The sequence below is a fragment of the Phenylobacterium sp. genome (assembly GCF_013822795.1).
GTDB lineage: Bacteria > Pseudomonadota > Alphaproteobacteria > Caulobacterales > Caulobacteraceae > Phenylobacterium.
In genome coordinates, this window is record NZ_PNLB01000002.1 from 1 (window position 1) to 57671 (window position 57671).

Sequence of the window (57671 nt, forward strand, 5' to 3'; positions counted from 1 at the left end):
ATGGCGAAGAGACCGCGATCCCCTTTTGTTCTTTTGCGGCATGAGTTGCTGAGCTAGGCTCAGGCATGGACCTCATGATCGACACATCCGATTTCCCCTTCGGCCTCGATCTCGACTACGAGAGCGCCGAAGAGGTCGAGCAGCTCCAAGCGCTGGCGGCGGACGCGAACGCCTTCATGGAGCCCGACAGCTGGACGCCGCCGATCGTCGAGCTGGTGTTTGCGTTCGGCGTGGCGCCGATGATCGGTCTCTTCCTGGCGCGCTTCGCACCCGGCAAGAAACCCGAAGATGCGGAACGTTGGGTGGTCGTCGGCGACCTGCCGCCGATGCATTTCGAGACCGACGACACCCCCACGCCGGCCTTGGCGCTTCGCCTCTATTGCGCGATCGCACAGGACTGGGCCGACAATGTTCTGGCGGGGCGCGACCTGTCGGACAGCTACCCGATCGAGGTGGCGCCGACGGCCGAACACGCCGAGATGCTGCTCAGCCGTATCGCCTTCATTCGGCAAGAGTTGATCCCTCTCGCGGAGCCTCGCGCCCACGCCTGAGGCGGAGACCCGTTGAGGTCAGTCCGTCCGGGCCGGCAGACACCCTTGAAAATTCGCGTAGGGGCGGCCGAGCAGCCGCCCCACGCCTAAAACAGCATGCGGAAACCAGTCGTGCCCGAGACGGCGTAGCTGTCGCCGAAGCCCGAGAGCGGGGCGTCAACGGCGGCTTCGCCATAGACGGCATAGCGGCCTGCGCCCCAGCCATAGCTCGCGCCGACGGCCAGGCCGCCCCAGGTACGCTCGGCTCGGTTGACGAGCGGTGTTCCCGAGACACCCACCTGCGAGCCGTCGAGGAACTCATGGGTGAGGTTGACGAGGCCGTAAATCCGGCCTTCTCCGCCGGAGCTCGCGACCGTCCAGTCGCGGTCGAGCGCCAGACCGAGGCGCGCTGTCAGGCTGTCGCCCTCGTCAGCGGCCACCCTCGCCCCCAGCGGATCGACGAAGCTGTCGAAATCCACCCGGGCGTAGGTGAGCTGAACCTGCGGCGTAAAGCTGAAGGCGCCGGCCGCGGACATGGTCTTGCCGGCCTCGAGCGAGATCGCATAGCCCAGCCCCTCGGCGTTTTCGGCGCGATCGCCGAGGATGCTCGAACGCAGGTCGGTTTCGAACCAGCTAGCCTGGGCCTGGGCGTCGACATAGGCGCCCAGCACGTTGGTCCAGGTCAAGGTCGCGCCCAGGCCAAGGGCCTTGGCGTCCAGAGAGCCGCCGCCGAAGGGCGACCCGACCGAGGTGCTCGCCTCGCCATAGTGGACGGTGAGGCCCCCGGTCAGGCGGCCGCCGGCCACGTCGTCGGCCAGCGCCTGATCGATCCCGAACTGCACCTTCCAGCGGTCGGTCTCGAGCTCCACGTTGGTCGTGGAGACCGCGGGAACGAGCTTTACTCGCCCGCCCTCCATCCGGCCCCAGACACCGGAGCCTGCTTCGTCGGACCACTGCCGCGCGCCGACCCGCTGACGCATGGTCGCCAGGCCGTTCAACGTCTGAAGGGTGTGGGCGTAGGCTTCATAGACCGGCGCGCCCGGCTGATAGAGCGTGATCTGGGGCTCACCCTCGACCGGCGCGCCCGGCTCGCCGACCGGGTGATCGGGATCGGCCGGTCGCGGCGGACCGCCCACCTCGTTGACGCTCGAGCGCAGCTTCCAGTCGCCGCCCTGGGCGTCCTGGCGCAGGACATAGGCATAGGCTCCCGCGACCAGCGCGTTCTCGCCGCCCAGGCGGAAGTCGCCCTTGGCGAGGGTGAAGACCCCGTCCGAGGCGCCCTCGACGTTGACGACCAGAATGCCGTTCGAAGTCTGCGCGCCGAGGCCGCCGCGATTGGCGACCTCCACGAGGGTCGTGCCGGACGCCGCCCCGCGGACCAGCAGACGATCGGTCGGAGAGTCGTCGCCGCCGAGTACAGCGTCGATCTTCAAGGTCCCGCCGCGGCCCTCGTAGTCGCCCGCCACGGTGAGGACGCCGAAGCCGCCTGGCGCGACGATCCCGCCGGCCTGGTTGAGCAGAGACCCGACCTGCCCGTGCCCGGTCAGGCGAGCCCCGTCGAACACCTCGACCGCGCCGCCGAGCTTGCCATCGACCGCCAGCGTCCCATAGCGAACCTCCGAGCGGCCGCCGAACGCCGAGCTGTCGCCGCTCAAAGTGGTCACGCCCGAGCCGATCTGGGCGATCACGCCGCCGCCGCTGATGCTCCCGGCGAAAGCCAGATCGTCAGAGCGGTTGAAGGCCAGGCGGCCGTCGTTCTGGACGTCGCCGCGTATCGAACCGCCCTTGCCGCCGTCGCCAAGCTGCAGGGTCCCGCCGCTAATGCGCGTGCCGCCGGCATAGTCGCTGGCGCCGGTCAGGATCAGCGTTCCGGCGTCGGTCTTGAGCAGTCGGCCAGCGCCGGTGAGCTTGGAGTCGATCGTCGCTGAGAAGGCGCCTCCGAGGGTCGTCCCGTCGCCGACGCGCACGACAGCTTCGCCAGATTCCAGCGAGATGGCGTCGCCGACCAACGCGTAGCCGTCCGCGGCGAACTGCATGCCGCTGACGCGGATCGCGCCTTCGGCCGCGTCGACGGTGACTGTGCCCGCCTGCGCCGCAAAGATCGCGAAGCTGGCCGGGGTGAAGGCGCCGTTGGCCTGTCCGGTCGAGGTCGTCCAGTTCGCCGGGGACGCGCGCCAGGTCCCGTCGCCGCCGCTCACGACCTTGTCGCCCGCCACGCCCTGGTCGCCGTCCCAGAAATTGAAGGGCGAGGTCGGCGTCGTCGGGCCGCCGGGGTCGACTGACCCGGGGCCGCCCGGACCGCCAGGTCCCGGTCCAACGCCACCTGGCGGGGTCGCCGTCACCACCAGGTTCACCTGCCGAGCAATCGAGGTCTGAATGGTCCCGTAGTCCGAAGGCAGCGAGCCGATGTTCAGCGTGTTGTCGGTGAGCGCGCCCGTGTAGTCGATCAGCCGGTAGACGCCGGGCCCGAACGCTCCACCAACGCTCTGGGTGACGTTCAAGGCGCCATCCAGGGTGAGATCGCCGCCGACCACGATCAGGTCGTTCAGCGCCCCGCCCGGCGTGCCCGCCTGCCCCAGCTCCATGGCCAGGGTGGCGTCGGCGGTCAGGATCAGGTCGCCGTTGATGGTCAGCCGCCCGATCGCAGCGCCCGGCGCCAGCGTCCCGCCGGCGCCCACCGTCACGTCGCCGCCGATGATCCCGGCGCCCTTCAGCACGCCGCCGCTGTTGACGAAGGTCGCGCCAGTCGCACCGGACTGGTCGCCGCCGATCTCCAGCGTCCCGCCGTTGACCTTGGTTTCGCCGGCATACGCGTTGGCGCCAAGGAGGCGGAGCGTACCGGCATCAGTTTTGACCAACCCGCCTGCGCCGCCGAGGTTGGCGTCGATGACGGCGGCGATGGTCTCGCTGTTGGACGTACCGTCCCCGACCCAGATATTCGACTCCGGCGCGGTCAGATTGATCTGGTCGCCTGTCAGCTCGTATCCGGTCGCTGCGAACTGCATGCCCGACACGTTGATCGGACCACCGGAACTGCCGTCGACCGTCACGACGCCCCCGGTCTTCGTGAAGACGGCGAAGGAGCTGTTTGCGAACGGCGCGTTGACCGAGCCGTCGGCCAGCGTCCAGTTGTCGTTGCCGCTCCCGCCTTGCCAGGTTCCGGCCCCGCCGGCGATGTCGCCGTCGTTGCGCCCGCCGGCGCCGCCGTCCCAGATATTGAGCGTCAGGCCCGCGGTGTTGACGAGGTTCACCTGCTTGTCGACCGAGGTCTGGACCAGGAAGCTCGCGCCCGCCGGCTGTGAGCCCAAGGTCAGGGAGCCGGTCCGGGTCCCTGTATAGTCGATCACCCGATAGAGGCCCGGGCCGAAGCTCGGCGCGCTGGACGCCACGTTGATCGTCGCTCCGCCGAGCGAGGCGTCGCCGCCAATCTTGATCAGGTCGTTGAACGTTCCGCCCGGCAGATTGGCCTGGCCAAATTCATAATTCAGGCTGGTCGTAGCGCCCGCGAGGGAGAGATCGCCCTTGATGGTCAGCGTGCCCGGCGCGCCGACCGCGCCGCCCGGAGCGAGCGCAGCTCCTGCTGCGGCGGTGACGTCCCCGCCGATGGTTCCCGATCCGCCCAGCGTCCCGGCCGACACCGTTGTCAGGCCGGTCGCCATTGACTGGTCGCCATTGATCAGCAGCGTCCCCACCGACACCGTCGTGGCGCCGGCATAGGTGTTGGCGCCGGTGAGGGTCTCCGTGCCTCCGCCGGACTTGCGCACTTGGCCGCTGCCGGAGATGAGGCCGTCAAACGTCTGCGCCCCGGGATTATTGAAGATCAGCTGCGCGTTGTTGAGGACGTCGCCCGTGATCGAACCCGCAATGGCCCCGTCGCCGAGGGCCAGCGCCCCGCCCGAGATCGTCGTGCCGCCGGAATAGGTATGGGTCCCGGTCAGGCGAAGGATGCCCGTCCCGCCCTTGGTGAGCCTGCCGACGCCCGTGATGGGGCCCGAGAAGGTCGAGGTGACGCTGGGGGTGATCGTGCCCCCAGCCGCCCCCAGCGTCACTGCCCGCGCCAGGCCGACGGAGGTCCGCAGTGTCCCGCCGTCCAGCGTGAGTCCGCCCGCGCCGAGGCTGGATTCCTGCGAAACCTGCAGCACGCCTTGGTTGACCAGCGTGCCGCCGGTGTAGGTGTTGGTTCCGGTGAGAACCAGGGTCCCGGCGTCGACCTTGACCAGTTGGCCTGCGCCCGAGAGGACGGAGTTGATCGTCGCGGTCATACCCGCGGCCGCCGGCGTGAGGTCGCCGACCCGGATCGGCGTCTGGCCCGCGGCCAGCGTCAAGCCGCCGCCGCTCACGACATAGCCGTCGACGGCGAACTGGAGGCCGGAGACCCCGACCGCACCGCCGGCGGCGTCGACCGTCACAGTCCCGGCCGTTCCTTGGAAGACGGCGAAGGCGTCGGGCGCAAAGTCGCTGTTCACCGAGCCCGCGGAGTTGGCCCAGTCGTTGGCGCCGCCGCCCAAGCGCCAAGTTCCGGCGCCGCCGGTGACGATGCCGTCGTTCTTGCCGCCGGTCGGGCCATCCCAGAAGTAGAGGGTCTGGCCTGCGTTGTTGACCAGGTTCACCTGGCCGAGGACTGAAGTCTGGACGATGGCGCTGGCGCCGCCCGGCATGGAGCCGACGCTGAGCGTGTTGTCGGTGAACCCGCCAGTGTAGTCGATCACCCGATAGACGCCGGCGGTGAAGGCGCCGCCGGTCGGCACGGTGACGTTGATCACGCCGTCGAGGGTGAGGTCGCCGTTCACGACGATCAGGTCGTTGAGCGCCCCGCCGACCACGTTCGCCTGGCCGAACTCCATGTTCAGTGCGGAGCTCGCGTTCAAAATCAGGTCGCCGTTGATGGTCAGCGTGCCCGGACTGGCGCCGGGCGAGATCGCGCCGCCGTTCTGCACCACGACGTCGCCGCCGATCGTACCCAAACCGCCAAGGGTCGCGCCGCCGTGGACCGTGGTCAGACCTGTGGCCGCCGATTGGTCGCCATTGATCCGCAGCGTCCCGGCCAGGACGTCCGTCGCGCCCAGATAGCTGTTGGCGGCGGAGAGCACCGTCTCGCCCGAACCCGCCTGCCGCAGGCCGCCGGCGCCCGACACTCGCCCAGTGAAGGCGTAAGTGTTGCTTCGATTGAAGATGAAGAGGCCGTCGTTCGTGACGTCGCCCAAGATGGAGCCCGTGGCGCCGCCCGAGCCCAGCTCCAGCGTGCCCGCGCGGATTGTCGTGCCGCCCGTATAGATGTTCGTTCCGGTGAGGGTCGTCTTGCCCGCGCCGAGCTGTTCGACCGAGCCGGCTTGCGAGATGACGCCGCCATAGGTCAGGGCGTCAGCACGATCGAAGCCCAGGACGCCGAAGTTGTTGACCGTCTGACTGGCGATCGAGCCGGTCGTGCCGCCGGCGCCGAGGACCAGCGTCCCCGCATTGATGTTGGTGACGCCGGTGTAGGTGTTGTTCCCGGTCAGGATCCACTTGCCTGCGCCGTTCTTGGCCAGTGCGCTGACATTGGCGACGGTCTGGTTGCCGATGGCCGCGCCCATGATGTTGTCGTCGGCGTTCGACCCGCCCAGCGAGACCACCCGCAAGCCGTTTCCGCTGTAGGAAACGCCGGCCGTGTTGTTGAACACCACCGCGCCGGAGCCCGTGGACTCAATGGCGGTCGTTCCGACCCCCAGCGTGAAGCGGCGGTCAGTCGTGTCGCCGGCGCCGGTGTAGCGCAGCGTTGCGCCGCTGCCGATCACCAGGTTCGCCGCAAGATTGGAGGACTGGCCAAGGCTGCTGGCCACCCCGCCGTCGGTGAGCTTGTCGACGCCCAGCACGCCGCCGGTGATCGAGGTGACGCCGGTATAGGTGCTGCCCGGATTGGTGAGGATCCAGACGCCGAGCCCGGTCTTGGAGAGCCCGGTCTTGCCCGTCCCGTTGTCGGTGATCTGCAGCCCCAGCTTGTTGTCCGCCGTGCTCGCGCCGGTCAGGGTCACCGACTGCGCAGTGTTCGGGGTGCTGAAGGCGATCGGGGCCGTGTTGGAGAAGACGATCGCGCCGGTTCCCGACGCGTCGATGGCGCTGGTCGCCGAAGCGCCAAGCGTGAACAGGCGGTTCGTCGTATGGCCCGTTCCGACATAGCGCAGCGTGCCGCCGTTCAGGATCAGGCTGGCCGCGTCGGCGGTCGAGGCGCCGATGCTGCTGGCGGCGGTCCCATCGACCAGGCAGTCGACGGCCAGTACGCCGCCGCTGATCGTCGTCGCGCCTGTGTAGGCGTTGTTGCAGCCGGAGAACTGCTGGACGCTCCCGCCAGCCTTGACGATCCCGCCGGTCCCGCTGATGACGCCGGCATAGTTCGCCGCCCCGCCAAGGCCGGCCGCGCCCGCTCCGGGGGTGATCGTAAGCGTGGTGGCGCCGAGGTCGATGTCACCCGCGCTCGCCGCGTTGACGCCGACGCCGCTGTCGTCGATCCAGCCGACCGAGACCGCCGAACCAGCGACCGCTGACAGGTCCAGCCGCGTTCCGGCCAGCCCCATGCGCAGGCCGCCGGTCCCAAGGGCGGTGGGAGAAAGCACGCGGAGCGTTCCGCCATAGACGTTCGTGCCGCCCGAATAGTCATTGGCGCCCGACAACACCAAGGTCCCAGCGCCGGTCTTCGCAAAATTGCCCGCGCCGGTGATCGTTCCGCTGATCTCCAGCGCCGTGCCGGCGTTGTCGATGCTGACGGCGCCGTTCCCCTGCAGGAGAATCCCACGGTCGATGGTGACGGTTCCGCCGGTGTAGAGAAGCGTGCCGCCGTTGAACGCGAGGTTCGCCGACGCGGCCCCAGAGGCGCCGATGCTGCTCGCTAGCCCGCCGTTGGCGAGACAGGCGACGGACAGGGTTCCGGCCAGAAGGGTCGTGGCCCCAGTAAAGGTGCTGGCGCAGTTCGCCAGCGTCTGAGTGCTGGTGTTGTCCTTGCGCAGGCCGCCGACCCCGTCGATCGTACCGTTGAAGGTGGCGTTCGTACCGCCGATGGTAAGTGTCGCCGCACCCAGGCTCACGTTCCCGCCGGCAGCGCCGCCGCCCGACAGGCCGCCCACCTTGTTGTTGAAACCGGCAAGCTCGAGCCGAACGCCCGCCGCATTGGCGAGCGTCATGAGGTTGGGGCCGCCAAACGCCTGCGTCGAACCCGCGCGCAGGACGCCTGCATTGACGAGGGTCGGTCCCGAATAGGTGTTGGCGCCCGCCAGCACGAGCGTGCCGTCGCCATCCTTGTGCAGGTTGCCGTTCCCGACCGCCGCCCCCCCGATGGTCAGGATCGTCGCGGCCTGCGACACGCCGATCCTTCCGCCATTCTCCATGGTGAAACCGCGATTGGTGCTGGCCGTGCCGCCCGTGTAGATGAGCTGCCCGCCGCTCTCCAACACGAGGTTGGCAGAGGCGGCCGACGACTTGCCGATGCCGCTAACCTGGCCGCCGTTCGCCAGGGTGTTGACCTGCAGCGCGCCGCCGCCGCCGATCCCAGTGATCCTGGTGACGCCGACATAATCGTTTGCGGCGTTGGAAAGGACGAGGGTTCCCGCTCCGGTCTTGGTCAGGCCGGCGTCGTCGGAGCTCGTCGCAAGCCCGGAGAATTCGATGGTGCGCCCGGCGCCGACCTCGATCATTGGATCGCCGGCGCCCCCGTTCACCAGGGTGAACCCCCGGTTCGTCACGGCGTCCGCCGCCCCGGTCCAGGCCAGCGTGCCCCCTTGGAGAACAAGATTGGCCGAAGCGGCGGATGATTGGCCGATGCTGCTGGCCGCGCCGCCGTTGGCGAGATTTGTGATCTCCAGCCGTCCCGCGCTGAGCGTCGTGGCGCCGGTATAGGTGTTGGCCCCGGTCAGCAGGAGGCGCCCAGCACCGCCCTTGGTGAGGCCGGTGACGCCGCCGTTGTCGACGATGGTTGATCCGATGGTGAAGAGGCCGCCGCCGTTGTGCTGCACGCCGAGCACGCCGCCCGCTGCGCCCCGCAGATTGCCGCCGCCGATCGTTTGACTGTTGGTCCCGACCGACGGCGCGACGATGATCGCGCCATCGACGCCTAGGGTCTGGCCCGCGGCCACGGTGACCGTGGAGACCGCAGCCTCGGTGAACTGCAAGCCGCCAAGTTGCATGCTGCCGGCCAGCGTGCCGGAGAAGCCCACGCCGTCGCCGTCGCTGTCGGAGATGAATTCGTCCGCCAGCCAGGTCGCGACATCGTCCTTGTCGGTGTAGTCGGCCTCGGCGAACGGAAGGATCTTGCCGCCGACGACCTTGGCGTAGTCCGTGCCGTTGACCGTGGCCCACCCGCCCAGGCTGGCGCTCGCGGTCGTGATGCTGCCGCTGGTCGGCAGGACGAAGTTGACCAACCCGCTGGTGCGAGAGATCGCGCCCAGGTGAAGGTTCGCGGCGCCGCCAGCGCCCGACGCCGCGGAGATGGTGTTTGCGCCGGCGCTGACCGTCGTGCTCGCAAAGGTCTGGTCGTTGGTGACCCCGGCGGCCCCTGTCACCTGGAGCTTTCCGCCGCTCATGTTGAGCGCCGAGCCGCCGGCGATGATGTTGTTCACGGGCGCGCCGACCCCGGCGAAGTTCAGGGTCAGCGTGCCGCCGCCAATGCTTGTGGCGCCGGTATAGGTGTTGGCACCCGTGAGGGTCAGCGTGCTCGTGCCGAGCTTTGTCAGCCCGCCCGCACCGGTGATGGCGCCGGCGTAGTCGCTGGCCGCAGCCCCATCAATGGTCAGGGTGGTCAGGGGGTTGGTCCCAAGCGCGACCGAACCGCCGGTTCCGTGAAGCTCCGAGGTGCTCAGGCTGAAGCCGTTGAGGTCGAGGACCCCGCCGTTGACGCGAACATTGGTCGTCGCCCCGAACGCCGATGCATGTCCGGCGCGCAGCGTGCCGGACGTCACGGTGGTCGTCCCCGCATAGGTGTTCGCGCCGCCCAGCACCCAGGTTCCAGCGCCGTCGCTGACCAGATTGCCGGCGCCGGTGATGGCGCCCGAGAACGTGTTCTCGCCGCTGAACGAGCCGCCGAACGTCAAGGTGTCGGCCGCCCCGCCGACCGCGAACGAAAGGCCGCCGCTGAGCGCCAACGCGCCGGAGCCGTCGTTGCGCAGCAGGTTGGCGCCGCTGACGGTCCAGGTGCGGTCGCTGGCTGCGGCGACCCCAGTGTAGCTGAGCGTCCCGACGTTCAAGGCGATCGACGATCCCGCCCCAAGGGAACTGTTCGCGCCCGCGTTGGCCAGGCTTGCGACCTCGACAAGGCCGCCGATCCCGGCGGCGCCCGTGAAGGTGTTGGCGACGCCCGACACCGTGACCTTGCGACCGGCGCCGGCCGAAAAGTTGAAGAGGCCGCCGCTGAGAACCCCGCTGAGATCGACGTCGCCACCGATCGCGCGGATGCCGCCGCCGACCGAGATGTCCATGTTCCCGGTCAGGATCAGAGCGCCTGTGCCCTCGTTGTTGAGCCAGGCGCCGTTGCCGTTGAAGTCCCAGTTGCGGTTCGTGGTGTCGCCGTCGCCGGTGTAGACGATGTTGTCGGCGTACTGGCTCTGCTGATTGAAGATGATCGTGCCGGCCGTGGCGTCGGTGGGGGCGCCCAGTGAACTCGCCTCGCCAAGATTGCGCACCGACGAGAAGAAGGTCTGGCAGACGCAGCCGTTCTCGCCGCGGAAGATCGTCGAGCCGGTGTAGGTGCTGAAGTCGTTGGTGTAGCGCACACCTGTGCGCGAGTTCAGGCTGCCGCCGCCGGTGTAGAGGGCGCCGCCGGCGCCTGCGCCGGTCACGACCACGGTCGTCCCGGAAGCGATGTTGATGGTGCGGCTGGTGGGCGCGCCGCCGATCGTCAAGCTGGAGTTCGCGGTCACGTTGATCGCATTGCTCGCCGCACCGAGCGCCGCGTCGTTGCTGACCGTAAGCGTCCCGCCCTCCAGAATGACGCCCCCGCTGAACGTGTTGGCCCCCGTCAGCGACAGCGCGCCCCCGCCCGATTTGATCAGACCGGCCGTCCCGGCCAGGGTCGAATTGATCGTCGTCGTGGCGTTGGTGATGATCATCGGCGCGACGCCGCCAAGCGTGATCGTACCGCCGTCGAGGGTCCAGCCGTTGACGCTCTGGAACCTCATGTGATGCACGGTGACCGGCTGGGTCACCGTGATCGTGCCGGCCGTGGTCGTGGTTCCGGCCGCCGTGATGCCGAAGACGGCGTTATCGAGGCCCGCGTTGCTCCAGACCTTGTATGGCCCGAGGACGTCGCTGTTGCTCTCGGTCCAGAGCTGGTTGGCCGTATTCCAGGTTCCACTGCCGCCACTGCCTGGAAGGGCGCCGTTGGCGTCCCAGTAGCGGGTGGCGTCCTGCGCCGCCGCCGGAAGGCTCGCCAGGGCCAGCACGCTGATCGAGACCCCGCACAGGAGATGGCGATGGCCGCGCCGGGCGCGGGGGTCCTGAGCTGCCGTCGCCGCACCACTGGTCATGAACGCCCCCACACGCGCGTGCGCCATCGACGGCCCGCGATGGGCGCAAGCTCGCCAACGGCGAACCGCCGTTACGCTAATCTAAGGTTGTATGTCGCGGGTGAACCTGTAGCGCGAGGGTGTACGAACAACTAACGGGGAAAGTGAACTTTACTCGCCTGAAACGGCGCATCGACCCCAGCTAGCCGCAACGGCGTGATCCAGAGCCAATAAAACTGAACAATATTCGGAGGATCACGTGGCGACACCTGGCGGAGCAGCCAGATTGTAAACAACTGCAATTTGCAAACCGAACGCGTACACAAATTCAGTCCGCGGCGCGCACACGCGATCGGGGGACGCCCGATTCGGGCGACAACGCCTGCAGGCCGCTCCGCAGCGGGCCCAGCCACGGCTCGTAGCCGCGCCAGCGCTCCAGCCCTTCGCGATTGATCGGCCGGCGCACCTGTTGAGCGCTCGGCGTCTGAACGGCGCGGGGATTTTCATGGAAGCGCAGGCACTCGGCCGCAAAGGGCAGGTCCAGGTGCGCCAGGAGGCGTCGCGTTTCGCCCTCAAGGTCGTCGACCAGCCGCTCGTACTGCACATGGTGCACCCGCCCCGGCGACACGCCGTCGAAGTGATCCATCGCGCGAACATAGTCGCGGTAATACCGGCCGAGATCGGCCAGCGTGGCCGGGAAGCTTGTCTGGCGGTTGAAGTAGGTCGTGAAGCTTGAGACGCAGCAGGCCATCGGTTCGCGCCGCACGTCGATGACCTTCGCGTTCGGCAGGATGAGTTGGATGAGACCGACATGTCGCCAGTTCGCCGGCATCTTGTCGGTGAAGAATGGGCGCGCCGTCCGCCGGCGGCGAGCGGCCGCGGCCAGATAGCGCTCCCCCAGCGCCTTCGCCCCGGCGGAGTCGAGTTCATCGGGCCCGCCCGCTTCGTTGGCGACTTCGCCAAGATCGGCCAACTCCCCCAGGCCCTCGACCAGCGGGTGGCTGGCGAGGATCTGTTCGACCAAGGTCGAGCCCGACCGCGGCATGCCGACGATGAAAATCGGGTCGGATGCATCGGCCCCCAGCCCCTGCCGCGTCTTGAGGAAGGCCAGCGTGAAGACCGTCTCCGTCTCATGGACGGCCTGGCTGAGGGAGCTTGCGCTATAGGCGGTGAAGCCGCCGCGCAGCTTGTTTCCCGCCTCGTAGTGCAAGAACGAGTCGCCGAACCGCTCCTGATCTCCAAGCGCCTTTCCCAGGGCGTAGTGCAGTTGCGTGCGGTTGAGCCCTTCGGTGACGCCGGCAAGCGCCTGCTCCATCGAGGTCACGTCTTCGGGCCCGAGGCTGACTGTCCGGAGGTTGGCCAGGCCCCACCAGGCCAGGCCCTGGCGCGGATCGAGCGCGAGCGATTTGCGATAGGCTTCGATGGCGCCCGGAAGATCCCCGGCGGCGGCGAGCGCACGGCCGTAGTTGGTCCAGGGAAGCGCGGCTCCCGGCGCGCGCGCGACCAGAGCCTGGTGGGCGTCGAGCGCCTCATGGCTGCGGCCGTCGCCCTCGAGGACCGCCGCCTTCAGGGACAATGGCCACGCCGCCGAGGGATGTCGAACGAGCGCCTCGTCAAGAACGTTCAACGCTTCGGCGGCGCGTCCAAGACGGGTGAGCAACGAGGCGAGATTTGCGTGCGCCTGAACATCGCCCGGGGCCAGCTCGATGGCGCGCCGCAACCGTTCTTCAGCCTCGCCTGCCGCCTCAAACATCAGGAGCGTTGAGCGACGACGGAGAATTCAAGCTATCCATTGGTCGGAGCGAGTACCAAGCCTCACCCGGCCGCGGCAAGAGGCGGCGACATGTGCGCCAAAGCCCTTGGAATCGCGATCGTGCTCTGCACGGCGCTTAGAGCGCGACTGTCCGCTCCGAGGCAACGCACGCTTCGGCCTGCAGGGTGACGGTTCGACTGCTTTCGCCCGTCACATATGGCTCGGCCTGCAGCGCGATGGACGAGTTGCGATATCTCCGATCCAAGCTGACCTCGGGGCCCAGCCAAGGCGGGATCGCGAACAACTGGTCTTCCCGTTCCAGCTCGATCTCGGCGACGACAAGCCCAGCGGCCGCTCCCAGATAGACGTCGACTTCCCAGATCGATCCCTGGTGCTCGACCAGGTGGCGCTCCTTCTCCAGCGTCCAACTGCCGCAGAGGGCAAGAAGCTCCTCCGCCTCGCCGAGCGGCACCGCATAGCTGAGTTCGTGGCGGGTCAGTCCGCGCCGTCGGCCCTTGATCGTCACATAGGCGCCGCCGTCGGACACCCGGACGCGCACTGTGCCTAGAGCAGTCTTCGAAAGGTAGCCTTGTCGATAACGGATCGGGGGTCCGGCAGCGGCCCGCCACGTTTCGTTGGCGACGAGAAACTTCCGTTCGATCTCGACCGAGGCCCGACCATTTTCCATTGGAAGATCATATGCTTCGTCATCGGCGCCGTCTGCTAAGGAAGAAACCTAGGTCATCTGTCAGGACGCGCCGTCCGGTTCGCGGAAGGGTCACCGACGGCGGCTCGGGTGGTTAAGGTCGAGACCTAAGGTCCGGACCCGATACTTAGCCCCCGCAGCGGGGCCTAGCGCTGCCATCATGAAGTTGAGCTTGCCCCTAATATCCAGCCTGCGCGGCTATCGCATCGAATGGCTCCGTTACGATCTCATGTCGGGGCTCGCCATCGCCGCGGTTGGGCTGCCCAGTGCGATCGCCTATCCGGCGCTGGCGGGCTTGCCGCCAGAAGTCGGACTCTATTCGAGCATACTCGCCGTCCTCGGCTACGCGTTGTTCGGTTCCTCCCGGCAGCTCATCGTGGGCCCCGACGCCGGGACCGTCATGATGCTTGCGGCTGTGTTCTTGTCCCTTGGCGTTTCAGCGACGGACGAGCGCATCATCGTGGCGGCGGCGATCGCGGTGCTTGTCGGCGTGCTGTGCTTCGTGGCGAGCGTCCTGCGGCTTGGCTTCATCGCCAACTTCCTGTCGCGGCCGATCCTGACCGGCTTCATGGCCGGCATATCCCTGTCGATCCTGGTCGGACAGATTGGACGCTTCACGAGCGTGAAGATCGACAGTGACGGCGTCCTGCGACCGCTTCTGGAATTCGCCACCAAGATCGACCAGATTCACTGGCCCTCGCTGGCCCTGGGCGCAGGGCTGTTCATCCTGCTCCGCCTGCTGGGCGCCTGGCTGCCAGCCATCCCGGGCCCGCTTGTCGCCGTAGCGCTGGCGACAGCCCTGTCGGCCGCTTTTGACTTTCGCGGCCTGGGGATCCGCGTCGTCGGCGAAATCCCCTCCCAGCTGCCCATGCCGATGCTGCCCATCCCGCACGGAGTGTCGATCATCGACCTCGTCCTCGGCGCGATCGCCGTGCTCATCGTGAGCTTCGGCGCAGGGATCGTGACGGCGCGCAGCTTCGGCGCAAAGAACAAGTATCCGGTGGACGCCAACCGCGAGCTCGTGGGGTTCGGAGCGGCCAACGTCGCCTCCGGCTTCTTTGGGGGTTTTGCGGTAACCGCCTCGGACTCTCGCACCGCCGTCAACGACATGATGGGCGGCAAGACCCAAGTCGCCGGCCTCGTCTCGGCGGCCGCCCTGGCGATTTCAGTCCTCTTCCTGTCCGACGCACTGTCGCTCCTCCCCACGCCCGCGCTTGGAGCCGTCCTGGCTTCCGCCGCGGTCAGCCTCATCGACCTGAGGACCCTGCGCGAGCTGTGGCGGATCAGCCCTATCGAGTTCGGCTTTGCGATGATCAGCATCACCGGCGTGATCGTGCTTGGCGTTCTCAACGGCGTCATCGTCGCGATCAGCGCGACCTTGCTCTACATCATCATGAAAGGCCTGAAGCCGCGCGACGCCTTGCTCGGACGCATCCCGGGACGCGAGGGCTTCTACAAGCTGCATCGCGACAAGAATGCGCGGCCTATTCCCGGCCTCGCCATCTATCTGCTGCAGGGCAGCTTGCTGTTCTTCAACGTCGATTACGTGCAGGGCCGGCTCAAAGAAATCATCGCGAACTCGGACCCGGAGACCGAGTGGCTGATTTTCGACGCCGCCGCGACCGCCCAGATCGACAGCACCGCGGTGGTCATGTTGGACGACATCCGGGCTCTGGCCGAAGAACACGGCCTGAGATTTTCCATCGTGGAGCTCCACTATGAGCCACGCGACACGCTGACCCGCTCAGGCGTTGCGGCGGCGATCGGAGCCGACATGATCTTCGATGACCTTGAAGACGCCGTCGCAGCCTTCGCCGCGCGTCGTGGCGCGCCGCCCGCCTAGACCTGACACGCAATCACCAGCGCAGGTACATTCCCACGTCGCCCAGCATCCCTTCGGGATAGCTCGTGATCTCGGCGCGCAGCGAGTAGCCCAAGGGCTCTAGCTCCCGCTGGAAGTACTCGTAGGCTGTCTTGCCATATCCCTCCAGGGACTTGGGCCAGTCCGGCTCGAAGCTATTGATGCTCCGCCCCTTGTCGTTGCAGAAACTCGCCGGGAACTTCGCCACGAGCACCTCGCGTTTTCCCTGCTCGGCGGCGACGCGGACCGCGAGATTGATGCGATCCATCGCCTCCGGTGCGACCTGGCGGTTCTGGAAGGCTCGCTTCAGGTCGTCGATCTGCTCGGCGTCCCGGCGCTTTCTCGCCAGCGCCTCTTCGACCTCGGCCCTCTCCGCATCCGCCATAATCTGCTTGAGCTCGTTCGGGCTCAGAAGTTGGGCCATGAGCCATCTCCCACGGGTCAGTATTTTTCAGTGATCCAACGGCGGTGCTTCATCGACGCCTTGTCGGCGTAGGCATGCTTTTCCGATCGTTCCGGCAGCTTCACCTTCGGCCGATCGACCTTTTCATAAGGAATGCGCGAAAGCAGGTCGGCGATGCAGTTGAGCCGCGCGCGCCGCTTGTCGTCGGATCTGACAATGTGCCAGGGCGAGAGCGCGGTATCCGTCGCATCGAGCATGTCGTCGCGAGCCCGCGAGTACTCGTACCATCGCTCCCGCGACGGAAGATCGATCGGGGACAGCTTCCATTGGCGCAGAGGGTCGCCAATCCTGGCCTCGAAACGGCGCTTCTGCTCAGCGTTACCCACCTCGAGCCAGTACTTGATGAGGATTATCCCATCCTGGATAGCGAGCTCTTCGACCTTCGGAACCAGCTGCAGAAACCGCTTGGTTTCCTTGGCCGTGGCAAAGCCCATGACCCGCTCGACCCCTGCACGATTGTACCAGCTGCGGTCGAAGATGATGACCTCCCCGCCCGCGGGGAACCACTTCAGATAGCGCTGAATGTAGAGCTGGCTCTTCTCCCGATCCGAGGGCGCCGAGAGCGCGACAACCTGGAATACCCGGGGGCTCACCCGCTCCGTGAGGGCCCGGATCAGACCGCCTTTTCCGGCGGCGTCGCGCCCTTCAAACACAATGATGATGCGCTGACCGGTGCTCTTCACCCAATCCTGAAGAATGCAGAGCTCCACCTGAAGCTTTTGAAGCTCGCGACGGTACTCTTTCTCCTTCAGCTTCCCTTCACGAGAAGCTGGCGCCTCGAGGTCCTGGATCGTCGCGATTTCGTCGGACATGATCTGCGCCCCGCTGACCCCGAACGGGCCGCTCAGACGTAGTCTCCCCGAACAAGCCTTCAGGCCATCGGTGATTCACCCAGCATGCTCGTCAAAGGCGCCTGATTGGTCGAAAGCCCTCGGCGGCGATCGCTGAGCATGGCGCGATTGGAGAACGCCGCCTTGCTGCGTTCCGTCGCATCGGCGGCGTAACGACGATCGCTTGAGCCGACACCGTCCCAGGCGTATGAGGGCGCGAAGCCGATGCGAACGACTCGCATTCCCATTCGCAGCTGAGCTGGACAGAGCCCTTGCGTCACGTCGCCCACCTAGCCTCGATCAACCTCGCCGTGACGCGCAGGTTCTGATGGCCGCTGCTTCCGCGAAAGCGGGCGCGGCCTACCGGTTCGCGGTCGCCTGGCGCGCCATCTTGGCGGTGGGGGCCAACTATGTCCTTTGCGCGCTGGCCGCCACGGCCCTGGCCCGACTGCTGCCGCTCGCCGGCATGAGCCGCGTCGAGGCGGCGGTGACCGGCACGCTCGTCGCCATCATCGCCATGCCCGTGCTGCCGGTGTTCGTCTTCGCCGCGCGCAGTGCATGGAAGCCTACCCTGGTCATGGCCGCCTGCGCCGCCCTGCTCTGGGCGGCGGCTCGGCTTGCGGGAGCTCCGGCGTGAACGGCGGCCTGCGCGCATCGATGAGCTGGCTGCACACCTGGACCGGCCTGATCTCCGGCTGGCTGGTGTTCGCTATCTTCGCGACCGGGACGGCGACGGTGTTCAGGCACGAGATCGAGGCCTGGGCCCGGCCCTCGCTGAGCGCCAACCCCGATCCCGCCGCCGGCCTGCAACGCGCCTACGACCATCTGCTGACCGCCGCCCCGCAGGCGACGCTGTTCGGCGTCCAGGCGCCGAGCCGCCAGGAACGCGACATGCAGGCCTACTGGTCCAACCTCGACGGGACCTACGGCCAGGCCGAACTCGATCCGGCCACCGGCGCGCCGGTCGCCGACCCGCCGACCGGCGGCGGCGAGATGTTCTACCGCTTCCACTTCGAACTGATGGCCCCCTACCCGTACGGGCGACTGGCCGCCTGCCTGGCCGCGGCGTTCTTCGCCAGCGCCGTGGTCAGCGGGGTCATCACCCACAAGCGGATCTTCTCGGACTTCTTCACCTTCCGCCCTGAGAAGGGCGGCCAGCGCGCCTGGCTGGACGGCCACAACGTGCTCGGCGTCCTGGCCCTGCCGTTCCACCTGTTCATCGCCCTGACCGGGATCATCACCCTGGCCACGACCTTCATGCCGTTCGGCATGGTCGGCGGCTATGGCAAGGACCTGGCGGCGTTCTACGCCGACAGCGCGCCCGAAACCCGCGGCATGCCCGAGCGCGCCGGCAAGCCCGCCGTCATGGCCCCGCTCGGCCCGATGATCTCCACCGCCGAGCGCCAGTTGGGCGGCCAGGTTCTGCGTCTCACCGTCAACAATCCCGGCGACGCCTCGGCCCGCGTCACCCTGCATCGCGACAACGAGGGACGGCTGAGCCGTCCTGCGGTCGCCGCCGTCTTCGACGGGGTCACGGGCAAGCTGCTGACGGCCTCGCCGCCGCCGGGTCCGGCCATGGCGACCAACGACCTGCTCTACGGCCTGCACATGGCCGAATTCGCGGGTCCGGCCCTGCGCTGGCTCTACTTCTTCGCCGGGCTGTCAGGCTGCGGGCTGATCGCCTCGGGCCTGGTGCTCTGGACGGTCTCGCGCCGCCGCAAGCTGCCCGATCCTGCCAAGCCCTACTTCGGCTTCCGCCTGGTCGAGGTGATGAACGTCGGCGCGGTCATGGGCCTGCCGCTGGCGATCGCCGGTTTCTTCTGGGCCGACCGGCTGCTGCCGGCGGACCTGGCCGAGCGGCCCGCGGTCGAGGGCCGAATCTTCCTGGCCACGATCGCTGCGACCATCGTCTACAGCGCCCTGCGCCCGCAAAAGCGCGCCTGGACCGAGGCCGCCTGGCTCGCCGCCTTCGCCTTCGCCGCGATCCCGCTGCTCTCGGCGGCGACCGGCGGACGCAACCTGGCCGCCAGCGCCGCAGCCGGCGACTGGGCCATGGTCGCCCTCGACCTGACGCTGGTCGCGCTGGGCGGCGGCTTCCTGTTCATGGCCCGCCGGGCAGGCCGCGTCGCCGCGCCGACTCCGCGTCGGGCGGCGCGCACGGCGGCGGCGGAGTAGCGGCATGGAACTGCTCGGCCTCGCCAGCGCCCCCCTCGCCTTCGCGGCCTTCATCTGCGCGGCGCTGTCCATGGACCGCCATCATCGCCAGGTGACCGGCTACGCCTGTCCAGCCGCGCGCCGGGCGCGGCTGCGGCTCGCCAGCAAGGCGCTGTTCGTGCTGGCGTTTCTGCTCGGAATAATCGGCGGCGGCGTCGGCATCGTCGCCGGCGTGCTGGGCGCGGGCCTGGCGGCCGGGGTCGTGGTGACGACCCTGACCGTCCGCCCGGCTCTGCTGGCCCGGCTGCTCGCGCCCCGCGCCTCCTAAGGCGGACCGCACCGCACGCGGCGCGGTCCTGCCGGCGTCAGGCGCCGGCCAGCTGCGCCTTACGCTCGCGGCGGCGGCGGGTCAGCACGTGCTCGGTGTAGCCGTTCGGCTGCACGCGGCCCTCGAACACCAACTCCAGCGCGGCCTGATAGGCGATGCTGGCGGCCGGGTCGGTCGCCATCGCCTGATAAGCCGCGTCGCCGGCGTTCTGGGCGTCGACCACCTTGGCCATCCGGCCGAAAGTCTCGCGCACCTGCTCTTCGGTGCAGACGCCGTGGTGCAACCAGTTCGCCATGTGCTGGCTGGAGATCCGCAGGGTGGCGCGGTCTTCCATCAGCCCGACGTCATGGATGTCCGGCACCTTGGAGCAGCCGACGCCCTGGTCGATCCAGCGCACCACGTAGCCGAGGATGCCCTGGGCGTTGTTGTCCAGCTCCTGCTGGACGTCCGCGGCGTTCCAGTTCGACTTGGCCAGCGGCGGGGTCAGCAGTTCGTCGGTCCCGGTCTTGGTCCCCGACTTGAGCATCGAGGCCTGCAGCGCCGGCACGTCGACCTCGTGGTAGTGCAGCGCGTGCAGCACGGCGGCGGTCGGCGACGGCACCCAGGCGGTGTTCGCCCCGGCCTTCGGATGGCCGACCTTGGCGGCCAGCATGTCCTTCATCATGTCGGGCGCGGCCCACATGCCCTTGCCGATCTGGGCGCGGCCGGGGAAGCCCGTGGCCAGGCCGATTTCGACGTTGCGCTTTTCGTAGGCCGGCAGCCACGGCTCGGCCTTGATGGCGTCCTTGCGAACCACCGGGCCCGCTTCCATCGCCGTGTGGATCTCGTCGCCCGTACGGTCGAGGAAGCCGGTGTTGATGAACACGATGCGCTCACGCGCGGCGTGGATGCAGGCGGCCAGGTTGGCGCTCGTGCGGCGCTCCTCGTCCATGACGCCCAGCTTCACGGTGTTGCGTTCCAGGCCGAGCGCGTCCTCGACCAGGTCGAACAGACGCACGGCCAGGGCGACCTCGTCCGGGCCGTGCATCTTCGGCTTCACGACATAAACCGAACCGGCCGTGCTGTTGCGGCGCGCGCCCTTCAGGTCATGCAGGGCGGCGGCGACCGTCACCAGGGCATCAACCGCGGTTTCGAACACCGGCTGGCCATCGAAGGTCACCGCGTCGGTCAGCATGTGGTGGCCGACATTGCGCACCAGCATCAGACTGCGCCCGCGCAGGGTCAGCGCGCCGCCGGCGGCCGCGGTGTAGGCGCGATCTTCGTCCAGGCGGCGGGTCTCGGTCTGGCCGCCCTTGGAGAAGGTCGAGGTCAGGTCGCCGCGCATCAGGCCCAGCCAGTTGCGGTAGACGTTGGTCTTGTCCTCGGCGTCGACGGCGGCGACCGAGTCCTCGCAGTCCTGGATCGCGGTCAGCGCCGCCTCGACCAGCACGTCGGCGACGCCCGCGGGGTCGTCCTTGCCGATGTTGTGCGAGCGGTCGATGAGGATCTCGAGATGCAGGCTGTTGTGGGCCAGCAGAACACCGGCCGGCCCGGCGGCGTCGCCGCGATAGCCCACGAACTGAGCCGGGGTGGCCAGCGCGACCTCTTGGCCGTCCTTCAGGCGCACGACCAGGCTCTGACCCGAAACCACATAGGCTGTGGCGTCGGCATGCGAGCCGGAAGCCAGCGGCGCGGCGCGGTCCAGGAAGCCCCGGGCGAACGCCACCACCTTGGCCCCGCGCACCGGATCATAGCCCTTGCCGCCGGTCGGCGGTTCGAGCGCATCGGTGCCGTAGAGCGCGTCATAGAGGCTGCCCCACCGCGCGTTGGCGGCGTTGAGCGCGAAGCGGCCGTTGGACACCGGCACCACCAGCTGCGGGCCGGCGACCGAGGCGATCTCCGGATCGACGTTCTTGGTGCTGATCTCGAAGGCGGCCGGCTCGGGCAGCAGGTAGCCGATCTCGCGCAGGAAGGCGGTTTCCTCGGCCACGTCCAGCGGCTTGCCGCGGCGCTCGCGCCACCAGCTGTCGATCTGCGCCTGCAACTCGTCGCGGCGCTGCAGCAGGGCTGCGTTGCGGGGGGTGAAGTCGGCCAGCACCTTTTCCAGCGCGGCCCAGAAGGCGTCGGACGCTACGCCCGTCCCCGGCAGCAGCTCGCCTTCCACGAAAGCGTGCAGCGTGTCGTCGACCGTGAGGGATTTGCTGATGTTCATGCGACCCGTGTCCCCAACTAAAGCGTCCTTCGGCTTCGCCGCAGTGCAGCGAGCCGGACCGTTCCGGCGCTTTACTGCACGGAAGCGCGCCGGTTTGAAGCGTTTTGTTCGCCAGGGGCGACGCTTTGGCGCGCCAGGGGCAGAATTTGCCTCAAGCGTCGGAAAAGCCGAACGGCGCGCTCGTGCGGCGGATATCGTCGGCCAGGATCTGGCGGCCGATCGGCGGGGCCGAGCGTGCGGTGCACTCGGTGCGATGGCAGAGCCGGCAGGTGACGCCGATCGGCGTGGCGCTCTCCGGGCCCGGACGGTCCTGGGTGTAGATCAGCCGGTGCGCGTGCTCGGCCGAACAGCCCAGCGCGATCGCCCGCTCAACCCGCGGCGTGCCGAACGCTCCGCCGCCGGCGGTGACTGTGCGGGCGATCGAGAAGAACCGCTCGCCGTCCGGCAGCTCCAGCCACTGGGTGACGATCTCGCGCGGGGTCTTGAACGCCTGGTGCACCGACCACAGTGGACAGCCGCCGCCGTGGCGCGCAAACGGAAAGCCGGCGCCGTCCAGGCGCTTGGAGACGTTGCCGGCCGGATCGACGCGGATGAAGAAGAACGGCACCCGCTCGTGGCCGGGCTTCTGCAGGGTGGTCAGCCGGTGCGCGGTCTGCTCGAAGCTGGCCCCGAACTGGCGGGCCAGCGCCTCCACGTCGTAGCGGCGCGCCTCCACGGCCTTGGCGAAGGCTGAATAGGGCATCAGGATCGCGGCGGCCGCATAACTTGCCAACGCCCGGCGGGTCAGGCGCTCGCCGCTTTCGCTGGCGAAGGTCCCCTCGGCGGCGACCGCATCGACGTCCTCGCGCATCTCCAGATAGGCCAGTTGCAGCGCCAGCTGGAACACCTGACTGGCGGTGTCGAGCGAGTCGTCGAGCAGCAGTTCCTTGCGGTGCCAGTCGAGCCGCCGGATCGAGCCGACCATGAAGCTGGATGGGATGCGCCGAACCCGCAGATTGTGCCGCGCCTTCAGATAGGCCGCGATGCTGTCATGGGCGGCGACCTGCTGGGCCAGACGCTCGGCTGCATCGTCGAGGACCGGAAACGAGTTGCGCCGCGCGGCCAGGAACCGCCGCGACTCCGCCACCGGATCGGCCGCGTCCGGCCCCTGGGCGGCGTCTCCCGCCGGACCCTCGGCCCCGCGGTCGGCCAGGGCCAACTGCTCTTCCTTGTAGGCGGTGTAGAGCCGCAGCAGCGCCTCGGTGATGCCCGGGAAGTTAGTGGTGACGTCGGTGCTCTCCAGCGTCGGCAGGTCGATGTCGCCGAACATCGGGTCCTTCAGCACCGCCTGCAGCCGCGCCGCGTCATCCGACCCGCCGTCGCCGGCCAGGGCGGCCATGTCCATCTTGTAGGTCTGCGACAGCCGCAGCAGCATCTCGGCGCTGAGCGGGCGGTGATTGCGCTCCAGCAGCGCGATGTACGAGGGCGAGACCTCCAGGTCCGCAGCCATGTCCGCCTGGGTCAGGCCATGGTCCCGGCGCAGGCGGCGCAGGCTCGGCCCGACATAGAGGCGGCGTTCGGCGGCCATTTCTTACTCCAGAGACTGTCGAGACATTACAGCATTACAGAGATCGTCCGTAAAGTCTTACATCCGCACCTCGCAGCGACTCCACAGCGCCGCAGCCGCGCCTTAGGTGACCGGCCAACACCGGGTCGAGTTCCCCGGGCTGAGCGGAAGAGGCACATGTCCTACCAAGACCACATCATCGAGATGAGCCAGCTCATCAAAAGCAAGAACGGCACCTGGGACGGCATCAACGCCGAATCCGTGGCCCGCATGCGTCTGCAGAACCGCTTCAAGACCGGCCTGGAGATCGCCAAGTACAACGCCGCGATCATGCGCCGGGACATGGCGGCCTATGACCTGGACGCCGGTAAGTACACCCAGTCGCTGGGCTGCTGGCACGGCTTCATCGGCCAGCAGAAGCTGATCTCGATCAAGAAGCACTTCGGCAACACCGACCGCCGCTACCTCTACCTGTCGGGCTGGATGGTCGCCGCCCTGCGCTCGGAATTCGGCCCGCTGCCGGACCAGTCGATGCACGAGAAGACCTCCGTGCCGGCCCTGATCGAAGAGCTGTACACCTTCCTGCGCCAGGCCGACGCCCGTGAAATGGGCATGATGTTCCGCGACCTCGACGCCGCGCGCGCCGCCGGCGACAAGAAGCGCGAGCAGGAACTGATCGACGCGGTCGACAACTACCAGACCCACGTCGTTCCGGTGATCGCCGACATCGACGCCGGTTTCGGTAACGCCGAAGCCACCTATCTGCTGGCCAAGAAGATGATCGAAGCGGGCGCCTGCGCCCTGCAGATCGAAAACCAGGTCTCGGACGAAAAGCAGTGCGGCCACCAAGACGGTAAGGTCACCGTGCCGCACGAAGACTTCCTCGCCAAGGTCCGCGCCTGCCGCTACGCCTTCCTCGAGCTGGGCGTCGACGACGGCATCATCGTGACCCGCACCGACTCGCTGGGCGCCGGCCTGACCAAGCAGATCGCCGTCAGCCACACCCCGGGCGACCTGGGCGACCAGTACAACAGCTTCCTGGACTGCGAAGAGATCGCCGCCGCCGACCTGAAGAACGGCGACGTCATCATCAACCGCGAAGGCAAGCTGCTGCGTCCGAAGCGTCTGCCGTCGAACCTGTTCCAGTTCCGCGAAGGCACCGGCGAAGACCGCTGCGTCCTGGACTCGATCACCTCGCTGCAGAACGGCGCCGACCTGCTGTGGATCGAAACCGAAAAGCCGCACGTCGAGCAGATCGCCGGCATGATGGACCGCGTCCGCGAAGTCATCCCGAACGCCAAGCTGGTCTACAACAACAGCCCGTCGTTCAACTGGACCCTGAACTTCCGTCAGCAAGTGTACGACGCGTGGAAGACCGCCGGTAAGGACGTCTCGTCCTATGACCGCGCCGGCCTGATGAGCGTGGACTACGACGCCACCGAACTGGCGGCCGAAGCCGACGAACGCATCCGCACCTTCCAGGCGGACGGCGCCAAGCGCGCGGGCATCTTCCACCACCTGATCACCCTGCCGACCTACCACACCGCGGCCCTGTCGACCGACAACCTGGCCAAGGAATACTTCGGTTCGCAAGGCATGCTGGGCTACGTGAAGGGCGTCCAGCGCAAGGAGATCCGCGAAGGGATCGCCTGCGTGAAGCACCAGAACATGTCCGGCTCGGACCTGGGCGACGACCACAAGGAATACTTCGCCGGCGAAGCCGCGCTGAAGGCCGGCGGCGTCCACAACACGATGAACCAGTTCGCCTAAGCGAACCTCATCGACCGACAAGGGAACGGCCCGGAGCTCACGCTCCGGGCCGTTTTCTTTTGCGCGCGGCGCGAGGCCGGCGCGAACTTCATTCTCAACTAAGGCATTTGGGCGTTTAATTCGCCAGCTAGCATCGCTGTGCTGGGGAATGACACCGGATGTCGAAGATCAGACGTATCGCGCGCAAGGTCAGGGATCGCCTCAAGGCCGCCGGCCGCCGCACCTTCGGCCTGCCCGCCGGGCCCGCGATCCTGATGTACCACCGGGTCAACGATCCGGGGTACGACCCCTGGGAACTGGCCGTCACCCCGGCCCACTTCGACGAACAGCTCGCCTGGCTCAAGCGCCGCCGCACGGTGCTGCCGCTGGTCGAGTTCGCCGAGCGCCACGCCCGCGGCGACCTGCCCCGCGACGCCATCGCCATCACCTTCGACGACGGCTACGCCTGCAACGGCCTCAACGCCGCGCCCCTGCTGGCCGCCCACGGCCTGCCAGCGACGGTCTTCCTGGCCACCAGCGCGATCTCGGCCGACCATGAATACTGGTGGGACGACCTGGAACGCATCGTCGTCGGCGCTCCGGTCACGTCGATGGATGTCGAGATCGACGGCAGGCGCCACACCTTCGACCTCGGCCCGGCCGGCGACCTTCACGCGCCCAACCCGCAGCGCCAGGCCGCCTACAAGGCGCTGTGGCAAGCGATGCGCCTGCTCGACCCCGTCGAGCGCCGGGCGCTACTGGCCGATCTCGCACTGCGTCACGACATGCCCGTGGCCCGCCGGTCCAGCCATCGCAGCATGACCCGCCAGGAAATTCAGACTCTGGCCGCCGAGGGCGTGATCAGCTTCGGGGCGCACTCGGTGAACCACCCGGCGCTCAGCGAGCTCAGCCGCGAGGAACAGCGCACGGAGATCGAGACCAGCCGCGAGGTCTGCGCCGAACTGCTGGGCGCGACGCCCTCGACGTTCGCCTATCCGTTTGGCGACTACAGCGACGTGACCGTCGACGTCGTCCGCGAGGCGGGGTTCGCCGTCGCCGTCACCACCGACGCCGACGTGGTGCGCAAGGGCGCCAATCACCTGCGCCTGCCTAGGCTGCAGGTCGGCGACTGGCCGGCCCGGCGGTTGAGCGCAGCGCTCAGCGCCTAGGCGGCGCGGCGCGCCTTGATGGTGATGATCACCGGATAGCGGTCGTCGACGACGTCGAGCTTGCGCTTGCTGACCTCTTCGTGAGCCAGCCCCTGCAGGAAGGTCGTCGCGGCGTAGGCGTTGCCAAACGTCTCGACCTCGATGTTCTCCGGGCCGAAGACGTCTCCGAACAGCCGCGTGGCCGCCAGCGTCGTCAGCGACCAGTACCAGGTCGCGCCCCACTCGTCCTCAGCCACCGGACTGATGCCCGGAACCGTCACCAGCGCCACGCCGCCGGGCTTCAGCCCGCGGCGCATGCCCTCGACCGCGGCCTTCATGTCGTAGATCAGGTGCAGGGTCTGGGTCAGCACGATGCAGTCGAGCCCCGCCTCGGGCAGCACTCCGGGCACAGTGATGTCCCCGACGATGGTCGCTTCCGGATTGCCGGGATTGATGTGCAGGACTTCCTGCTGCGTGATCTGCGCGCCGCCGAAGCGTCGGCAATAGGCGGCATCGCCGATCTCCAGCGCCCGCCCGCGGATTTCACTGGACTGCCGCGCCAGGAAGTTTTCGACATAGTATCGATCGACCGGCGTACCGCGATCGTAACCAAATTCCCGGCTCACCGGCTCCGTGCTGAGGAACCTCAAGAACAGGCCCGCGCCGATGCGGCGGTCGATTTTCGACATCAAGGCATGGCGCCGGCGGCTGTCGGTCAACACAGCATTCCTCAAAAGCGGCGGGGAAAGTTCTCAATAGCGAAGCAGCAATTGACTATCGCGCTTCAATATTAACACTCCCTAAGCATCGGTCATGGTCAATGCCTTGGCAACTGGAGTCTTGATGTGGACCCCCAGTCCGGCCAATGCTCGGGAACCGCGAAGGAGTTCGTAACGACATGGCTGACAGCGCCGTAGTCCCGAACCAAGAGGCGCCCGCCCCGCACCTGCTGCGTGAGACGGTCGTGCGTCCGACCAGCGGCTGGCGCTCGCTCAATCTCGGCGAACTGCTCCTCTATCGCGACCTGCTGATGTTCCTCGTCTGGCGCGACCTCAAGGTCCGCTATCAGCAGACCATCCTCGGCAGCGCCTGGGCGATCATTCAGCCATTGGCGACCATGGTCGTGTTCACGGTCGTGTTCGGCAAGCTGGCCAAGCTGCCGTCGGACGGCGTCCCCTATCCGCTGTTCAGCTTCACCGCCCTGGTCATCTGGACCTATTTCAGCCAGGCGGTGACCGGCGCCGTGAACAGCCTGATCGGCAACACCCAGCTGATCGAGAAGGTCTACTTCCCGCGCCTGATCCTGCCAATCGCCGCGGTGGTCCGCGGCCTGGCCGACCTAGCCATCTCCTTCGCATTCCTGATCGCGATGCTAGCCTTCTACGGCGTCTGGCCGTCCTGGAAGGTGGTGTTCGTCATCCCCTTCACCCTGCTGGCGATCATCGCCACCGTCGGCGTCGGCGCCGGGTTCGCGGCGATCAACGTCCGGTTTCGCGACGTGCGCCAGATGATGCCGCTGCTGGTCCAGCTTTGGATGTTCGCCACCCCGGTCGCCTATCCGGCCAGCATGGCCCCGGAGAAGTGGCGCTTGCTGCTGGGCCTCAACCCGATGACCGGCGTCGTCGAGGGCTATCGCTGGGCCATGCTGAACACCGGCCCATTCCCGTTTGATCTGGTCGCCCTGTCCACCGCCAGCGCGTTGGTCATGCTGATCATTGGTCTCTTCGTCTTCCGACGGATCGAGAGCAGCTTCGCGGACATCATATGAAGAACGAGCGGCCATGGGCGATTAAGGTCGACGACCTCACCAAGCGCTATCGCTTGGGCGGGGCCGGCTCGACGAACCTGCGCCAGACGATCTCCCAGGGCGTCAAACGCCTGCCCGAACTGCTACGCGGCGAACAGCGCCCGCGGCCGGAGGACTTCTGGGCGCTGAAGGGGGTCTCCTTCGACATCAAGCGCGGCGAGATCGTTGGGGTCGTCGGCAAGAACGGGGCCGGCAAGAGCACGCTGCTGAAGATCCTCTCGCAGATCACCGAACCTACCTCCGGCGAGGTCCGCTTCCGCGGCCACGTCGGCTCGCTGCTCGAAGTCGGAACCGGCTTCCACCCTGAGCTCTCCGGCCGCGACAACGTCTTCCTCAACGGCGCCATCCTGGGCATGTCGCGCCAGCAGATCGCCCGAAAGTTCGATGAGATCGTCGCCTTCGCCGAGGTCGCCGACTTCATCGACACCCCGGTCAAGCGCTACTCCAGCGGCATGTACACGCGCCTGGCCTTCGCGGTGGCCGCGCACCTGGAGACCGACATCCTGCTGATCGACGAAGTACTCGCAGTCGGGGACATCGGCTTCCAGCAGAAGTGCCTGGCGCGCATGGGCGAGATGGCGCACGACGGCCGCACCGTGCTGTTCGTCAGCCACAACATCACTGCCGTTCAGTCGCTCTGCCCGCGTGCGATCCTGCTGCAGGGCGGCAAGGTCGCCGCCGACGGGCGCACGCACGACGTCCTGAACGCCTACCTTCGCGCGGGCGCCGAGGGCCCCTCGGGCGTCCGCCTCTGGTCGCCCGAAGACGCCCCGACCGGCGGTTCGACCAAGATCCACGCGATCCAGGCGATCTCGTTCGACGCCGACCGCCGGCATCACGTCGACATCCACACCCCGTTCCAGATCGCCTTCGACTACGAGTGGACCGGCGGCTCGCAGCCGCTGCGCTTCGACATCCGGGTCCTCAACCGCAGCGGTGTCGTGGTCTTCTTCATCAGCAGCTCGAAATCGACCTGGGCCCAGACCCCGGGACGCCACCGGATCAGCTGCATGATCCCCGCCGACCTGCTGAACGCCGACGAGTACCGGCTTCACGTGACCCTGTTACAAGGCGGCGAGGAGGTGCTCGACCTGCCCGACGCCATGACCTTCGAGATCCTCGACAGCGACCGCGACCGCGACGGCTGGTACGGCGAATGGGAAGGCGTCCTGCGCCCCCGGTTCGAATGGCGCGCTGAAGCTGCGCCGGCCGTGATCGCCTGATCCCGCCGGCCCGCCGACGGTGAACAGCCCGCTTTCCAGCGACCTCCTAGGTCCCGGCGTCGCCACGCCCGGCGTCAGCCATCGCCCGCTGTCGGCCGAGCCGGATCCCGCGGCGGCGATGACCGTCTTCTGGGACCAGGGCCTGCCCGTCGGCCAGTCGCTGACGGGCAGCGACGGAGTCACCCGCCGCTCTCCGCCGCCCGCGCGCCGAGCCCCGCCTCGCCTTCCACCCGCTCCGCCGCCGGTGAGCGTGGTCATCTGTACACGTGACCGCCCAGAAGAGCTTCGCCGCTGCCTGGCCTCGCTGCCGGCCCAGACTCTTCGCCCGCTGGAGGTGATCGTCGTCGACAACGCCTCGGCCGGCGACGCCACCCGTACGGCCGCGCAGGACGCCGGCGTGGTCTATGTCCGTGAAGATCGGCCCGGCCTCGACTATGCCCGCAACACAGGCGCAGCGACCGCCCGCGGCGAGATCGTCGCATACACCGACGACGACGTCCTGCTGCACCAGAACTGGCTGCAGAACCTGGTGGCGGCGTTCGACGCGCCCGAGGTCGGGGCGGTGACGGGGCTGGTGCTCCCGGCCGAGTTGGCGACGCCCGCCCAACTGCACTTCGAGACCTATTGGAGCTTCGCGCGCGGCTACGAGCCCAAGGACTACACGCCCGAAGCCTTCAAGGCCGAGCGGCGGGCCTTTCCGGCCTGGGATATCGGCGCCGGCGCCAGCATGGCCTTCCGCCGCCAGGTCTTCGCCACGGCCGGCCTGTTCGACGAGCGGCTGGACGTCGGCCGGGCCGGCTGTTCCGGCGACTCCGAGTTCTGGCACCGACTGCTCGCCCATGGCTATGTCTGCCGCTACGAGCCTTCCTCGGTCGCCTTCCACTATCACCGCGCCTCTGACGAGGGCCTGGCCCGGCAGCTGTTCAGCTACATGCGCGGCCACTCGGCGGCGCTGCTGGTCCAGTTCGAACGAACCGGCCGACCCGGCGACCTGCGCCGCGCGTTCCTCAGCTTGCCGGTGCGCTATGGGCGGCGCGCCCTGCGCCGTTCGCAGCCCCGCGACCGCTTCCTCGACCTCGAGATCCGCGGCTATCTCTCCGGTCTCGGCTTCTACCTGACCGGCTCGCGCCGGACCTAGCGGCCGACCATACCGCGCAGGGACCGCCTGACGGTGCGGCGCGCGCGCACGGCCGCCTCCGACGCCCGCCGCGTCGCCAGGGCGATGTGGTCCCCGGGGCCCAGCGGCCACTCCGGCAGATCGTAGGGCGCGAAGGCCAGGCGGAAGGCCCGCTCAGTCTGCGGCGTCATCAACCCATGCGTCCGGGCGTGCTCGGCCGCCCAGCGCAGGAATTCGATCCGCGCGGCATGCGGGCGATAGCGGTCATAGTCGCCGCCCTCGGTGGCCTTGTTCGACGTCGAATCCGGGTGCTGGCGATAGCGGGACTGGAACTTGTCGGCGACATAGACCGGATAGCGCAGCAGCAGCTTGGCCCAGAGGCTCTGGTCCTCATAGAGCGCGAACTGTTCCTCGAACCCGCCGACCTCCTCGATGGCCGAGCGGCGGATCATCACCGCGCAGGTGCAGGGCACGTCGCCCTGTTGACCCAGCAGCACGGCGTTGAACAGCGCCGGGGCCGGATGCGTCCGGCCGGCGAAGCGGCGCATGGTCTCGGTCCAGGTCCGGGGGTTCTCGCCCTCCCACCACCAGAGCGTCGGCCCGTAGACCCACGCCGCCTGCGGCGCGCGCTCCAGCATCGCGAGCTCGAAGGCGAGCTTGGTCGGTTCGAACAGATCGTCGGCGTCGAGAAAGGCGATGAAGCGTCCGCGTGCGGCGTCCATGCCGCGGTTGCGCGCGGCGGCCGCGCCGCGCCGGGCGGGATCGGGCGCCACGACACGGATGCGAGGATCGGCGGCCGCGGCGGCCGCCGCCATCTGCGGACTGGCGTCGCTCGAGCCGTCGTCAACCAGCAACAGCTCCCAGTCGCCGAAGGTCTGGGCCTGCACCGAGGCGATCGCCTGCTCGAGATAGGCTTCGGCGTTGAGGAACGGGGTGATCACCGACACTTCGGCCATTAGCGGGGCGCCTTGCCCAGCAGGCGCCTGACGACATTCTTGGCCATCCTCAGCCGCAAGTCGGCGATCGTGCTCCTCACGGCTAGGCGCGCCTGCGGATCAGCCTTCTGTGCGGTCAGGTAGCGCGACAGCCAGCCGAGATAGCGCAGCCTCGCCCGGTCGTCCGCGCCCGCGGCCGCAGACTCTGCGGTCGCGCTCTGCGGATGCTGCCGATACTTGAACCACACCGCGTCGCCGACATAGGTCGGCGCGGCCAGCAGGGCCTTGGCGTAGAACACCTGGTCCTCGAACATGCCCTTGAAGGCGGCCTCGAAGCCGCCGACCCCGTCGACCAGCGACTTGCGCAGCAGCGAGCCGCTCGAGGTGGGCGTCTGGTAGACGTTCTTCAGCTGCAGGTGAAACAGATGCGGCGGCCGGTAAAGTTGGCCGGGCTCTACGCCGAGATCGTAGACGAAATCCTCTTCGGCGGCGTCGGGCCGCCAAGCGTTCCAGATCAGCGCCCGCCCGTAGACCATCCCGGCCTCGGGCTGCTCGTCGAGGATCGCAACCTGCTCGGCGAGCTTGCCCGGCGCCCAGACGTCGTCCGCGTCGAGGAACGCGACCAATTCGCCCTGCGCATGGGCCAAGCCCAGATTGCGCGTCGCGCTCATCCCCCGATTGACGCCGCCGGGGTGGCGCAGCAGCCGCACGCGCTGCGGATACGCGTCCACGTAGCTCTGGGTCAGCTCGCGGCTGCCGTCGCGCGATCCGTCATCGACGACGAGCAGTTCGTAGTCCGGCCAGGTCTGGGCCAGCACGCTCTCGATCGCTTCGGCCAGGTAGGTCTCGCCGTCGTAGACGATGATGATGACGCTGACCCTAGGCGGGGCCATTCGGACCTCCCGCCCGCTGCGCTCGCCGTCGGCGGAAGGCCGAGCGCGCCGAGCGCAGGCCTTCGCGCGCGTTGGAGATCGCCATACGGGCGGCGCTGGCCGGGAGGGCGCGCGGCGCGATCCGGGTGATCCCGATGGCCTGCCGCATCAACGGCGCGAGCCCCGCCGCCTTGCGGTTCGCCAGCAGATTCATCAGCCAGGTGTCGGAGTAGAAGCGGATCCAACGCGCTTCGCCATCGCGCACGGCCACCTGCCACTCGGGCCGCTCATCGGCCGCGGCCCGATAGCGCCGCACGACGCCGAGCACCGAGCGAAGCATCATCGCGGTGTCGCGCGACATGTTCTGATCGTGCTGCCAGTACTCGGCCATCATCTCAGGACGGGCGGCGATCGCGTAGTCGCGCGACATGCGCAAATAGGTGTCGTAGTCCTCGCAGGCGCGCAGCGAGGCGTCGAATGCGCCCACCGCCTCCAGCCGATCGGCGCGATACATCACCGTCGCATGCATGCCGATGCAGTTGCAGCGCAGGAAGGTCGCGAACGGGTCCTCGCCCGGCGGGAACAGGCTCACCGGGGTGATCTGCCGGGTCACGGCGTCGACGTAACAATACGAGCCATAGACCATGCCGCAGTCGGGATGCTGCGCGAACAACTCCAGCTGTTTAGCCAGCGCGTCGGGCATCAACTGGTCGTCCGCATCGAGGAAGACGAGGTACTCGCTGCTGGCCGCGCGCATGCCGGTGTTGCGCGCCGCCGACAGGCCCTGGTTCACCTGGCGGATCAGCTTCACGGACGGATAGGCCGCCGTCACCGCCGCCGGGTCGTCGCGCGACCCATCATCGACGACGATCACTTCGCTCGGCGGCGCCGTCTGGCCGAGCGCGCTCTCGATTGCTGCGGCTAAGTAGTGCGCGTGATTATAGGTCGGTATGATCACGGCTACGCTGGCAGACATCGCCCCACCCTGTCCTCTTACAAAACGACCGGATACCCTGCGTACTCGAGCCACGCGACCGAACGGCGCAGCCCTTCATCGAACGATACGACAGGAACGTAACCAAGTTCCACCTCGGCGCGCGCCCAAGGAAGCCAGACCGTACCGGTTTGCAGCATGGCCCTCTCCAGCGACACTTCGGGACCGCGGCCGGCGATCGCTGGCGGACCACGACGCGCGCGATACGACTTCAATCCCGCGCCGATCCCCACGCGAACCGGCCGCGGCAGTCCACCCGCCAGTCCTTTAGCCAGCGGCGAGCGCCGCAGCCGCTCCAGGCGTGAGGGCGGCGCCGGCACGGCCGCCGCTGACGCCGGCAGGTCCGGCAGGACGTCCAGATCGACGCCCAGCGCCGCGGCGACCGGGCCATAGAGATCGCGCCAGGACGGCTGTTCGCGATCGCCCAGCAGATAGGTCCGCCCGTCCGCCTGTCCTGAGATCGCCGCCAGCCCGATCGCGTGGACAAGGTTGTCGACATAGATGGAGTTGCAGGCGCCGCGCGCGCCCTCGACGACATAGGCGTCTCCCGCCAGCAGTTCGTCGGCCCAGCCGCCGACCCACTGCGAGCGCGGCCCGAACACGATGCCCGGGCGCAGCACCACGGTCTCCACCGCGCCGCCGCGCCGCAGGTCGGCCAGCAAGCGCTCGGCCTGGACCTTGGCGTTGTTGTAGGCCATCGGTTGGCGATCGTTGAGGACGCTGTCCTCGTCGACGCCGGCGGCGGGCGCCTGGCCGTGGACTGAAGCGCTGCTCAGATAGATCAGCCGCCGAACGCCGGCGTCCTGCGCCGCGCGATAGACCGGCTCGACGGCGCCGACGATGGTCTGCGGATCGCCCGCCACCGCCGAGACGACCACGTCGCAACCTTGCAGCGCGGCGGCCAGCGCTACGCGGTCACCCGCATCGGCCACCCGAACATCGAGATCGAACCGGCGCGGCAACGCCGCGGCGCTGGCGCGGCGCACGATTGGACGCACCTGGGCCTGGCCCGACAGGTGCAGCATTTCGACGGCGCGATTGCCGACGAACCCGTTGGCGCCGAGGATGGCGATGCAGGTCATGGCCTGACTCCGGCGTCGATCCACGGCTCGGCCATCGGCTGGCGACGCCCGTAGCAGACATCGATCAGCCGCAGGGCGGCGAGACCCGGCTCCGCCCCTCGACCGGCCCCGCCCGGTCCGGCGATCGCGGCGCGCAGCTGCGCGGTGAAGGCGTCCTGAAACTCACCGGCGCCATCCAGGACCAGCGCCGCGGACTGACCGTCCAGGCTCAGCTCGAGACGGTCAGTCTCGTACGGCGTCCAGGCGATGTTGCCGGACGCTCCGTGAAAGACGAAGCGATTAGGCCGCGCCCAGTCGCGGCTGAGACGGATCTTCGCCGGCACGCCGGCGAAGTCGAGCTCGACGCGCGCATTGGCCTCGACGCCGCCGCGGCGGTCGTCGGCGTACGCGACCAGCTGCGGCTCCCCAAGCCAGCCGATCAACAAGTCGAACACGTGCGGGCCAAGGTCGCGCAGCACGCCCCCGCCGCTCTCGGCGCGGCTGAAATAGCCCGGTGAACTGACCGGCCAATCGAACGGGCCGCCCTCGAAGACCTCCACCGACATCAGCTCCCCGATCGCCCGGCGGCGCAGAAGATCGGCGATGGCCCGCACAGAGGGGAACTGCCGGCGCATCAGCCCCTCGGTCAGGGGGCGGCCGGCGGTCTGCGCGGCGGCGATCATCGTCGCCGCCTCTTCCCCCGACATCGCCAGCGGCTTCTCACAGTGAACCGCCAGCCCCCGGGCCAGCGCGGCCAGCACCTGCTCGGCATGGCGGCGCGGCGGCGAGGCGACCAGGACCAGGTCAAGCCCCGCGTCCAGCAGCTCCTCGTAGCTGGCGCACGGGCGCGCGCCAGGCAGGCGATCGCAAATCGCCTGCCTGGCCGCGACGTCGGGATCGAAGACAGCGACGAGCCGAGCCTCGCCGGCGGCTTCCAGCGCGATCAGCGCGGGCGCGTAGTAGCGCGCGCTGACCGCGCCGCATCCCGACAATCCGATGCGGATCATGCAGCTTCCGCGTCACCGGCCACGAAGCCGCCGCTCAGGGCGATACGCGCCGCCTGCCGCAGAACGCCTGGCGTCGCGCTCATCCTGACCGCTTCCAGCAAATGCGCCTGCATCCCCTGCCGATCTCCGCTGCGCGCGAACCTGCGAGCATTGTTGAGGGCCGTGTCGGCATAGGTCGACCGAGCCCGACGGGCGATGTCCCGCGCCCGGTTCGGCGGCAGATAGGGCGTGAACATCTCGATGGCGCGCCGCGTGTAACCAAGCTCTTCGGCCATGCGGAAGTGACGCCCGGTGTTCGACTCCTCGTGCATCCGGTAGCCGGCCAGCACCTCCGGCTCGTACCAGACGGGATAGCGCGCGGCGATGCGCACCCACATCTCCCAGTCCTCTGAGCAGACCAGCCGGGGATCGAAGCCTCCCAACTCCTCATAGACCTCTCGCCGGACCGTGATCGACGGCGTCATGATCCGCTGCTCCTCGGCCAGCCGCTCCACCCCGGCGGTCAGAACGCCGGCCCTCGGTTGCTCAGGATCCGGTATGGAGAGTTCCTTCCCGTCACCGTCGATGTATCTGTGTCGGCAGAAGGCCGCTCCGATATCCGGAGAACTCTCGAAGCCTTGCTGCAGGGCTTCGTAGAAGCCGGGCTCGACACGGTCGTCGCCATGCAACAGGTGCACATAGCGCCCCCGCGCGCGGCTCAGGCAGGTCGCAAAGTTGAGGATGTGCCCGACGTTGCTCGGCTGCCGATAGAAACTCACGCGGTCGCCGCCGACCGCGCGAACCACCGCCTCGGGATCGTCGGTCGAGCCGTCGTCGACGACCTCGATCTGCATGTCCTCGGGACCGGGCGCCTGGTCGAGCACGCTGCGCAGAGTCTCGGCCAGATAGCCGGCGCAGTCGTAGGTCGGGATCATCACCGACCAGTCCGGTCTTGGCAGATTGTCCATGATCGGTTCGATCTGCGCGCGCTGAAGGGAGTTGTTCATCGTCTTTCTCCGCTCCCCCACACGCGCCGGGTTACGCGCAGCAAGCTGCGCGGGCTTAACTGGCGGGCGCCGCCGGCGCGCAGCGCCCGCCAGAGACAGTCGCGGGCCATCGCGGTCTCGCCACGCTCGGCGTAGACCTCGGCCCACTCGAAGAAGTAGCGGCTCGCGCCGCCGCGAGCGGCGCGCTGCTGGCTCGGCGGCGAGACCGCCCGCATGCGCCGGTAAAATCCCTCGATGCGATCGAGCTTTTCCTGGCCCGGCAGCGACGAGAACATCCCGCCCGAGTGCAGGCGGTATCCGCCGATCGGCTCGTCCACGAACGCGATCGGCCCCCACGCTGCGCAGAGGATGTAGAGCGGCCAGTCCGTGATCGGGAAAAAGCCCGCGTACCAGTCGCCCAGCTCGCTCAGCGCCTCGCGCCGCATCATCCCAGCGCAGGTCGCGAACGGGTTGCCGTTCCAGAGGTCGTCGATGTCGCTGCGCGCCTTCTGATCGGCCGGCGTCCACCGCCGCGACGGTGCCCCCTCGCCGTCGTCGACCAGGGCGTTGTGAAACACCGCCGACAGCGCCGGATCGGCGTCCAGCATCTCGGCCTGCCGCTGCACCTTGTCGTGATCGGTCCAGTAGTCGTCGCCGTCCAACAGACAAATGTAACGGCCCCGCGCAGCCCGGATCGCTCTGGCGACCACCTCGTTGGAGCGCAAGTTTTGCGGAGACATCAGCATGCGGATCTGCGGATGCCGCTCAGCGTAACGGGCCAGGATCGTGCGGGTGGCGTCCGTCGAACTGTCCTCGCTGACAATCACTTCGACCCTCCTATCGGTGCGCTGAGCCAACACACCGTCAAGAGCAGATGAAATATAATCAGCGTGATTATAGGTAATTAAAAGAATACTGACATCAACATCGTCGCCATTTGTTACAATTGACAACCCACGCGATAATTCATGCGTCATATCTCGCCTCGATAATGCATGAGATTAGCCGACTACAGCTCAGCCAGACCAAACTTGACTATCGCGCGCCCCCACGCGTCGGCGATGAATGCAATCTTCGCTATGAGATATTAAAAAATACCCCAATTTTTGTGGCAAAGATTATTGGGGTTTCATGGGAGCCGAGACGCCGCTCACGCACAGTTCGGCGAAGAAGAGTCCAGGCAATCGCCTCCGTCGAGACGGCGCAAAATCGACATCGACTGCAACCGCTCAGAAACCCATGACGGCTAAGGTGTGCATTCGATCGGAATTCTCCAAAACGGAGAAAGACGTTTTTTTCGGGATGTATCCGATCGTAAATCGACTAATGTACAGTCTATAAGTCTCGGATTACCGCGTACCTTTGGCCCCACCCCTTTTCGGGAAATCGATTGCCCTAACCAGCGGGCTGTCGAGCCGGCTTACTGTCGGGTGGTGTTTGGCTCTACCGTTCACAACTGGGGGTGAATGTGGGAAAGGCAGTACTCGTTGCCGGTGGGTGTGGCTTCCTTGGCTCACACCTGATCGATCGCCTCCTGCTGAGGTCCGACGTCGACCGCATCCTCGTGGTGGACAATCTTTGGACCGGCACGCGGGATAATCTGAAGCACATCTCGGACCCGCGCCTGCACCTCGAGGTCGCACCGGCGGAGCACTTCTCCACGTCCGAGCGCTTCGACGAAATCATCCACCTCGCCTCACCGGCCTCGCCGCCGTGGTACATGCGCGACCCGGTCGGCGTCATCCAGGCCAACCTCGGCGGCGCGCTGAACCTGCGCAACCTGCTGGCCAAAGGCGGGCGCTTCTCGTTCGCGTCCACCTCGGAAGTCTATGGCGATCCGCTGATCTCGCCGCAGCCTGAGCACTATCGCGGCTCGGTCGACTGCACCGGTCCACGCTCGTCGTACGACGAGAGCAAGCGCTGCACAGAGTCGCTGCTGTTTGAATGCCGCCGCGTTTACGGCATCGATATCCGCATCGTGCGGCTGTTCAACGTCTATGGCCCGCGCACGCGGATCGACGACGGCCGCGCGGTGTCAAATTTCCTCGGCCAGGCGCTGACCACCGGCAAGCTCACCGTCTATGGCGACGGCCTGCAGTCGCGCAGCTGGGGCTATGTCGACGACATCATCGACGCGCTCGAGCGCTACTTCTGGCGTGACCAGATCAGCTATCCGGGGCCGCTCAACGTCGGCAACGACCGCGAGATCTCGGTTCTCGAGGTCGCCGAATACATCACCAAGCTCGTGCCAGGCTCGTCGATCGAGTTCATGCCGCCCGTTCCGCAGGACCCGACCAATCGCCGGCCGGATCTGACTCGGATGAACCAGGTGCTTCCTGGCTGGTCGGCTGACATTCCCTACGAGGACGGGATTCGCCGCACCCTCGAATGGTTCAAGCTCCAGATCGGTCAGCAGAAGACCGTGCTGGCGCTGGCGCCGGCTCCGCTACTGATGGACCCTAGCTAGCGGGACGCTCCACCATGCGCGGATGGTACGCGGCGTCGAGCGCCGCCAGGCTCTTGAACCGTTGAAGCCGGCGCCTCGAGTCCCAAGCTGTGTCGACCTCGGTGTCAGAATAGGCGTCGAAATGGCGTGGATCGACAAAGCGGTCCACGCCGCCGCCGCGCCGGCTGAGGTAGATGGCGGTCAGACGCGCCTGCTCGGCCAGCTTGAGCGGCGCGCCGATCGGGTCGTGCGCAAACGCCTCGCCGACGGCGCCGATCGCCTCGCGGAACAGGCCGCGCCGGGCGCGATTGCGCGCATACTCGGCGAAGAAATTCGCCATCCGGCGACGCGCAAGGCCGCGCGCCGTGTCGTCCAGGTCAGGCCACAGCACCCGGTACATCGCGATGTGCGAGCGGATCATGCGCCCGACGTCCTCGGTCATCGCCCCGTCGGTTCGCCGATAGCCGGTCAGATAGGCCGGGACGCAGGCGAACTGATGCTTCAGCGCGATCTGCAACTGGATCAGGTAGTCCTCGCACCCCTGGGCGCCGGCCGCATTCAGCCCCGGCTCGTAGCGCAGGTCGTCCAGGGCACTGCGCCGGATCAACGGGGTGCTGCCGTTGGATACGAAGTTCCAGTCCAGGTGCCGGTACAGCACCCAGCCCTCGACCACCGGCGTCGCCGAGGCGTCGATGATGCGGCCGGACGTGTCGATGCGGCGATACCAGTTGTAGACCAGGCCCAGGCTGGCCGGTCCGTTCGTGAAGCGCTCGAGCTGCAGCCGCAACTTGTCCGGATGCCAGAGATCGTCCGCGTCCAGCGGTGCGACGAAGTCGCCGCGCGCCGCGTCGATGCCGGTGTTGCGCGCCGCCGCGACCCCGCCATTGGGCTTGGAAATCACCCGTACGCGGGCGTCTCGCGCGGCGATCGACTCGGCCATGGCGCGCGTGCCGTCCTTCGAGCCGTCGTCAACGACGATCACCTCGAGCTCGGCGTGGGTCTGCCGCAGCACGGACTGCAACGTCTCGGCGAGGGTCGGGGTGGCGTTGTAGGCCGGCACGACGACAGAAATCAGGTTCGGCATGATCCAACTTCGCGGTGAAAACGTGCAGAATTCGAACTACACTATTCAAATACCTTTGGTAGCCTTCGGCCTAGAGCCAATGTGCTGGTGACCGGGAGTCATTGTGCGTATCGCCTTTGTCTCGCTAGGTAGTCCCTTCAACCGCTCGTCATGGAGCGGCATACCCTACTATGCGCTGCGCGAACTGAGCCGGCGGTTCAACGATCTGACCGTGATCGACACCCCGCGGCTGGATGAAAGCCTGCGCTACGCCTCCAGCCTGGCGGCGCTCGGCGTGCTGGTCTCGCGCGAACCGGTGGTCACCCGCGCCTTCGGCCATTGGCTCGACAAGCGTCTGACCGAGACCGACGCCGACGCCGTGGTCTCGATCGGCGCGGCCCACAAGGTCGCCTACATCGATCCCAAGTGGCCCGTGATTCACGTCGCCGACGCCCTGTTCGGCCCGCTGGTCGACTACTATCCGAAGTATCGCCCGCTCAACGGGCGCACCCGGCGCATCGGCAACGCCCTGCAGCGGCACCTGATCAACCGCAACCAGCCGATCATGCTGACCTCCGACTGGGCGGCGCGGTCGGCGGCCGAGTACTACGACGTCCCGACCGAGCGTTTCGGAGTCGCGCCGCTGGGCGCGAACTTCGACGTCGAACCGATAGCCTACGAACGCGCCTCGCAGGGCGACAAACTCAAGCTTCTCTTCGTCGGCTACGACTGGCCGCGCAAGGGCGGCGCCCTGGTGCTGCAGGTGTTCCAAGAACTGCGCCGCCACATCGGCGACGCCGAGCTGCACATCGTCGGCTGCAAGCCGGCGGAGACCTTCGGCGTCGAGGGCGTCGTCCATTACGGCCACCTCAGCAAGACCGATCCGGAGCAGGCCGCTCAACTCGAGAGTCTCTTCCGCACCTCGTCCTTCCTCTTCATGCCCAGCCGGCAGGAGGCCTTTGGGCTGGTCTATTGCGAGGCCTGCGCCTTCAGCCTGCCCTCGGTCGCCCGCGACACCGGCGGGGTCAGCGCTATCGTTCAGAACGGCTCGAACGGTCTGCTGTTCGGACCCGACGCCGAGGTCGGGAACTACGTCGCCGGCATCCGGGAGATCTGGGCCGACGAGCCCCGTTATCTCGCCATGACCCGCGCCGCGCGCGCGGCGTTCGAAGATCGTCTGCGCTGGAACGTCTGGGGCGCGAGGGTCGAGGCGGAAATTCGCGCCCTGGGGAGGAAGGTCAATGGCGATTGACGTCGGCCGGGCCAAGCCCGCCATCTTGGTCACGGGCGGCGCCGGCTACATCGGCAGCCACGCCGTCCTGGAGCTGCTCGACGCGGGTTATCCCACCGTCGTCATCGACAACCTGGTCACCGGCTTTCGCTGGGCCGTCGATCCCCGCGCCAGCTTCGTCGAAGGGGCCATCGACGACGACGCCCTGGTCAGACGGACCATTCGCGAGCACGCCATCGGCGGGGTGCTGCACTTCGCCGGCTCCACGGTCGCCCCGGAGTCAGTCGCCGATCCGCTGAAGTACTATCGCAACAACACCGCCGCCAGCCGCTCGCTGCTGGAGAGCGTGACCGGCGAAGGCGTCCGTCATTTCGTCTTCTCCTCCACCGCCGCCGTCTACGGCGTCACGCCCGAGCGACCGGTGACCGAACGTGATCGTGTCGAACCCGAAACGCCCTACGGCCGTTCAAAGCTCATGACCGAGCGGATGCTGGCTGACCTGGCCGCCGCCAAGGCGGACTTCAACTACTGCGCATTGCGCTACTTCAATGTGGCCGGCGCGGACGCGCTCGGCCGGGCCGGCCCGTCCGGCATCGGCGCCACCCACCTGATGAAGGCCGCCGTCGAGGTGGCGGTGGGCAAGCGCGAAGCCCTGATCGTCCATGGCGACGACTTCGCCACCCACGACGGCACCGGGGTGCGCGACTACATCCATGTCAGCGATCTGGCCGCGGTCCACATTCTGGCGCTGCAGCGGCTGCTCGACGAGCCTGGCGCCAGCCACGTGCTCAACTGCGGCTATGGGCGCGGCCATTCGGTGCTCGACGTGGTCGGCGCGGTCAGCGTCGCCGCCGGCCGCCAGATTCCCTATGTCGTCGGCGGCCGCCGGCCAGGAGACCTCGGCTCGGTGATCGCCGACAACGAGCGCATCAGGACCGAATTCGCCTGGCGGCCGCGGTTCGACGAACTGTCCGTCATCGTCGCCGACGCCCTGCGCTGGGAGCAGGAGCTGGATCGGCGCAGGATTTGAGCATGGCCGAGTCAGATATCCCAAGGTTGGAGCGACTGCTGCAACTCGGGATCCTTCGGCTCCGCGAGCACTTCCTGCACCATGCCGAGCAGATCTTCCGCCAGATGCTGGCCGAGACGCCCGATCACCCGCACGCCCAACGCTTCCTGGGCGTGACGCTCTTCAAGCTCGGTCGCCGGGACGAAGGCGTTGAGCTGCTGCGACAGGCGACCGCCGATCCGGACACTCCGCCCAAGGCCTGGGGCGACCTGGCCGCGGCCCTGCACCGGATGGGCGCCTCCGACGAGGCCGCCGAGGCCTACGGCCGCGCCGTGCATGGCCCGCCCACGACGCCGCCAGCCGACATCGCTTTCGCGACCGAACGGGGCGTGCATGAGTTCAAGCTCTCCGACTATCCCTATCGCGCCACCGTGCGCTACGGCGCCGGTCGGCCCCCGCACTCGCGCCTGTTCGAGCTGATCGACGCCCAGCGCGAGACCTATGCGCGGCAGCTCGCCGCCGTCGCCGAGATCCAGGCCGATTTCGCCGACATCGCCTGGAACGGCCACTACGATTCCGCCGAACCATTCTGGTTGAACGGCTGGTTTCCACCGCTGGACGGCATGGTCCTCACCGCGATGCTGCGTCAGTCCAATCCCAGCCGCTTCGTCGAGATCGGCTCGGGCGTCTCGACCAAGTTCGCCCACAGGGCCGTCCGCCGCTACGGCCTGAAGACCAAGCTGATCTCAATCGACCCGCAGCCGCGCAACGAAATCGACGCCCTCTGCGATCAGGTTCTGCGCAAGCCGCTGGAAACCTGCGATCCGGCGATGTTCGACGTGCTCGAGCCCGGCGACATCTTCTTCCTGGACTCCTCCCACCGCGCCTTCCAAGGCTCGGACGTCACCGCCTTCTTCCTCGACATCCTGCCGCGATTGAAGCCGGGGGTGATCGTCCAGATCCACGACATCTACCTCCCCGACGATTACATCGGCGGCCATGTCGAGCGGCTCTGGAACGAACAGTACCTGTTGGCGGCGGCGCTCCTGTTTGGCGCGAACGCCTTCGAGATCCTGTTCCCCGCCTGGTACGCCGGCCAGGACCCGGCGCTCGCCGCGTACGCCGCCGATCTGTTCCATGGCGGCCCGCTCGCCGGCCTGAACCTCTACGGGGCATCTTTCTGGCTGCGTAAAGTCTAGCGGCCCGCTTCCGCGCATTGCCAGGCCTGAACGCCGCGGGCAGTTTCCCGGCCCGGTCGCCTAGCCGCAGGGCCGCCGCCATTGAACACAGCGCGGCCTGGGAGAATCCATCGATGTCGGGTGTCCAAGCTTCCTCGCAGACCAGCGAACTCGACCGCCTGCGCGAGGCTGCCTCCGAGGCCTGGATCTACGGCCTGCCGCTCATCGAGATCGCCACCACCCGGGGCAGCCGCGCCGGCTTCGGCGGGTCGCTGAACACCTTCGGGCACATGCGCAACCTGGCCAACCACAAGATGCGGGCGGTAACCACGCCCAACAACGACACCCTCTACACCAGCGCTCAGATCGACCTCAGCAGCGGGCCAGTGACCATCACCCTGCCGGCCAGCGGCGAACGCTATCTCTCGCTCGCGCTGATGGACGCCTACACCAACAACTTCGCGATCCTTGGCACGCGCACCACCGGGCCGGACGCCGTGACGTTCCGCCTGGTCGGCCCCCAGGAGACCAGCGAGGGCCCCAACACGCTGCGCTCGCCGACCAACCACGTCTGGGCGCTGGCCCGCATCCTGGTCGACGGCCCCTTCGACCTGGAGGCCGCCCGCGCCGTCCAGGCCGGCATCTCGCTGCAAGGCCCCCCGGCGTCCGACGCCCCGGTCCATGCGCGCCGCAGCGCGCCGTGGAACGAGTACTTCGCCAGCCTCGACGCACTGCTGGTCGCCAACCCGCCGCCGATCACCGACCTGGCGCTGCTCCGGCGCATCGCCGTGCTCGGACTGGGCGGCGGCGACTTCGACGCTTCGCGCTTCAACGCCGACCAGGCGGCCGCCATCGAGGCCGGCATCGCCCAGGCCCGCACCATGATCCGCACCTCCGGCATCGGCGGCGTGAACTGGATCGACGGCTGGTCCTATCCGCGCGCAGACCTCGGCGACTTCGGCCAGAGCTACGGCTACCGCGCCGCCGTTGCGCTCGCAGGCCTGGCGGCGCTGCCGCCAGTCGAAGCGATGTACATGCGCGGCCGGGGCGAAAGCCGCGGGCTCTATGACGGCGCCAAGGACTGGCGGCTGCACTTCCCGGCCGACCGCCTGCCGGCCGTGGACAGCTTCTGGTCGCTCAGCCTCTACGAGGCGACGCCCGACGGCCAGTTCTTCTTCACCGACAACCCGATCGACCGCTATGCGATCGGCGACCGCACGCAGGGCCTGACCTATAACGAGGATGGTTCGCTTGATATCTGGATCGGCCACGCCCACCCGGGCGAAGGCCGCGAGAGCAACTGGCTGCCGGCCCCCGACGGGCCGTTCGCGCTGTTCATGCGCGCCTACCTGCCCAAGGCCGCGATGTTGGAAGGCGACTACCGCCTGCCGCCGGTGACCGCCGCCTAGCGGCGGGGGCTCTAGTGCACCCGCTCGAAGTGCCCGCAGAGACGCTCGACCGCATAGACCGTCGTCCGCAGTTCGCGGGTCAGGACCGGGCTGAGCGTCTCATCGGGGTCGACCACCCATAGCTCGCTGTCGACGGCGCAGGACGCCAGCAGCACCCGAAGCGCCAGCATCAGGTCTTCCCAGATCGAGCGGTCGCTGTCGGGCGTCTGCTGCGGATCCGTCACCAACATCAGATCAGCGAAGCGGCGCATGGCCCGCGAGGCGTGGGCCACGTCCATAGCCAGAGAACTGGCCTCGAACTGCGGCGCCGACGTCAGCCGGCTGAGCTCGCCTGGCGAGGCGCCGGCCCATAGCAGCCCTTCATTCAGGCGATGCAGCGCCTCGCTCAGCCGCAACAGCCAGTAGGTCAGCTGTTCCTGTGGCGAGAGGCCCGGATAGGGAACGTTCACGAACGCCGCCACGTCAGGAACGGTCCGCTGCGCGGCCGTCGCCGAGACACCGCTTGAGAGCGAGACCCAGCGACAACACCATGACGAGCCAGACGGCCGTCAGGCCGGCGACATAGGCGGCGATACTCATGGGAACACTCGGGAACAGACGACACTGACCCCACTGGGTAATCCAGGTCCCTGATCGGCAGGTGTAAACTTCCGGCAGGTTTACACTTGTTTACCGCGCCAAGCCGGACCATGGCTGTAGTTCTTGGGTGGGCGCCGGTCCCTTTGCGGCGTCGACTATGAACTCGATCGAGCATGCGCATGAGAATTGCGGCGTTGGAAGACGACGACGCCCAGAGAGAGGCGATCGCTCGCCTGCTGGTGAGCGGCGGGCACAACTGTCAGTGTTTTCACCTGGCGACTCCGCTGATCGCGGCGCTTCGTCGGGAAACCTTCGACCTGCTTGTGCTCGACTGGAACCTGCCCGACATGAGCGGGCTGGATGTGGTTGCCTGGGCGCACAAGAACCTCACCCCCTGCCCGCCGATCCTGCTGCTGACCAGCCGCTCGGCCGAAGCTGACGTCGTCGCCGGCCTGAACGGCGGCGCTGACGACTATGTGGTCAAGCCGGTCCAGTCCGGCGTGCTGCTCGCCCGCGTCAACGCCCTGCTCCGCCGCAGCTACCCGGATCGCGCAACCGGCGGCATCGAGACCCACGGCGAGTATCGCTTCAATCTGCCGGCCGAGCAGGTGACCCGCGGCGGCGAGCCCGTGCCCCTGACCGCCAAGGAATTCGGCCTGGCTCTGCTGTTGTTTCGCAACGTTCACCGGGCGCTGTCGCGCGGCCATATCCTGGAAGCGATCTGGGGCCGCAACCCCGACCTGCCGACCCGGACGCTGGACATGCACATCTCGCGGATCCGCAGCAAGCTCGAGCTTCGCCCCCAGAACGGCTTTCGCCTCGCTCCGGTCTACAGCTACGGCTACAGGCTCGAGCGACTGACCGCGGATGTTCCGGAAGAGGCCGCGGAATGAGTTGGAAGCCGGCGGTAATCGCCGGTCTGGCGCTGCAGGCGCTCGCTGTTGCCCCGGCGCTCTCGGCCGAGCCCGTGGAGCGCTACGTCGTGCAACCGGGCGACACCCTCTATGAGCTGGGCCGGCGCTATTTCGTCGGCGGCGACTACCGCGCCGTCCAGCGGCTGAACCGCATCGCCGACCCGCGCCGGCTGAAGGTCGGCAGCCAACTCAAGGTCCCGGCGCGGCTGCTGAAGATCACCCCGATCGAGGCCCGCGTCGCCGGCTTTCGCGGCGCCGTCACGGTGACCGCCGGCGGCCGCACCCTGCCGGTCTCCACCGGCATGATGCTCAAGGAGGGCGCGGTCGTCGCCACTGGGGCCAACGCCTTCCTGCGCCTCGACCTGCCCGACGGCACGCAACTGTCGCTGCCCTCGCAGAGCCGCGTGCGGCTTGGCAAGATGACGCTGGTCGAGATGACCGGGGTCGTGCGCCGCGACCTGCAGGTCCAGGGCGGCCGACTCGAATCCGACGTCAACCCGCTGCGCGACCCGCGCGACAGCTACACCGTGCGCACGCCGATGTCGGTGTCGGCCGTGCGCGGCACCGAGTTCCGCGTCGCCTATGACGAGCAGGCCGGCCGGGCCAGCACCGAGGTCATCGAGGGGCTGGTCGCCGTCAGCGCCGACCGCGACGGCGCCGACGTCGCCGCCGCATATGGCGCGGTCGCCACCGCCGACGGGGTCTCCGACCCAATCAGCCTGGCCCCCGCCCCCAGCCTCGCCGAGCCCGGCAAGATCCAGGACGAACAGGCCGTGCGCTTCCAGATCGCTGCGCCGGCGGCCGCCCGCGGCTACCACGTGCGCCTCGCCGTCGACGCCGGCTTCGTCGAGGTGCTCGAGGAGACCGCCGCGGAAGGCCGCGAGGTGGCGCTCGGCGAGCTGCCGGACGGCGTCTACTTCCTGCGGTTGGCGGCGCTGGACGACAACGGCCTGCTCGGCCTGCCAGCGACCTACGCCTTCCAACGCCGTCTCAACACCCTGCGCGCCGACGCGCCGGTCGCCAGCCGCGACGGCGGCGTGCGCCGATACAAGTTCCGTTGGCAGGCCGGCGGCTTGGGCGAGCGCACCTATCGCCTCCAACTGCTGCGCGAGGGCGCGCAAGCGCCGGTCGTCGACGAAGCCGGCCTGACCCTGCAGGAATTGACTGTCACCGACCTGGCGCCAGGCGTGTACAACTGGCGCGTGATGTCGCGGACCTTCGCCGGCGGGGGCTACTACGAGAAATGGACGCCCCTCGAGCGGTTCGAAATCGCCCGTTGAGCGCGCGCGTCGGCACGCCTGCAGTCTGGTCCGCGCGCCGGCGCGTGATCGCCGAATGGGCGCTGGTGGCGCTGGCGGTCTCGGCCCTGGTCGCCGCCCTCGTGCTGACCCGCGCGACCGAGCGCGCGGACAACGTCGTCTTCGACACGGTCTCCGGCTGGGGCGTGCGCGCGCCGCACGAGGACATCATTGTCGTCGCCATCGACAACCGCAGCATCGCCGAGCTCGGCCGCTGGCCCTGGCCGCGCGCGCGCCACCAGGCGCTGCTCGAGGCCTTGGCCGGTTACGCCCCGCGCGCGATCGCCTACGACGTCTTGCTGGTCGAGCCCGACCCCACGCCTGGCGCCGACGACGCCCTGGCCGCAGCCCTCGCCGCCGGACCGCCGGTGTTCCTGCCGCTGACCTTCGACGTCCCGGGCCCGAATGGCGCGCCGTACGAGGTGCTGGCGCCCATCGCCCCGCTCGCCGCGCGCGCCGCTGGGCTCGGCCAGGTCAACGTCGACTTCGACAGCGACGGCGTCATTCGCCGCACCTACATGCTCGAGCGCGACGGCGCGCGCGCCTGGCCGCACCTGATGGCCTTCATGCAGTCCGCCGCTGAGGCGACGACGCCCCCGGCCAGCGCCGGCGCCGCTCGGGGCCCGGCGCAGCGCCCCCTGGTCCGCGAACAACCGCTGCTGATCTCGTTCGCCGGGCCGCCCGGCCATTTCCGCACAGTCTCCTTCGTCGACGTCGTCAACGGCGCCACGCCTGGCGATTTCCTGAAAGACAAGCTGGTCCTGGTCGGCGCCACCGCCGACGGCCTCGGCGACCGCTACGCCACGCCGCTGTCGCATCACACCGAGATCATGTCCGGCATCGAGCTGCAGGCGAACCTGCTCGACACGCTGCTCGCCGGCCGCGCCATCGCCCCGGCCGGCCCCGCCCGGCTGCTGGCCTTCTCGCTGACGCCGCTGGCCTTGGCGCTGGCGGGCTTCCTGCTGCTGCGCCCGCGCGCCAACCTCCTGCTCGGCGCCGGCCTGCTGATCGCCACCATCGTCGCCAGCGCCGTCCTGCTGTTGCAGGCCCAGGTCTGGGCGCCGCCGACCGCCGCCCTCGCCGGGCTCTTGCTGGTCTATCCGCTGTGGAGCTGGCGACGGCTCGAGGCCACCAGCGCCTACATGCTGCAGGAGTTGCACGCCTTCTCACAGGAACCCGACTTGCTCTCGGCCCTGGCCCAGCGCCGCGGCGGCCCGCCGACCGACGTCATCGACCGCCAGGTGGCGCTGATGCACGCGGCCATCGACCGGGCCCGCGACTTGCGCCGCCAGGTGCTCGACGCGCTGCAGGGCCTGCCCGACGCCACCCTGGTCACCGGCCTCGACGGCCAGGTGCTGATCGCCAACCGCGAGGCCGAGGCCCTGTTCGCCGGCCGCGACCCCGCTAACCGGCCGGTCGCCGAGCTGATCGCCGGGCTCTCGCCCGAGGCCGAGGCCCTCGATTTCGCGGGTGAAGCCGCCGACGTCGAGCTGACCGTGCCCGACGGCCGCAGCTTTGCGATCCGCCGCACGCCGCTCAGCGAGGCGGGCGGCGACCAGGTCGGCTGGATCGTCCGCTTCACCGACGTCACCGCCTTGAAGGACGCCGGCCGCCAGCGCGAGCACATCCTGGAACTGCTGACCCACGACATGCGCTCGCCGCAGGTCTCCATCCTGACCTTGCTCGGCAGCTCCGAGGCCAAGGCCGCCGTCGCCGCGCCCGTCGCCGATCGCATCGCCGGCTATGCGCGCCGCACGCTGTCGCTGGCCGACAACTTCGTGAACCTGGCCCGCGCGGAAGCCGACGCCTACGCTGTCGAGGTGCTCGATCTCGGCGAGGTCCTGCTCGATGCAGTCGACGACCTTTGGCCGCAGTCCTCGGCCCGCCAGGTCACCGTCGTCGCGGCCGAGACCGACGGCGAGGTCCTGGTCGAGGGCGATCGCGCGCTGCTGACCCGCGCACTGATCAACCTCGTCGACAACGCTATCAAGTACTCGCCCGCCGGCGGGCGCGTGGACTGCGCCGTGCGGATCGAGGACGACGAGGCCGTCTGCACGATCACCGACCAGGGCGAGGGCATGAGCCCGGCCCAGGTCGCGAACCTGTTCAAGCGCTTCCACCGCGTCCGTCCCAAGGGCGGTGAGAGGATCGACGGCGTCGGGCTCGGCCTCTCCTTCGTACACGCCGTCGTGCAGCGGCACGGCGGGCGCATCGACTGCGCCAGCACACTGGGCCAAGGCTCCAGCTTCACGGTCCGGCTGCCGCTGGCGAGCGCCTAGCTCGACCGATCGGGGACGGGGGCCAGCCGGCCGGCCACGGCCGCGTTCAAGCCCGCCTCCGCCTCGCCGCAGTCCGGCGCCCGACCTTGGACGCTGGCCCGTACGCGATAGGCTTCGGTCCCGCTTCCCGCCTCCACGACCCGGGCGGTCAGGGTGCAGAGCTGACGGCTGCGCGGCGCCCACCACGGGCGCTTCTGGGGCGGGGCGACCCATTCGCTCGGCGCAGCGTCGGCCGCCGGCCGCGGCCCGGCATAGGCGCCGACCTTCTGCGGCCGCTCGCTGTAGCTCAGCTCCACCAGATAGCCGTCGCCGGGCGACTCCCGCACCGCTAGGCCCGCGGCCTGCAGTTTGTCGGCGAGCGGACGCCCAGCCTCGCCGCCCGGGGCGAACGCCAGCCCGCGGGCGGCCAGATCCGGACGCACGCCGCTCTCGACCACGTCGATTTTGTTGGAGACACACCCCGCCAGCAACAGGGCGCCGGCGCACGCGACCAGGGTTCTCGTCATCTCGACCCAGACTTGGACATGGGCCCAAGTATGGCCATTTCACCGGGTGAGTAAATCGCGCGCGCCGGACCTGACGGCGGCCCGCTGCCCACGCGCGACTCAACGCGACTCAAGCGGTGCAATTTCGCGCCTAGGTGGTCGCTCTCGCGCGCGCCAGCAGCGGCTGTCCGCAAGTTGCGGAAATTGTGTTTTCTGCAACCCATGCGGGGCGCGCCGCCGCCGCTACGGCCCTGCTTCAAATCGTCGCCGAACTCAGCCATAGGGCGAGGAACGCGACACGACCCGTGAACGCGCTCAACCTGATCGGGCCTCCGCGCACAACCGCGACTTGGGCCGCGCGGCGCCCATCCTGAGGCGAAACCGGGCGAAATCTCGCCTTTCGCCCGCCTGCACGCGTCGATTTATTCGCAGAACAAAGCTTTCGGACCACGAGTACTCGAAAGCCGCAGAACGCGTTCGCTGAGCATGCTCGGCAATCGTCGGGCTGAGCGCCAACAGTACTCTTTTCAAAGGAGAATTATGGGCCTTAACTTCGTTGAATCCAAAGGAACCTCGGAGCCTTCACTCCGCCGGCGGCGCTTTGGATGAGGAGACCACAATGTCTGCTGAACCTTCCAACAAGACCCCCGATCCCATGGACGTGGCCCTCGGCGCCGCGGTCAGGATCCGGCGAAGGACAATCGGCATGTCGCAAGAAGCGCTTGCCGAACAGTGCGGCGTAAGCTTCCAGCAGATCCAGAAATACGAGAACGGCGCCAACCGGATCTCGTTCTCCCGGCTCGTTCAGATTGCAAGAGCGTTGCGATGCCGGGTTGTGGACCTGATGGACGTTTTGGATACCCCGGCCGGCGAAGGCGACGTCGACCTTCTCAGCCGGATGCGCACGCCGGGCGCGCTTGAGTTGTTGAGCGCCTTTGAGCGCCTGCCGCAGGAGGCCAGGTCCTCCCTGGTCAATCTCCTGCGGGTCATGACCGACCCTGAAGCCGGCCAGCGGGCGCGCCAGAAGGAAGTGGCTTAAACGGAACGAGCGCCGGCCCTCGCAGACCGGCGCTCGTCGCGTCTCGGTGTGGGTGAGCGCCTAGAGCGGCTTCAGATCGACCGCAGCGATCTTGCCCCGCTCCTCGCGCTCGACGAACTCGAGCTTCTGGCCTTCGTTCAGGCCGCGCAGGCCCGCACGCTCGACCGCGGAGATGTGGACGAAGACGTCCTTGCTCCCGTTGTCCGGCTGGATGAAGCCGTATCCTTTGGTGGTGTTGAACCACTTGACCGTCCCGGTGGCCATAACGCTTTCGTCTCCCTGACTAGCGTCCAAACTAGGCACGCTCGGCGCGCGCCCCGAAACAATCTCAAGTCTGGGAAGGCTGGTTCGGTCCGCAAGGGCGGGAAATGAACGTCTGCAGGCCCAAGTCCGGATTGCGGGCCAAATTTTTGCACACGGCCAGGCTGCGCGGTCAACAGCGAACGCCGGTCACTTTTCCGCCAAAACTCTGTCGATCAGGGCCTTGGCGTCCTTGCCCGACCAGTCCGCGTCCCCGGCCAGCCGGCCGCGCTCGATCCCGTCGGCGCCGTAGATGACCGTCGTCGGCATGCCCGCCGCCGGCGGCTTAAAGGCGAACGGCAGCGCCATGTTCGGGTCGTGATAGAAGGCCAGCGGCGCGTGCTTGGTGATGAACATGCGGGCCTTGTCGGCGTCCTGCGGGCGGTCGACGCTGATCGCCACCACCTGCACGGGCTTGCCTTCATAGCTGGCGGCCAGCTTGGCCAGGGTCGGCATTTCGATGACGCAGGGCCCGCACCAGGTGGCCCACAGGTTCACTACCGTCACCTGCCCTTTGAAGTCGGCGATGCGCTTGGCCTGCCCGTTAGCGTCCAGGAAGCTGGTGGCCGGCGGAGCCGCCGCTTCGAGCGGCACTTGGAACTTGGCCATCTCGCCCTTGGCCAGCGACTTCAGCTCGGTTTCCCGCTGGGGGTTTATGGAAGCCTGGACGATGATGTAGACAACCGCGGCGACGCCAGCGACGGCGACGCCCCGAAGCGCCCATTTCAACGGGAAGGCCTTGGGTTCCCCAGCGGCTTTCTCGGCAGACTTCTCGTTCATATGACGCACTCTTCCTCGACTGGCGCCGGAACTCCGGCGCAAGCGCCCCAAGACGGGGGCCAGGCCATGTGGGGCGGACGGTTCTCGTCCAAGCCGGCCGAACTGATGCAGGCGATCAACGTCTCCATCGGGTTCGACAAGCGGCTCGCGGCCCAGGACCTGGCCGGGTCCCGCGCGCACGCCGCGATGTTGCTCAAGCAGGGCGTGATTACAAGCGAGGACGAGGCCGCCATCCAGGGCGGCCTGCAGGCCATCGAGGCCGAGATCGCCGCCGGGACCTTCCCGTTCCGTGACGAGTACGAAGACATTCACATGAACGTCGAGGCGCGGCTGCGCGAGCTGATCGGCCCGGCGGCCGGCCGCCTGCACACCGCGCGCTCGCGCAACGACCAGGTGGCGCTCGACTTCCGGCTCTGGGTCCGCGACGCCTGCGACCGCACCATCCACCAGATCCAGGCGCTGCAGCGCGCCCTGGTGGCCAAGGCCGAACCGCACGCCGCGACCCTGATGCCGGGCTTCACCCACCTGCAGCCGGCCCAGCCGGTGACCTTCGGCCACCACCTCATGGCCTATGTCGAGATGTTCGGCCGCGACGCCTCGCGCTTCGTCGACGCCCGCGCGCGGATGAACGAATGCCCGCTGGGCGCGGCGGCCCTGGCCGGCTCCCCGTTCCCCATCGACCGTCATGCGACCGCCCAGGCGCTGGGCTTCGCCGCCCCGACCGCCAACTCGCTCGACAGCGTCTCGGACCGCGACTTCGCGCTCGAGAGCCTGTCGGCCGCCAGCCTCTGCGCCGTGCACCTCTCGCGCCTGGCCGAAGAGATCGTGATCTGGATGACGCCGCAGTTCGGCTTCGTGAAGCTGACCGACGCCTTCACCACCGGCTCGTCGATCATGCCGCAGAAGAAGAACCCGGACGCGGCCGAGCTGATCCGCGCCAAGGTCGGCCGCGTGCTGGGCTCGCTGACCCAGCTGACCGTGGTCATGAAGGGCCTGCCGCTCACCTATTCGAAGGACATGCAGGAGGACAAGGTCCCGACCTTCGAGGCCTTCGACGCCCTGGAGCTGTCGCTGGCCGCCATGGCCGGCATGGTCGCCGACCTGGAGCCGAACGCCGAACGCATGGCCGCCGCCGCCGGCGCCGGCTTCTCGACCGCCACCGATCTCGCCGACTGGCTGGTGCGGACCCTCGACATGCCGTTCCGCGACGCCCACCATGTGACCGGGGCTGCGGTGAAGAAGGCCGAGGGTCTGGGCGTCGATCTGCCCGGCCTTCCGCTCGCCGATCTGCAAGCCATCGAGCCGCGGATCACCGCGGCCGTCTACGACGTGCTGACGCCGCAAGCGTCGGCCGCCAGCCGCATGAGCTACGGCGGAACCTCGCCGCAGCAGGTCCGCGCCCAGATCGCGCGTTGGAAGGAGAAGCTCTGATGAACCTTCACCCCCTCGCCATGATCGCCCTGATCGGCGCGGCCGCCCTGGCGGGCTGCGGCAAGATGGGCGAACTCGAACGTCCGGGCCCGATGTTCGGCAAGGGCTCGGGGGCCGACGCCGGCGCCGACCCGACCCGCGCGGTGCGCACCGTCGACCCGCGCACCCGCGACGACCGCCCGGCGCCGCCGCGCACCCTGCCGATCGACTCCGCCCAGAACCCGACCGCCAGCGCTCCGCAAGGCGCCCTGCCCGACCCGTACGCGAACCCGAGATGAATCATTTTGAGCTGAAGGGCGACGAGCTCTTCTGTGAGGGCGTGTCCCTGGCCGACGTCGCTGCGGCGGTCGGCACCCCGGTCTATGTCTATTCCAGCGCCACCTTCGAGCGGCACTACACGGTGCTGCGCGACGCCCTGGTCGCCGAGGGGATCAAGGGCGACGACGGCGGCGATCCGCTGATCGCCTTCGCGGTGAAGGCCAACTCCAACCTGGCCGTGCTGCGCACCCTGGCCAAGCTGGGCGCCGGCGCTGACACTGTCTCCGAGGGCGAGGTTCGCCGCGCCCTGGCGGCCGGCGTCCCCGCCGAGAAGATCGTCTTCTCCGGCGTCGGCAAGACCGCGGGCGAACTCGCCTTCGCACTCAAGGCCGGAGTCGGCGAGATCAATGTCGAGTCCGAGCCGGAAATGCGCCTGGCCAGCCAGGTCGCTCAGTCGCTGGGGACCCGCGCCACCATCGCCATCCGCGTCAATCCGGACGTCTCGGCCGGCGGCCACGCCAAGATCTCGACCGGCAAGTCCGACAACAAGTTCGGTGTTTCGTTCTCCGAGGCCGAGCGGCTCTACGCCAACGCCTCGAACGATGCGGGTCTAAACCCGGTCGGCGTCACCTGCCACATCGGCAGCCAGATCACCGACCTCGAGCCGATGGCCCAGGCGTTCGCCAAGATGCGCGGCCTGGTCGAGCGGCTGCGGGGCGAGGGCCTGTCGGTCAAGCGCCTCGACCTCGGCGGCGGCCTCGGCGTGCCGTACTTCAACCAGCCCGAACCGCCCTCGCCGGCCGACTATGCGCGGATGATCGCCAAGACCATGAACGGCCTGGACGTCGGCTACGCCTTCGAGCCCGGCCGCATGATCGCGGCCAACGCCGGCGTGCTGTTGGCCCGGGTGCAGCACATCCACGAGCGGCCCGAGGGCAAGAAGTTCGTCGTGCTCGATGCGGCGATGAACGACCTGATCCGCCCGGCCATGTACGACGCCTATCATGAGATCGTGCCCGTCCATCCGCGTGAGGGCGAGCCGGTGGTCTACGACGTGGTCGGGCCGATCTGCGAGACCGGCGACACCTTCACCCGCGAGCGCGCCCTGCCGCCGCTGCAGGCCGGCGACCTGGTCGCCTTCCTCAGCGCCGGCGCCTACGGCGCGGTGATGTCCAGCGAGTACAACAGCCGCCTGCTGGTCCCCGAGGTGCTGGTCAAGGGCGGCGCCTACGCCGTCGTGCGCCCGCGCCCAACCTATGAGGACATGCTGGCCAGGGAAGCCCCCGCGCCCTGGCAATAGGGTTTCGCGGCGCTAAACCATTCCTGAACACCCTGCCTGCCAAAATGTCGCAGGCATTGGGGGCTTCTGGTGGCGCTGAAGGACATTCTCGACGACGGCCGGGTCGGCGCGACGCTCGTGATGAGCAAGCGCAGCACCTTCAACCGTCTGACGATCACCGCCCTGATGGGCGCATTGGTCTGGGCCGAATTCGACTGGCACGCGGCCGCGGCCTGGGCGCTCGCGGCCTGCGGCCTCGAAGTCCTGCTGCGCACCACCCACGCCCACTTCTATAAGCGCCAGGCGCAGGGACTGCCGGTCTCGCGCTTTCGCCGAATGGCCCCGGCCCTGATGTTCAGCATCACCTGGTCGACGCTCGCGGCCGCATGCTGGGCCTACGGCTCGGACCCGATGAAGTTCGCCGCCCTGCTGATCCTGTTCGGCACCGTGATCGCCGCGCTCAAGTACGCCGCGCTCAGCCAGGCGATCTTCCTGGTGATGATCCCTGCGCCGCTGGTCGCCATCGTCATCGCGCCCCTGCAGATCAACGGGCTGCACGGCTGGCGGGCCGCGGTCGTGGCCTTCGCCTTGGTCGGCTTCGGCATCAGCCTCTCCAACGTCGCGCGCGCCCTGCGCGCCAACGCCCTGGCGCTGGAAAAGGCCCAGGCTGAGGCCCAGGAGGCGAGCCGCGCCAAGTCGGCCTTCCTGGCGATGATGAGCCACGAACTGCGCACCCCGATGAACGGCGTGCTCGGCATGGCCCACGCCCTGGCCGCCACCAAGCTCAGCCGTCAGCAAGCCGACTATCTCGACATGATCGTCCAGTCGGGCGACGGCCTCATGGCGATCCTCAACGACATCCTCGACCTCTCCAAGATCGAGGCCGGCAAGCTGAACCTCGAAAGCGTCGGCTTCGATCTGGAGAAGATGGGCCGCCAGACCTTCCTGCTGTGGAGCGAGACCGCCCGCCAGAAGGGGCTCGAACTCTCGCTCGACATCGACGGCGACGCGCCGACCTGGCTGGTCGGCGATCCGGTGCGCGTGCGCCAGATCCTGCTGAACCTGATCTCCAACGCGCTGAAGTTCACCCAGCAGGGCTCGGTCGCCGTGCGTATCGCCGCCCTCGCCCCGCAGGGCATCGAGATCGTCGTCACCGACACCGGCGTCGGCATGCGGCGCGATCAGCAGGAAAAGCTGTTCCAGGCCTTTTCCCAGGCCGAGGTCTCGACCACCCGCCGGTACGGCGGCACCGGCCTTGGCCTCTCGATCTGCCGCCAGTTGGCCGAGATGATGGGCGGGTCGATCACGGTGGAGAGCGAGCCGGGCTCCGGCTCGACCTTCCGCGTCGCCCTCCCGCTACCCGCCGGCGCCGCGCCGCTGGCCGCGCAAGCCACGCCCGAGACCGTCAGCCTCGAAGGCCGTCAGGTGCTGGTCGTCGACGACAACAAGGTCAATCAGGCCGTGGCCCGCGCCATCCTCGAAGCGGCCGGCGCGGTGGTCAGTGTCGCCGACGACGGCGTCGAAGGCCTGGAGGCGTTGAGCGCCAGCCACATCGACCTCGTGCTGATGGACGTGCACATGCCGCGCATGGACGGCATCGAGGCCCTGCGCCGCATCCGAGCGGGCGAGGCTGGGCCGCGCAACATCCCGGTGCTGGCGCTCACCGCCGACGCCATGTCCGACGAGTGCGAGCGGCTGGTCGCCCTGGGCTTCGACGACGTCCACCCCAAGCCGATCCAGCCTGCCGAACTGATGTTCACCGTCGCCGAGTGGTGCGAGCGCAACGACCGCCTGGCGGTGCTGGGCGCGACCGCGGCCTAGTCCATCGCCCCGATGTAGGGCAGGCCACGCAGCGCGCCGGCCGCGTCCATCCCGTAACCGACCAGGAACCTGGCCGGCGCCTCCCAGGCCACGAAGTCAGGGGTGATCGCCCGCGCCGTCGGCCAGGGCTTGCTGGCGAATACCGCGGTCAGCACGCGGCTGGCGCCGGCGTCGCGCACCAGCCGGTGCGCCTCCGACAAGGACAGCCCGGTGTCGATGACGTCGTCGATGACCAGCGCCGTTCGCCCGGCCAGGGGCCGCTGCAGGTCGGCCCGCACCTCGCAGCGGCCGAGGCTGGCCCGCTCGTCGCCGTAGGACGCCAACCACAGCGCGTCGAAGCGCACGAACCGCCCGGCTCGCGCCAGCGCCCGGGTCAGATCTGAGGCGAACCACAACCCGCCGGTCAGCAAGCAGACCGCCACCGTCTCGTCGTCGATCGCCGGCGCGATTTGCCGAGCCAGCGCCTCGACGCGGCCGGCCACCTCCTGCTCGGTCAGCAGAACGGTCGGAGCGGGCTGGGCGATGGGATCAGTCATGAACCGGCAAGGCGTCTGGGCTGCCCGGCGGCAGCGGTTGGGCTTCCACCGGCGCGAGGGCCGGCGGCTCGGCGGCGGCGCGCAGGGTCGGGCCGGCCGCCTTCGGGGCGGCCGCGACCGGGTCGCCCTGTTTCACATTCAGATTCACCGGCTCGCGTGGAGCGAACGCGACCTCCAACTCCTTGGCGCTGGCCGGCGGGTCGAGCAGCGCGATCGCGAAATGGCGGGTCTCGCCCGGCGGGATCCGCGCGTCGGCCGGACGGGCGATCTTGGTCGCCACCACCTTGCCTTCGGCGTCGAGCAGGCTGATGCGCAGCGGCGGGGTCACCACCGGCTCGTTCTCGATGTTGCGGATCATGCCCGAGACCGAAAGCGCCGCATGGCCTTCCTGCAGCGACGGCTCGAACCGCACGCCCTCGATCACCAGTCCGAGACTGTTCACCGGCAAGCCCACGCCGGCATAGGCGCTGGCCGTCCGCGGCCACAGCCGCACCACGTCGACGCGGAAGATGATCGCCAGCGCGATCATCAGCACCAGCGCCGCCGCCATGCCCGCCCAGATGACGCCGGTGGCCGCCGCCTCGCGCACGCGCCGCTCGGTGTCGGCCTTGGCGCGGAAGGCCCTCGGCA

The 57671-nt window shown here is 68.3% G+C and carries 45 protein-coding genes and 1 pseudogene (1 of these 46 running past the window's edge); 23 read left to right on the forward strand and 23 right to left on the reverse strand.

Annotation, left to right across the window (positions count from 1 at the left end):
• Window positions 1-74 precede the first annotated feature (74 nt).
• A complete protein-coding gene (locus C0481_RS01690) occupies window positions 75-551 on the forward strand; it encodes a DUF4826 family protein (RefSeq protein ID WP_293400039.1) in 477 nt (158 codons plus the stop codon).
• An 86-nt stretch (window positions 552-637) separates the two neighbouring features.
• On the opposite strand, the gene C0481_RS01695 is transcribed toward C0481_RS01690, so the two are convergent.
• From C0481_RS01695 to C0481_RS01710, 4 genes and pseudogenes are all read right to left on the reverse strand, one after another.
• The gene (locus C0481_RS01695; RefSeq protein WP_293400041.1) at window positions 638-11017 is read right to left on the reverse strand and encodes an autotransporter-associated beta strand repeat-containing protein; all 10380 of its coding nucleotides are present in this window, start codon (window positions 11015-11017) and stop codon (window positions 638-640) included.
• Window positions 11018-11324: 307 nt separating this feature from the next.
• Window positions 11325-12572, reverse strand: coding sequence for a sulfotransferase (locus tag C0481_RS01700; protein ID WP_293400042.1), 1248 nt, complete (start codon window positions 12570-12572; stop codon window positions 11325-11327).
• 66 nt (window positions 12573-12638) lie between these two features.
• A pseudogene (locus C0481_RS21840) lies at window positions 12639-12749 on the reverse strand (hypothetical protein); the annotation flags it as partial.
• 136 nt (window positions 12750-12885) lie between these two features.
• A complete protein-coding gene (locus tag C0481_RS01710; protein ID WP_293400045.1) occupies window positions 12886-13437 on the reverse strand; it encodes a CYTH domain-containing protein in 552 nt (183 codons plus the stop codon).
• 178 nt (window positions 13438-13615) lie between these two features.
• Between C0481_RS01710 and C0481_RS01715 the strand changes: the two genes are divergently transcribed.
• On the forward strand, window positions 13616-15298 hold the full coding sequence (locus C0481_RS01715; RefSeq protein WP_293400047.1) for a SulP family inorganic anion transporter: 1683 nt from the start codon (window positions 13616-13618) through the stop codon (window positions 15296-15298).
• 13 nt (window positions 15299-15311) lie between these two features.
• Here the strand turns inward: C0481_RS01715 and C0481_RS01720 are convergent, their stop codons facing one another.
• Complete coding sequence (locus tag C0481_RS01720) at window positions 15312-15740, reverse strand: hypothetical protein (RefSeq protein ID WP_293400049.1); 429 nt, start codon at window positions 15738-15740, stop codon at window positions 15312-15314.
• Window positions 15741-15757: 17 nt separating this feature from the next.
• Complete coding sequence (ppk2, locus tag C0481_RS01725) at window positions 15758-16591, reverse strand: polyphosphate kinase 2 (RefSeq protein WP_293400051.1); 834 nt, start codon at window positions 16589-16591, stop codon at window positions 15758-15760.
• A 346-nt stretch (window positions 16592-16937) separates the two neighbouring features.
• Between ppk2 and C0481_RS01730 the strand changes: the two genes are divergently transcribed.
• The 3 genes from C0481_RS01730 to C0481_RS01740 are packed head-to-tail and all read left to right on the forward strand — an operon-like array spanning window position 16938 to window position 19091.
• Window positions 16938-17246: a hypothetical protein gene (locus C0481_RS01730; protein WP_293400053.1), complete on the forward strand. Its 309-nt coding sequence runs from the start codon at window positions 16938-16940 to the stop codon at window positions 17244-17246.
• A complete protein-coding gene (locus C0481_RS01735) occupies window positions 17243-18784 on the forward strand; it encodes a PepSY-associated TM helix domain-containing protein (RefSeq protein ID WP_293400055.1) in 1542 nt (513 codons plus the stop codon). Before C0481_RS01730 ends, C0481_RS01735 begins: the two co-directional genes overlap by 4 nt.
• Window positions 18785-18788: 4 nt before the next feature.
• Window positions 18789-19091, forward strand: coding sequence for a DUF3325 family protein (locus C0481_RS01740; protein ID WP_293400057.1), 303 nt, complete (start codon window positions 18789-18791; stop codon window positions 19089-19091).
• Between the two features lie 37 nt (window positions 19092-19128).
• Here the strand turns inward: C0481_RS01740 and C0481_RS01745 are convergent, their stop codons facing one another.
• On the reverse strand, window positions 19129-21282 hold the full coding sequence (locus C0481_RS01745) for a malate synthase G (protein WP_293400059.1): 2154 nt from the start codon (window positions 21280-21282) through the stop codon (window positions 19129-19131).
• A gap of 151 nt (window positions 21283-21433) precedes the next feature.
• Window positions 21434-22849: a helix-turn-helix transcriptional regulator gene (locus C0481_RS01750; RefSeq protein WP_293400061.1), complete on the reverse strand. Its 1416-nt coding sequence runs from the start codon at window positions 22847-22849 to the stop codon at window positions 21434-21436.
• A 156-nt stretch (window positions 22850-23005) separates the two neighbouring features.
• On the opposite strand from C0481_RS01750, the gene C0481_RS01755 reads away from it, so the two are divergent.
• Both C0481_RS01755 and C0481_RS01760 read left to right on the forward strand, forming a co-directional pair.
• Entirely contained in the window at window positions 23006-24598 is a 1593-nt protein-coding gene (locus C0481_RS01755; RefSeq protein WP_293400063.1) for an isocitrate lyase, read from the forward strand.
• 158 nt (window positions 24599-24756) lie between these two features.
• Window positions 24757-25746: a polysaccharide deacetylase family protein gene (locus C0481_RS01760; protein ID WP_293400080.1), complete on the forward strand. Its 990-nt coding sequence runs from the start codon at window positions 24757-24759 to the stop codon at window positions 25744-25746.
• Here C0481_RS01760 and C0481_RS01765 read toward each other — a convergent pair.
• Window positions 25743-26414 (reverse strand): methyltransferase domain-containing protein, encoded by a 672-nt coding sequence (locus C0481_RS01765; protein WP_293400082.1) that lies wholly within the window; start codon window positions 26412-26414, stop codon window positions 25743-25745. The two genes, C0481_RS01760 and C0481_RS01765, sit on opposite strands and share 4 nt — an antisense overlap.
• 209 nt (window positions 26415-26623) lie before the next feature.
• Here C0481_RS01765 and C0481_RS01770 point away from each other — a divergent pair, with 209 nt between their 5' ends.
• From C0481_RS01770 to C0481_RS01780, 3 genes are read left to right on the forward strand one after another with little or no spacing between them, the layout of a single operon-like run.
• Window positions 26624-27493 carry an ABC transporter permease gene (locus C0481_RS01770; RefSeq protein WP_293400084.1) on the forward strand — a complete coding sequence of 290 codons (870 nt, stop codon included), beginning with the start codon at window positions 26624-26626 and terminating at the stop codon, window positions 27491-27493.
• Window positions 27490-28755, forward strand: coding sequence for an ABC transporter ATP-binding protein (locus tag C0481_RS01775; RefSeq protein ID WP_293400086.1), 1266 nt, complete (start codon window positions 27490-27492; stop codon window positions 28753-28755). Before C0481_RS01770 ends, C0481_RS01775 begins: the two co-directional genes overlap by 4 nt.
• Before the next feature lie 19 nt (window positions 28756-28774).
• Entirely contained in the window at window positions 28775-29893 is a 1119-nt protein-coding gene (locus C0481_RS01780; RefSeq protein WP_293400088.1) for a glycosyltransferase family A protein, read from the forward strand.
• Here C0481_RS01780 and C0481_RS01785 read toward each other — a convergent pair.
• The 7 genes from C0481_RS01785 to C0481_RS01815 are packed head-to-tail and all read right to left on the reverse strand — an operon-like array spanning window position 29890 to window position 36683.
• The gene (locus tag C0481_RS01785; protein WP_293400090.1) at window positions 29890-30828 is read right to left on the reverse strand and encodes a glycosyltransferase; all 939 of its coding nucleotides are present in this window, start codon (window positions 30826-30828) and stop codon (window positions 29890-29892) included. The two genes, C0481_RS01780 and C0481_RS01785, sit on opposite strands and share 4 nt — an antisense overlap.
• Entirely contained in the window at window positions 30828-31700 is an 873-nt protein-coding gene (locus C0481_RS01790; protein WP_293400092.1) for a glycosyltransferase family A protein, read from the reverse strand. The genes C0481_RS01785 and C0481_RS01790 overlap by 1 nt, the downstream gene beginning before the upstream one ends.
• A complete protein-coding gene (locus C0481_RS01795) occupies window positions 31687-32655 on the reverse strand; it encodes a glycosyltransferase family A protein (RefSeq protein WP_293400094.1) in 969 nt (322 codons plus the stop codon). Before C0481_RS01795 ends, C0481_RS01790 begins: the two co-directional genes overlap by 14 nt.
• Window positions 32656-32672: 17 nt before the next feature.
• Window positions 32673-33755: an NAD(P)H-binding protein gene (locus tag C0481_RS01800; protein WP_293400096.1), complete on the reverse strand. Its 1083-nt coding sequence runs from the start codon at window positions 33753-33755 to the stop codon at window positions 32673-32675.
• Window positions 33752-34741, reverse strand: a complete 990-nt coding sequence (locus C0481_RS01805; RefSeq protein ID WP_293400098.1) for a Gfo/Idh/MocA family oxidoreductase — start codon at window positions 34739-34741, stop codon at window positions 33752-33754. Before C0481_RS01805 ends, C0481_RS01800 begins: the two co-directional genes overlap by 4 nt.
• A complete protein-coding gene (locus tag C0481_RS01810) occupies window positions 34738-35727 on the reverse strand; it encodes a glycosyltransferase (protein ID WP_293400100.1) in 990 nt (329 codons plus the stop codon). Before C0481_RS01810 ends, C0481_RS01805 begins: the two co-directional genes overlap by 4 nt.
• Window positions 35724-36683: a glycosyltransferase gene (locus C0481_RS01815; RefSeq protein WP_293400102.1), complete on the reverse strand. Its 960-nt coding sequence runs from the start codon at window positions 36681-36683 to the stop codon at window positions 35724-35726. Before C0481_RS01815 ends, C0481_RS01810 begins: the two co-directional genes overlap by 4 nt.
• Window positions 36684-37174: 491 nt before the next feature.
• On the opposite strand from C0481_RS01815, the gene C0481_RS01820 reads away from it, so the two are divergent.
• Window positions 37175-38173, forward strand: coding sequence for an NAD-dependent epimerase/dehydratase family protein (locus C0481_RS01820; RefSeq protein WP_293400104.1), 999 nt, complete (start codon window positions 37175-37177; stop codon window positions 38171-38173).
• On the opposite strand, the gene C0481_RS01825 is transcribed toward C0481_RS01820, so the two are convergent.
• Entirely contained in the window at window positions 38166-39236 is a 1071-nt protein-coding gene (locus C0481_RS01825) for a glycosyltransferase family 2 protein (RefSeq protein WP_293400105.1), read from the reverse strand. The genes C0481_RS01820 and C0481_RS01825 overlap by 8 nt on opposite strands.
• Window positions 39237-39339: 103 nt before the next feature.
• Between C0481_RS01825 and C0481_RS01830 the strand changes: the two genes are divergently transcribed.
• The 4 genes from C0481_RS01830 to C0481_RS01845 all read left to right on the forward strand — a co-directional run bounded on the left by C0481_RS01830 (window position 39340) and on the right by C0481_RS01845 (window position 44042).
• Window positions 39340-40467, forward strand: coding sequence for a glycosyltransferase family 4 protein (locus C0481_RS01830; RefSeq protein WP_293400106.1), 1128 nt, complete (start codon window positions 39340-39342; stop codon window positions 40465-40467).
• Window positions 40457-41476 carry a UDP-glucose 4-epimerase GalE gene (gene galE, locus C0481_RS01835; RefSeq protein WP_293400108.1) on the forward strand — a complete coding sequence of 340 codons (1020 nt, stop codon included), beginning with the start codon at window positions 40457-40459 and terminating at the stop codon, window positions 41474-41476. The genes C0481_RS01830 and galE overlap by 11 nt, the downstream gene beginning before the upstream one ends.
• A 2-nt stretch (window positions 41477-41478) precedes the next feature.
• The gene (locus C0481_RS01840; RefSeq protein WP_293400110.1) at window positions 41479-42654 is read left to right on the forward strand and encodes a class I SAM-dependent methyltransferase; all 1176 of its coding nucleotides are present in this window, start codon (window positions 41479-41481) and stop codon (window positions 42652-42654) included.
• A gap of 113 nt (window positions 42655-42767) precedes the next feature.
• Window positions 42768-44042, forward strand: a complete 1275-nt coding sequence (locus tag C0481_RS01845; RefSeq protein WP_293400112.1) for a DUF1254 domain-containing protein — start codon at window positions 42768-42770, stop codon at window positions 44040-44042.
• 11 nt (window positions 44043-44053) lie between these two features.
• Here C0481_RS01845 and C0481_RS01850 read toward each other — a convergent pair whose 3' ends face one another.
• Window positions 44054-44491: a hypothetical protein gene (locus C0481_RS01850; protein ID WP_293400114.1), complete on the reverse strand. Its 438-nt coding sequence runs from the start codon at window positions 44489-44491 to the stop codon at window positions 44054-44056.
• 303 nt (window positions 44492-44794) lie between these two features.
• On the opposite strand from C0481_RS01850, the gene C0481_RS01855 reads away from it, so the two are divergent.
• From C0481_RS01855 to C0481_RS01865, 3 genes are read left to right on the forward strand one after another with little or no spacing between them, the layout of a single operon-like run.
• Window positions 44795-45514 (forward strand): response regulator transcription factor, encoded by a 720-nt coding sequence (locus tag C0481_RS01855; protein WP_293400116.1) that lies wholly within the window; start codon window positions 44795-44797, stop codon window positions 45512-45514.
• A complete protein-coding gene (locus C0481_RS01860; protein WP_293400118.1) occupies window positions 45511-46815 on the forward strand; it encodes a FecR domain-containing protein in 1305 nt (434 codons plus the stop codon). Before C0481_RS01855 ends, C0481_RS01860 begins: the two co-directional genes overlap by 4 nt.
• Window positions 46812-49112 carry a CHASE2 domain-containing protein gene (locus C0481_RS01865; RefSeq protein ID WP_293400120.1) on the forward strand — a complete coding sequence of 767 codons (2301 nt, stop codon included), beginning with the start codon at window positions 46812-46814 and terminating at the stop codon, window positions 49110-49112. Before C0481_RS01860 ends, C0481_RS01865 begins: the two co-directional genes overlap by 4 nt.
• Here C0481_RS01865 and C0481_RS01870 read toward each other — a convergent pair.
• Entirely contained in the window at window positions 49109-49618 is a 510-nt protein-coding gene (locus C0481_RS01870) for a hypothetical protein (RefSeq protein WP_293400122.1), read from the reverse strand. The genes C0481_RS01865 and C0481_RS01870 overlap by 4 nt on opposite strands.
• A gap of 598 nt (window positions 49619-50216) precedes the next feature.
• Here C0481_RS01870 and C0481_RS01875 point away from each other — a divergent pair.
• Window positions 50217-50636: a helix-turn-helix domain-containing protein gene (locus tag C0481_RS01875; protein WP_293400124.1), complete on the forward strand. Its 420-nt coding sequence runs from the start codon at window positions 50217-50219 to the stop codon at window positions 50634-50636.
• A gap of 60 nt (window positions 50637-50696) precedes the next feature.
• Here C0481_RS01875 and C0481_RS01880 read toward each other — a convergent pair whose 3' ends face one another.
• Window positions 50697-50900: a cold-shock protein gene (locus C0481_RS01880; protein WP_293400126.1), complete on the reverse strand. Its 204-nt coding sequence runs from the start codon at window positions 50898-50900 to the stop codon at window positions 50697-50699.
• A 186-nt stretch (window positions 50901-51086) separates the two neighbouring features.
• Window positions 51087-51716 carry a TlpA disulfide reductase family protein gene (locus C0481_RS01885; protein WP_293400128.1) on the reverse strand — a complete coding sequence of 210 codons (630 nt, stop codon included), beginning with the start codon at window positions 51714-51716 and terminating at the stop codon, window positions 51087-51089.
• On the opposite strand from C0481_RS01885, the gene argH reads away from it, so the two are divergent.
• The 4 genes from argH (at window position 51717) to C0481_RS01905 (ending at window position 56505) form a co-directional block, all read left to right on the forward strand.
• Window positions 51717-53147, forward strand: a complete 1431-nt coding sequence (gene argH / locus C0481_RS01890) for an argininosuccinate lyase (protein WP_293400130.1) — start codon at window positions 51717-51719, stop codon at window positions 53145-53147.
• A complete protein-coding gene (locus C0481_RS01895) occupies window positions 53147-53425 on the forward strand; it encodes a hypothetical protein (protein WP_293400132.1) in 279 nt (92 codons plus the stop codon). The genes argH and C0481_RS01895 overlap by 1 nt, the downstream gene beginning before the upstream one ends.
• Window positions 53422-54705, forward strand: a complete 1284-nt coding sequence (gene lysA / locus C0481_RS01900; RefSeq protein WP_293400134.1) for a diaminopimelate decarboxylase — start codon at window positions 53422-53424, stop codon at window positions 54703-54705. Before C0481_RS01895 ends, lysA begins: the two co-directional genes overlap by 4 nt.
• A gap of 69 nt (window positions 54706-54774) precedes the next feature.
• On the forward strand, window positions 54775-56505 hold the full coding sequence (locus C0481_RS01905; RefSeq protein ID WP_293400136.1) for an ATP-binding protein: 1731 nt from the start codon (window positions 54775-54777) through the stop codon (window positions 56503-56505).
• Here C0481_RS01905 and C0481_RS01910 read toward each other — a convergent pair.
• Window positions 56502-57041 (reverse strand): phosphoribosyltransferase family protein, encoded by a 540-nt coding sequence (locus C0481_RS01910; RefSeq protein ID WP_293400138.1) that lies wholly within the window; start codon window positions 57039-57041, stop codon window positions 56502-56504. The two genes, C0481_RS01905 and C0481_RS01910, sit on opposite strands and share 4 nt — an antisense overlap.
• Window positions 57034-57671, reverse strand: the 3' portion of a protein-coding gene (locus tag C0481_RS01915; RefSeq protein WP_293400140.1) for a DUF3426 domain-containing protein. Its footprint extends 235 nt past the window's final position; only the last 638 of its 873 coding nucleotides appear in the window; its start codon lies beyond the right edge, outside the window; the stop codon is at window positions 57034-57036. The genes C0481_RS01910 and C0481_RS01915 overlap by 8 nt, the downstream gene beginning before the upstream one ends.

Excerpts from the sequence above, each read along its gene's own strand:
- C0481_RS01855 (WP_293400116.1), top strand. The coding sequence starts at position 44,795 with ATGCGCATGAGAATTGCGGCGTTGGAAGACGACGACGCCCAGAGAGAG.
- C0481_RS01885 (WP_293400128.1), bottom strand. The coding sequence starts at position 51,716 with ATGAACGAGAAGTCTGCCGAGAAAGCCGCTGGGGAACCCAAGGCCTTC.
- lysA (WP_293400134.1), top strand. The coding sequence starts at position 53,422 with ATGAATCATTTTGAGCTGAAGGGCGACGAGCTCTTCTGTGAGGGCGTG.
- C0481_RS01755 (WP_293400063.1), top strand. The coding sequence starts at position 23,006 with ATGTCCTACCAAGACCACATCATCGAGATGAGCCAGCTCATCAAAAGC.
- C0481_RS01710 (WP_293400045.1), bottom strand. The coding sequence starts at position 13,437 with ATGGAAAATGGTCGGGCCTCGGTCGAGATCGAACGGAAGTTTCTCGTC.
- C0481_RS01860 (WP_293400118.1), top strand. The coding sequence starts at position 45,511 with ATGAGTTGGAAGCCGGCGGTAATCGCCGGTCTGGCGCTGCAGGCGCTC.
- C0481_RS01805 (WP_293400098.1), bottom strand. The coding sequence starts at position 34,741 with ATGATCCGCATCGGATTGTCGGGATGCGGCGCGGTCAGCGCGCGCTAC.
- C0481_RS01825 (WP_293400105.1), bottom strand. The coding sequence starts at position 39,236 with ATGCCGAACCTGATTTCTGTCGTCGTGCCGGCCTACAACGCCACCCCG.
- C0481_RS01785 (WP_293400090.1), bottom strand. The coding sequence starts at position 30,828 with ATGGCCGAAGTGTCGGTGATCACCCCGTTCCTCAACGCCGAAGCCTAT.
- C0481_RS01740 (WP_293400057.1), top strand. The coding sequence starts at position 18,789 with ATGGAACTGCTCGGCCTCGCCAGCGCCCCCCTCGCCTTCGCGGCCTTC.
- C0481_RS01795 (WP_293400094.1), bottom strand. The coding sequence starts at position 32,655 with ATGTCTGCCAGCGTAGCCGTGATCATACCGACCTATAATCACGCGCAC.
- galE (WP_293400108.1), top strand. The coding sequence starts at position 40,457 with ATGGCGATTGACGTCGGCCGGGCCAAGCCCGCCATCTTGGTCACGGGC.
- ppk2 (WP_293400051.1), bottom strand. The coding sequence starts at position 16,591 with ATGTCCGACGAAATCGCGACGATCCAGGACCTCGAGGCGCCAGCTTCT.
- C0481_RS01875 (WP_293400124.1), top strand. The coding sequence starts at position 50,217 with ATGTCTGCTGAACCTTCCAACAAGACCCCCGATCCCATGGACGTGGCC.
- argH (WP_293400130.1), top strand. The coding sequence starts at position 51,717 with ATGACGCACTCTTCCTCGACTGGCGCCGGAACTCCGGCGCAAGCGCCC.
- C0481_RS01715 (WP_293400047.1), top strand. The coding sequence starts at position 13,616 with ATGAAGTTGAGCTTGCCCCTAATATCCAGCCTGCGCGGCTATCGCATC.
- C0481_RS01775 (WP_293400086.1), top strand. The coding sequence starts at position 27,490 with ATGAAGAACGAGCGGCCATGGGCGATTAAGGTCGACGACCTCACCAAG.
- C0481_RS01730 (WP_293400053.1), top strand. The coding sequence starts at position 16,938 with ATGGCCGCTGCTTCCGCGAAAGCGGGCGCGGCCTACCGGTTCGCGGTC.
- C0481_RS01790 (WP_293400092.1), bottom strand. The coding sequence starts at position 31,700 with ATGGCCCCGCCTAGGGTCAGCGTCATCATCATCGTCTACGACGGCGAG.
- C0481_RS01720 (WP_293400049.1), bottom strand. The coding sequence starts at position 15,740 with ATGGCCCAACTTCTGAGCCCGAACGAGCTCAAGCAGATTATGGCGGAT.
- C0481_RS01840 (WP_293400110.1), top strand. The coding sequence starts at position 41,479 with ATGGCCGAGTCAGATATCCCAAGGTTGGAGCGACTGCTGCAACTCGGG.
- C0481_RS01770 (WP_293400084.1), top strand. The coding sequence starts at position 26,624 with ATGGCTGACAGCGCCGTAGTCCCGAACCAAGAGGCGCCCGCCCCGCAC.
- C0481_RS01895 (WP_293400132.1), top strand. The coding sequence starts at position 53,147 with ATGAACCTTCACCCCCTCGCCATGATCGCCCTGATCGGCGCGGCCGCC.
- C0481_RS01690 (WP_293400039.1), top strand. The coding sequence starts at position 75 with ATGATCGACACATCCGATTTCCCCTTCGGCCTCGATCTCGACTACGAG.
- C0481_RS01845 (WP_293400112.1), top strand. The coding sequence starts at position 42,768 with ATGTCGGGTGTCCAAGCTTCCTCGCAGACCAGCGAACTCGACCGCCTG.
- C0481_RS01695 (WP_293400041.1), bottom strand. The coding sequence starts at position 11,017 with ATGACCAGTGGTGCGGCGACGGCAGCTCAGGACCCCCGCGCCCGGCGC.
- C0481_RS01880 (WP_293400126.1), bottom strand. The coding sequence starts at position 50,900 with ATGGCCACCGGGACGGTCAAGTGGTTCAACACCACCAAAGGATACGGC.
- C0481_RS01760 (WP_293400080.1), top strand. The coding sequence starts at position 24,757 with ATGTCGAAGATCAGACGTATCGCGCGCAAGGTCAGGGATCGCCTCAAG.
- C0481_RS01815 (WP_293400102.1), bottom strand. The coding sequence starts at position 36,683 with ATGACGCATGAATTATCGCGTGGGTTGTCAATTGTAACAAATGGCGAC.
- C0481_RS01750 (WP_293400061.1), bottom strand. The coding sequence starts at position 22,849 with ATGGCCGCCGAACGCCGCCTCTATGTCGGGCCGAGCCTGCGCCGCCTG.
- C0481_RS01870 (WP_293400122.1), bottom strand. The coding sequence starts at position 49,618 with ATGACGAGAACCCTGGTCGCGTGCGCCGGCGCCCTGTTGCTGGCGGGG.
- C0481_RS01745 (WP_293400059.1), bottom strand. The coding sequence starts at position 21,282 with ATGAACATCAGCAAATCCCTCACGGTCGACGACACGCTGCACGCTTTC.
- C0481_RS01910 (WP_293400138.1), bottom strand. The coding sequence starts at position 57,041 with ATGACTGATCCCATCGCCCAGCCCGCTCCGACCGTTCTGCTGACCGAG.
- C0481_RS01765 (WP_293400082.1), bottom strand. The coding sequence starts at position 26,414 with ATGTCGAAAATCGACCGCCGCATCGGCGCGGGCCTGTTCTTGAGGTTC.
- C0481_RS01800 (WP_293400096.1), bottom strand. The coding sequence starts at position 33,755 with ATGACCTGCATCGCCATCCTCGGCGCCAACGGGTTCGTCGGCAATCGC.
- C0481_RS01810 (WP_293400100.1), bottom strand. The coding sequence starts at position 35,727 with ATGAACAACTCCCTTCAGCGCGCGCAGATCGAACCGATCATGGACAAT.